This window comes from Nostoc sp. (assembly GCF_036917395.1).
GTDB lineage: Bacteria > Cyanobacteriota > Cyanobacteriia > Cyanobacteriales > Nostocaceae > Nostoc.
The window spans coordinates 1-57671 of the sequence record NZ_JBALDI010000074.1; the positions used below are offsets into that span (position 1 = coordinate 1).

A 57671-nucleotide genomic window follows, 5' to 3' on the forward strand; every position below is an offset into this window, starting at 1 on the left:
GAAACCTACTCAATGGTGACGGCAAACCGTTTCTGGTCACAGATTTTTGGTATTGCTTTCTCTAACAAGCGCTGGTTGCACTTCTTCATGTTGTTTGTGCCAGTCACAGGCTTATGGATGAGCGCCGTCGGCATCGTCGGTTTAGCCCTGAATTTACGGGCTTATGATTTCGTTTCCCAAGAATTACGGGCGGCGGAAGACCCGGAGTTTGAAACCTTCTATACCAAAAATATTTTGCTGAATGAGGGTATCCGCGCTTGGATGGCTCCTCAAGATCAACCCCACGAACAATTTGTATTCCCTGAGGAAGTTCTACCTCGCGGTAACGCTCTCTAAGTATTAAAAGCCGACCATGATCTGAATAAGGATTGTGGTTGCCAAGAATTGACACCACCCAGATTAAATAATCTCCTTGGCATAAGCTAAGAATGTGTCAATATTCCCCATTCTCCAGTCATCTCCCGCTTATTGGTGGGGGATTTTTTTATATGGTTAATATTTCTAAATTTATGTGTTATATTAGATGAAGGTTATAAACCCGGAGCAAATGCTCTGCCCTTTTGAGACTAAGACCGCTTAGGCAACAAGGAGGTGATGCCCATGATAGAAAGTAGTAAATGCATGGGTCATCAGGTTGCAGTTAGCCGGCTGTGTGCCGGGGCTGTTCTCTAAAAGTTAGCCTTAGTCATCCTGAGATACTAAGTTAGCTCAAGTAGCTAGGCAAGCTCGGAGTTCCTTCCGGCAGTCTGGTTGCAACCTGAAGACCCGCTAGACCGCTCTGACTTAGATCACCTGATCTAAATCAGAGCGGATAGTTTTTTATGGATGATTTTTGTTTTATCAAGGGTTGTTTTTGAAAACTTAGATGGCGATGCCTGCGGCGGGCAAAGCCAACGCGTTTAAGTTTTCTTAAAAAGAAAAATATTTTGGCTCAAACCTTGGCAGCTGACCAGATGTGAGTAATAGTGTCTATCTACTAAGTTTGATTTAAATATACATACACGCATTATGCCCTAGTTTATCCTCCCATACTTTCTGTGTGGAGAATAAAAAGGGTTTGTCTTCATAAAATGCAAGATGTAATAGATATATATAAGAATTTTTTGATATGCCACAACTACTCACTGAGGCGGAAATTCAAGAAAATGCAAAGGTTTTGTCAGGTTGGACTGTTGAAGACTCCAAATTGCAGACTACTCGCAGATTCAAGGATTTTATCCAAGCAATTGAGTTTGTCAATAAGCTGGTGGAGCCGGCTGAGTCAGCAGGACATCATCCAGATATAGAAATTTCCTACAACAAAGTGAAGATTACCCTGACAACACATGATGCAGGCGGACTGACGCAGACAGACTTTGATGTAGCGCGGACGATTTCCCAAATCAACTAAGTGATTTTTCTAATATCTTGCACTAGGAAACTGGAAGTCACGGCGACGCGAGATTCAGCGTTTAGCAAGCTTTAAAAGTATAACTATGGGTTTTGCTTTCGAGGGCGCGGGTTTCAAAACCCTTGATTCCTAAGCTGGTGTTTGTGATCATAGAATACTAGACAAGCAAACTTGGTTTGTATAGCCGAGCCAGTGTGTTTTAACTGGTGTTCTATTTCTACTAGGACTAAGTACAAGAAATGATTTTTGCTGACAAGCTGCTAAGTGTCTGAAGCTTTGAGCAATTTAGCCAAGTAGGGAGCAAATGCCCTAAACCCTACTCCCTGCCTAGATATTTAGATAAGTATGTGTGACAGTTATTAAGCCGATCACTCCAATCTTGCCATCTAGATCAGATGTTTTATAATGTTATGATATAAACATATGTTTTTGCATAAGTTAATCACATAAGTTTTTAACCCTAAGTTAATCGTTTATTAGCTTTGCAAAAACTAAAATTGTAGTAGTGGCAACTATGCCTCATGCACAGGTTTCAATGATATGTCACATTTTTGAGATTTTAAGTGCAACGAATACAATTATCTAAACAAGGTGTGAGGAGTAAAGAAAAGATGTCTAATCTCTTGTGGAAATCCTTAGTGGTTAGCCCAGCAGTTTTGGGAGCAACATTGTTAGTTTCGACAACAGCAATTGCGGCTCCAACCACAACCACTGAAGTATCACCAGCCAAACAACCGGGTGTAACGGAAGTTGCCCAACAGCCAGAAATATTGGCTCAAACAACCATAGATCAAGTTAATCGCTACAGCAATGAAGGCAACCAAAATAGCGCTCAGTCTCAAGTAACATCGGTTTCTCAATTTTCCGACGTACAACCCACTGATTGGGCATTCCAAGCATTGCAGTCCTTGGTTGAGCGCTATGGTTGTATTGCAGGTTACCCAAATTCTACTTATCGCGGTAACCGTGCTTTAACCCGTTATGAATTTGCCGCTGGTTTGAATGCCTGTTTGGATCGGGTTAACGAATTGATTGCCACAGCAACAGCTGACTTGGTGACCAAACAAGATTTAGCGACTTTGCAACGGTTGCAAGAAGAATTTTCTGCAGAATTGGCAACCCTACGCGGTCGTGTCGATTCCCTAGAAGCGCGAACTGCTGAATTAGAAGCTAATCAGTTCTCCACTACCACAAAATTAGTCGGTGAAGCCGTTTTTGCCGTTAGTGATGCGTTTGGAGGTAACACTGGTGACAACAACAATACTGTCTTCCAAGATCGGGTACGTTTAGACTTGCAAACCAGCTTCACAGGTAGAGACGTTTTACATACTCGTCTCGCTGCTGGTAATGCACAAGCTTTTTCACTAAGGGATAACGCTGGTAATCCGATCAACACTGCTGAAGGCACACAAACGTTTGAAGTCAGTAGCACTGGGAACAATAGTGTCAAAATAGACCGCTTAACCTATGAAGCTCCCATAGGTCCAGCCCAAGTTTACCTTGCAGCTAGTGGCGGACGGCATAGCCATTATGCCGCTGTCAATAACCCTTACTTTTTTGATACTACTGACGGCGGTAATGGTGCTTTGTCTACCTTTGCTTCTGAAAGTCCTATCTATCGTATTGGTGGTGGTGCAGGTATAGCGCTCAATCTACCCCTTGGGAAAGGTGGCGGTATCCTGGGAAATAGCTCAATCACTGCGGGTTACTTGGCATCAGAAGCTAATACTCCTGTTCTTGGTTCAGGTCTGGCCGAGGGTGACTATGCTGCTTTAGGACAGTTGAACTTTAGTGTTGGCGATCGCTTGGCTTTAGCTGCTACCTATGTTCACGGATATAATGCCGCAGGTGGTTTGTTGTTCAACTCAGGTTCCACATCAGATGGAACTTTTGGAGATGTTCAAGTAGGTACTGGACAAGCTAACCTTCTAAGTGCCACAAATGGATCTTCAAGTAATTCTTACGGTGTGGAGGCTGCCTTTAGGCCCAGCGACAAACTGTCAATTAGTGGCTTCGTCTCTTACCACGATATCACCGGCTTTGGTGCAAATGATGATTTTGACGCTTGGAGCTATGGTGTTGGGGTAGCCTTACCTGATTTCGGTAAAAAAGGTAACGTTTTAGGTCTTTTTGCTGGTGTCGAACCCTATTCCTTTAACCGACCAGGTTTTGTTGGTAATGACAAACCCTATCACTTTGAAGGCTTCTACAAGTATCGCGTGTCGGATAATGTCTCAGTTACCCCTGGTGTAATCTGGTTGACCTCTCCTGGTCAAAACAGCGATAACGATGATGCGTTTATCGGTACACTTAGAACAACTTTCACCTTCTAGAGTGCTGACTATCCACTAAGAATTTTGAACTTTATTGATCCCCGCCATCAGGCGGGGCTTTTTGTTGTCGGTAGCAGCAATAAACCCCAGTAGGTAACCGGAGTATACTAAAAAAGTTAAGAGCTGTGAATTAAGAATTGAATAGTTCTAACTTACGGCGTGAGTAACTTTTTTTGAGCGAACTTTTCTAATAAAGGTTGGCAGTTACATGTTGCCTAATATCCTAACTCTGCCAATTTTAGATTTTGAATTTTAGATTTTAGATTTTTCCTTCAATCTAAAATCCAAATTGAATGACTCCTAACCCTAACCTATTGCTGCTTGTGGAACTATCGTGTAAATCGGAATACGCAATTCTAGCCTTATTAGAGATGGCCGCTCATTACGAAAGCGGCGAACCGCTGCAAATTCGACACATTGCAGCACAACAAAACATACCCGATCGCTATCTGGAACAGCTACTAGCAACCTTGAGGCGTGGGGGTATAGTCAAGAGTCAGCGTGGATCAAAAGGTGGCTATCTGTTAACGCGAGAACCCCGGAAAATCATTCTTTTTGAGATTTTGGAATGTTTAGAAGGGTTAGAGGTGCGGACTTGTGAAGAAAACGTTAATCTCAAAACGCTAGATAGTTCGGTTATAGAAGAAATTTGGCAAGAAGCAAGTCGCGCGGCAAATTCAGTGTTGCAAAAATATACGCTCCAGGATCTTTGTGAAAAACGAGATTCCCGGCGGCAGTTGGATATCATGTACTACATTTAGTCAAGAGTCATTAGTCATCAGCAAATGACTCTTGACTCTTGACTAATAAGTAAGTAGGCAAGAATAAATCAACCTATGTTACGCAATGTAAATATAATTAAATTAGCTCACTGGAAGCGGCTCTCTCCCTAGAAAATAGGGCTGGAGCCGCTTACCCTTCTCCCAATGTGAGAAGACTCGCTCTAAGCGTTGGCGCAGCCTCTCTAAAAGTTGCCATGCCGTTGGCGTACCCCTACCGGGAAGCAAGCTACACGGAAACCTTTAATTATTCATACCCACTTAACTTAATAAGTAATAACTAATAACTAAGGACTAAATATATGCGAATAGCTCGTAACATTACAGAACTGGTTGGTCGTACACCCCTAGTGCAGTTGAACCGCATTCCCCAAACAGAAGGATGTGTTGCTGAAATTGTAGTGAAACTGGAAAGTATGAACCCATCGGCATCAGTCAAAGACCGGATTGGGGTGAGTATGATTAACGCCGCCGAGGAAGAGGGGCTGATTACTCCTGGGAAGACAATATTGGTAGAACCTACCTCTGGAAACACAGGAATTGCCCTAGCAATGGCAGCAGCAGCCAAGGGTTATCGATTAATTTTGACAATGCCAGAGACGATGAGTGGGGAGCGTCGGGCAATGTTGCGGGCCTATGGAGCAGAACTGGAACTAACGCCAGGAATGGAAGGCATGAGTGGGGCAATTGGGCGAGCGCAGCAAATGGTTAATACTACACCAAATACCTATATGTTGCAGCAATTCCGCAATCCAGCCAATACAAAAGTGCATCGGGAAACCACAGCGCTTGAAATCTGGGAAGATACCGATGGACAAGTAGATATGATCGTGGCAGGGGTCGGCACAGGTGGTACGATCAGTGGTGTAGCAGAAGTGATTAAAGCACGCAAGCCGAGTTCTAAGGCGATCGCAGTTGAACCAGCCAATAGCCCAGTTTTATCTGGGGGACGGCCAGGGCCACACAAAATCCAAGGAATTGGCGCTGGGTTTATTCCCCAAGTGCTAAAGATAAAATTGATTGATGAAGTGATTACAGTCACCGATGAAGAAGCGATCGCTTATAGTCGGCGTTTGGCAAAAGAAGAAGGGCTACTATCTGGTATTTCCAGTGGAGCAGCTTTATGTGCAGCAATTCGCGTTGCCCAACGTCAAGAAAATAAGGGACTTTTAATTGTGATGATTCAGCCCAGTTTTGGTGAGAGGTATTTGAGTACACCGTTGTTCCAAGACCTGGAGGCAAGATTAGCCGCTAGCGTCAGTTAACGATAAATTGAATTAATGGTCAATTCTAAGCACGTTTCTAACCATTACGAAACTCTCAAAGTTAGTCCAAGTGCAAGCCTTGCGGAGATTAAGCAAGCTTATCGCCGCTTGGTTAAGTTGTTTCATCCTGACAGTAATCAGGAAACAGCCGATCGCGAACAGATTATCCGCATCAATGCAGCTTATGAGGTCTTAGGCGACAACCAAAATCGCCGCAATTATGACCAAGAACTGCAAAATGAGTCCCAAAAATTAAATAGCGATCGCCTACAGCGTACAGCATCAGCCCAACAGCATTACCAGACAAGACGAAAAACAGGACGCGATGTTGACGAGCAAGTAGAAGAATGGCTGCGCCAAGTTTACCAACCAGTAAATCGCTTGCTTTGTAACATTCTTTATTCGTTAGAAGAACAAATGGATCAATTAGCCGCTGATCCCTTTGATGATGAGTTGTTAGATGAATTTCAGGAATATTTAAAAACCTGTCGAGATGACTTGAAGCAGGCACAAATTACTTTTCGCTCCCTGCCGAATCCGCCTAGTCTAGCAAGAACAGCGGCTCACCTCTACTACAGCCTCGATCAAGTAGCAGATGGACTCGATGAGTTGGGTTACTTTCCTTTGAACTATGATGAGCGTTATTTACACACAGGTCAAGAACTATTCCGCATAGCTACGGGATTACACTGTGAAGCGCAAGCGTCTGTAAGTTAATGAATATGGGGCATTCGGCATTGGGCATGGAGTATTAGTTATTTTGATTTTTGCGATCGCTCCTTGCAGAAATCCCAGCCTTACCCAAAATTCAGTATCCCAATGATAATTATTTAGACCGACCTACTTACTCTAATTGAATGTGCTTTTGATGTGATACTTTAAAAAATCATACCCCTAATCCCCTACCTGCGGAATTTAGATGGTTTCAAGGGATTTCTTCCTCTTTTGTGTGATGATAATTTTCGTACAAGTCTATTCGATAGTCCTCAAAGTAAATGTTTGTTTTATACACCACTCCGATTGCATTCAATACTAACACCTCCTTTCAAACCCAGTTCCAATCTCAATTGACAGGTGGAACTCTTGGAGGAGATGGATTTACCTTTGTGCTGCAAAATAGTCCGGCAAAGGTCAGTGCTAAGGGTAGTAGTAGTGGCAATTTAGGCTATGGCGGGACTGTCACTCCTATTACTAAGAGTCTGGCAATCAAGTTTGACACTTCTAAGAATGCAACAGATCCTAACAACAATAACATTGCTGTGCTGCGAGATGGTGATGTGACTGCTGGGCTTGCAACCACCAGTACTGTCACTGATTCCAACTTAGGTACACCAATTGATCTGAACTCCGGTAAGCCAATTAATGCTTGGATTGAGTACAATGGCAATACCGACAAACTGGATGTTTTCCTTTCCCAAAATTCGACTAAACTTCCAACTGCCACAATAGCACTTTCCAACCAGATTGATTTAACTTCTGTTCTTGGTTCCCAAGCCTTTGTTGGCTTTACTGCTGGGACAGGATCTCGAGTTAATGCTCAAAATATTTACAGTCAGAAATTCAACTCCAATAATGGTAGCTCAATTGGATTAATCGGCTATTGGAAATTTGATGAGGCAACAGGTAAAACTGTTTTAGACAGCTCTGGCAATAATAATAAGGGATCGTTGATTAATTCTAGCAGAACGGTTGGGCTATATGACCAAGCTCTTCAAGTGAGTGGAAAGAATAGTTCCCATGCCAGTATACCTGCTTCAGCTAGTCTTAACTCTATGAGTAATCAAATCACTGTCTCAGCCTGGGCACGTCCAAATGGTAAACCAGTGGGTTTTCAGGCTGTTGTAAATAGACAGATTGGCACCCTTGTCCATCCCGATCAATTCTTTTTGGGGTTTGGTACGCGAAATCGAGTAACTACCTATAAATGGGAATTAGGCACCACTAATGGTGAAGGTGATGTTTACAAAGGTTTACCAACTGCTGATCGTTGGGTACATCTGGTAGGGACATACGATGGCAGTATGCTCCGTCTTTATGTTGATGGTGTTCAAATTGGTGCCAACCCAGTTACTGGCAATCTATTAGTAGATAACAATCCAGTAACTATTGGTGCAGCGGAGAACTATGCTGAAGGGACACCATTGGGTGACTGTTTCAATGGACTAGTTGATGAAGTCCGCATCTATAATCGTGCTTTGAGTGCAACTGAAATTATAAACTTGCGGTGAAATAGTTTTATCTCATGATAATCATTATCAAAAATGGGGTGAGGAATAGGCAGCCGTCGGCTGCCTATTCCTCACCCCATCCGTATGAGAAAATAATCATTATTAGAGGGAGTTTACTCTATGTTTTATTTTTTTGAAGTCCTGTTGGTTCCGCAACTCAGATCATCTGACTTTTCACGGGATCTGAAAAACCTCACTTCTATTTCTCTCTCCTATAAGGCTACGGTGTACACACATCTCGAAAATTCCCTATCCAAATTGACTTTACAACCCATAAATCAAACTGACTTTTCACGGTAAGTCCTCAAGCTCTGAAAAAGCGTGGCTTTTTCCACAGTCTAATTCTCAATAGCTCTGAGTTAATGAAAATAGTTAACGCAAAAATCAAGGCTTGGGAAACCCTCAAAATGACCTTTTCCACATCCCGTGAAAAGTCAGATTATAAGTATTATTACTTATCGCAGAAGTGGAAAAACTGCAAAAGTATAGTTATTTAGAAATGGTAAATGACAAAGAAATTAGTTTATGCTGGAAGTGGTAAAAAATTAAGAATTTTGAAGTTTTATTTCCAAATATACTCATGCAATGTATTGTTAATCGCCGCGCTCAGTTTTCGGCAAGTCATCGTTATTGGTTGCCAGAACTGAGTGAAGCCGAGAATATTGAGAAATTTGGTGCTTGCTCTAGATTTCCGGGACACGGACATAACTATGTTTTATTCATTTCCCTAGCCGGGGAATTGAATGAATATGGCATGGTGCTGAACTTGTCCGATGTGAAACACGTAATCACAGGGGAAGTTACCAGTCAATTGGACTTCTCTTATCTCAACGATGTGTGGGCAGAATTTCAACAAACTCTGCCCACCACTGAGAATATTGCACGGATTATTTGGCAGCGACTAGCACCCCACTTACCTTTAGTTCGTGTGCAGTTGTTTGAACATCCTGAACTTTGGGCAGATTATATGGGAAACGCAATGGAAGCCTACCTCACCATCAGTACTCACTTTAGCGCCGCCCATCGGCTAGCTCACCCTAACCTCAGTAACGAAGAAAACACTGAGATTTATGGTAAGTGCGCCCGTCCCCACGGTCACGGACACAACTATCATCTAGAAGTTACTGTCAAAGGGAAAATTGACCCACGCACCGGTATGATTGTCGATTTAGGGGCATTGAACCAAGTAATAGAAGATTATGTGGTCGAGCCATTCGATCACACATTTTTAAACAAAGACATTCCTTACTTTGCCGAAGTTGTGCCCACTGCTGAAAATATCGCTTTTTACATTAGTAATTTACTGCGATCGCCTATTCAGGAATTGGGAGCTAAACTTTACAAAGTGAAACTGATTGAAAGTTCCAATAACTCCTGCGAAATCTACTGTACTGAGTCAGAATCAGATTCAGTCAGCGCAGCCGTGAATCAGCCAGTATTAGCACGGGTTTAGCTAATTGAAAATCCAGGCATAGGACATAAGGATAGCGATTTCTGCGTTCACGAAGTGTCTCGGAACGAGAATCGCTAGCGAATAGCTCTAGGTCAGCAGTCGTCCAACGCACTGGAGTTGTTTGCATAAAAACCCCCTAGCATTTTTCTAAATCATATTTTAAAAATACCGCCGCCGGGCGGAATGTCGCAAATAGCGATAAATGCCCCAGGCTAAAACTCCAAAAAAGAGATTTAGTAAAAAGCGACTAAATATAAACCACAAAATATCGGCATCAAAAAGCTTTGACGGACTTAAGGGACTTAAAATCCTGGCTAAGAGAAACAGCCCAAAAATAGCATTTCCACCTAGCATGAGGGCAAACAGCACTAAACTCCTCTGCCAGTAACGGCGCTGGGGTGTACGGTCCCAAATCAGGATAATTACAGGTTTACCTTGCACTTTTCGCAGCAATTGTTCCAGTCGCCAAAACATCCACAATAGAAATGGAAATAAACCATAGCTAAGAAAACGCAGGGGTAGTGAGTAACGCCAAGCACTAGATAGGATATTAACTAGGGCATGACAGATTACAGAATTTAGCCAAGCCCTAAAAATGAACTTCTTGTCTCGATTTAACCGAGTATGGGAGGAAATATAGATTCCTAAGGCATATCCCCAAGGCGCAGAGAACATGGCGTGGACTGGTGTACCTATAGTCCGGTCAAGAATTGATGCGGTATCGTGGAAAAGGTAAATCCAATTCTCTTCGGCAGTGAATCCAAGGGCAACCGCTACAGTGAAGAGGAAAACGGTAGAGTGAAGTAATCGATACCTGCGTTGCAGATAGCAGGTTGGGACAACAACCGCTACCAACTTACAGCCTTCTTCAATTGGGCCTACTTCCACGAGCTGCCGCAAGGCTATACCAAAAAGCGTAGACGCGCAGCGGCTTGTCAAGAGACATCGCTTAATCTGATGCCAGTCCCCAACCTTGTTGGCTACAATTTCAAAAATCCATTCGAGGCTAAGGGCTAAGATACCAGATATTGCCCCGATGATAAAGAACATCAGCAACCTTGACAGAGGTGGGGCAAATGGCACCCGACAATAGTAGTAGCCTAGCAGCAGCAACGGTGGTATCGCTGCCCACAGCAGTAGAGAAAAATCAACCACTCACCTGAGCGATCGCTGTACGGTGACGGTGGGTATTGTTGGTGATAGTAGGAGTTTGGAAACCCGCCTCAACAATAGTTTGCTCAATGTCCAAAGCAAAATATTCATCTAAATACGGTTCAGTACTTTTGAGCAACGTCAAAATGTAGGGTGGCATTTTCTTGTAAACTTCAGATTTGGGATTTATGTCCATGATTGCCAAGTAGCCACCTGGACGCAGCACACGCCGCATTTCAGCAAAAATTTGTCGGGTTACTGACTGGGGTAATTCGTGGCACATCAAGAAAATTGAGACTAAATCAAATGAGGCATCTGGTAGCCCAGTAGATTCAGCTTGGGCATGAAGCCAATTAATTTTAGCTTGACGTTGCCCAGCGCGGTAATTGGCAACAGCTAAGAAGTAGGGAGATAAGTCCAAGCCTGTGATTTTGGCATGAGGATAAATTTCTTGGATGGCAAAGGTACTCAAACCTACAGCACACGCCAAGTCTAGGATGTCTTGAGGTTGATTGGGGATTTGAGCTTTGAGGATATCGTGGTAACTTCGGCGCAGTTTAGCATCTCCTTCGGCTCCAGCATCCTGCCAAATTCCAGCATGGACAGTACGAGCAGCAACTTCTAGCTCCCAAGCGGCTTTCCAACTGAGGTCTCCACCTTCGTAGGCATGGAATGGCCGCAAGTAGTATTCTGGGTAAGAAAGCTGAAGATTTTCTACTTGAGCTAGATCAGCCTTCCAATCACGCGCCTGTAGTGTCTCGACTTCTTGCGTCCAAGGCACGCCAATTCTTTCGGCACGTTTAATCATCATTTGTCTAGCTTGATGCTTGGCTAAGTTAGCTAAAGGCTTGATTGCCAGTACCCCATTTACCAAACGGGAAGCGAAGCCAGGAGTAGTATTTACAGCAGCGGTCATAAATTAATTTGCGTTCAACAGCTTTTTTACTTATGACATACTTGCTGAACGGCAGTTTAGAAATGAATTGAATTGTATAACAGCAGTCTGCCTCCTTTGGCTTGCCCCAAGCAACAAATATTATAGAAGGTTGACATTTGGAGAGCAGCAAAGTTCTGAGAAAATGAGAATTATGCCGATTTACATTTTGGAATTTTATTCAAGACTGGTAAAATTTTGATACTTAGCAACATTTGTCTCAACAGGGATAGCAAAAAGCTGAGTGCCATTTATAACAGTAAGTTAAGCTTATTGGAGTCAAATATGGCCAGAGCAAGAAGAACAAGTGGCTTTTTAAAAGATTTTCAAAATTTTGCCCTTAAAGGCAATGTAGTTGACTTGGCGATCGCCGTCATCATTGGTGGTGCTTTTGGTAAGATTGTCACTTCCTTTGTTGAAGATGTGATCATGCCATTGATTAATCCCTTGGTTAGTTTTGCTGGCAAAGACTGGAGAACTATCGCCATTGGCCCGGGAATCAAGATTGGTCACTTTCTTGGCGCAATAGTTGACTTTGTAATTATTGCCTTAGTTTTATTTGTAGCAATTCGAGCCTTACGAAAATTCAAGAGAAAAGAAGAAGTCGCCGATGAACCCTTGCCAGATCCTAACCTTGTAGCCCAAGAAAGATTGACTGGCGCGTTGGATAGACTCAACCAAACCTTGGAAACTCGGAATAATCAAGTTTTGTAAGTGGGGATTGGAGGGATGAGGGAGAAATCAATTCAAAATTCAAAATTCAAAATTCAAAATTGTTCGCGTAGCGTCTCGTAGAGAAGAAAAAGACTGGGGGAGATGTAGCTTTAACTTCCCGTAAGGTGGGAAATGAGGAAGTGAGGGAGAAATATTCAATCCCCATACCCCATGCCCCATGCCCAATGCCCTACTTTGCAGTAGGCTTGAGAGCTAACAACATTTCTAATTCACTAGTAGATTTATCAGGACTAATAGCGGTAAAACCAACACCACGAATCGAATTCAGGATGGTGATGGTATCGGCGTTAGACGATACAAAACTATTGATCAGGGGCACAGTTTTAGTTTTATCCATATCCAAGTATAAATAACCACCGTTGGGTTTTTGCAAAGAACCAGTAACGGCTTTGAAGACATCGCCATTGTCGAGAGATAGATTTTTGCGATCGGCAACTGCGTCAGCAATTGGGCCACCAAGAGCTACAAATACAGTATCTTGATCCAGCCAACCATGCGCCAATAAAGCTCCCTGTCGGGGAATTTGCCATTCAGTTACGTCTTTACCACCGATATTTCTGTTGGCGACGTTGATTTGTTGGGTTTTGGCGAGAGTATCCAATTTTGTCAAGGTGGCTTCGGCAGTTTTGCGATCGCTAGTGTCAAATACTAAAGCACCTCCAAAACCAACAGTTGCTAACACCCCTTGATTAGATGGAATCGCACCAAAGGCGAATTCCCCATTCATCCAGCCAAAAATATCCTTATCCAGGTCTATATTGACAAATTTCAGTTGTCCTCGCACTTGTTCCAAAGCTTGCTTCATTTCTGGATAATCTTTTGACTGTTCTACTAGCGCTTCCCAGCCACGACTGATGCCGTTTCCGCTAACCAGAGCAAAGGTATCAGTGGGAAATTGCCCCACTATATTTCCCGGACTTGATTGATACTGAAATTTATTTAGTTGCGGATCTAAATTGGCGATCGCTTTTACCCGCACTCCCGCATCATCAACACCAACACCCGCCACCACAGATTTTATCTGCTTCAATTGCGCCAAGGCTTGTGGAGGTAACTGCTTTGCCTGCGGACTTGCGGCTGCTAATTGCTGTACCATCCCTGCATAGTCTGGTACATAAATTTGGGCGAGGCTGTTTTTGACATCCACTCCTTTGTTGAGAATGGTGCTGGCACCTTCTTTACTGGCAAAAGAAGACTGTCCCTTAAAGGTGTCAATTGCTTTTTCTACAGCTTGCTTTTGGGGGGCTAATACCAAGTGACTATTATTTAAAACTACGCTATATATTGGCTTGCCATTTTCTCTAGTTTCGATAATTTTTTGACCTTGGTAGTCAGATTCCTGGAATTTTACCCCTTTTTCTGACTTCAATTTATTAGCAAAATTCAAGGCACTGAGTTTATCCTTGATTCCCACCACCATCAGGATATTTGGTTCCTGCTGTAAATTTGTTGGTACATTAGGTGCCCCAGAGGGCACGTTTAACTGTGCCGATTTCACAGGATTTGGTGGCAGTACAGCAATCATTACACTACCAGCCCAAGGCTTTATGTCTTTTTCATAAGAAACGTTACTGCCACTGAATATTTGCTTATTGAAATCTTGCAGACTTTTTGCCACTAACTTTTGTGCTTCTGGAGTGCCAAACTGCTGTAACTTTGCCCAACCTTGAGAGTCAGTAGTAATATAAGTTGCCATCAACGCTGTTGAAGGTACTACTTTAGCACTGCCTAGAGCGTCTGAGCTACCTCCTGATGAACCTTTAAAATACGTATAAGCCGCTATACTTCCTGCTACAACTACAGCAGCGCCAATAGCAGGAATTAAAAGCTTTGATTTACTTTCGGGCATTTTGTTATCCTCTTTTGCTCAGATTGTCACCGAGATTTATACAAGTGTCATTGTAGAGTTTTCGGATTTATTAATAATTTCCGCTCATTGATCGGTATTTACTGATAAAATTAGTAGTCCTATAAGTTAGCGGTCTAAAATTACTCTCAAAAATATTTCAATGGAATGAGGAGCGAATCCGCAAATGATATGCTGTTCATTTCAAACAAAATAGCCTGTTCAACAGAGGCAAGCTATCCTAAGTTATAAGAATAATTAGGAGTATTTGTACTTAATGAGAATTTATCGAGGTGTAAGAGACTCTTGACTCGATGACAAAAAAGTGCAAAACATCAGGAAAAGTAGATGCGGGAGAGATATGGAAAAAAGTCCAAGGATCGGCAGCCGACGTTCGGAAATTCGGGTGAGATTAATTTCAATTCCCCAATCGCAAAGGGGAGTCCTCAATTGATTTGGGAAATACAGACACCGCTTTTTGCTTAACTACATCCAGCCAAGCCAGACTTTTCAGGATTACAAGGTCAGTAAGGATCAATGTCGAAGTCTTATTTTGATACAGATAATAACGCACACAAACCTTTTGAGTTACCGGGAGCAAGACCACACTACAACCCCGATCGCCCCGGACAAGTAGAGCATATTTTTCTTGATCTCAGCTTAGATATCCCCAAGCAAAGCTATCAGGGCAATTGTAGCATTCACCTCTTACCAATCCGTAATGGCATTGAGCGTTTGACTTTGGATGCTGTCAACCTGAATATCGAGTCTGTGCAGGTGGACGAGGTGGCACAAAATTTTGACTACGATGGGGTACAGCTTTCCATCCAACTTTCTGAGGCGACCCAGATTGGTAAACGCTTGCTGATTGCGATCGCCTACTCGGTGGTAAAACCGCAACGCGGTATTTATTTTATTCAACCAGACAAGCACTACCCAAACAAGCCTACTCAAGTTTGGACTCAGGGAGAAGACGAAGACTCTCGCTTTTGGTTCCCCTGCTTTGACTATCCAGGACAATTGTCTACTTCAGAAATTCGCGTCCGTGTTCCCAACCCTCTGGTTGCGATTTCCAACGGCGAACTGATTGACACTACAGAAGATGGTGATTACAAAATCTACCATTGGTCACAGCAACAAGTTCATCCTACTTACTTGATGACTTTGGCAGTAGGTGATTTTGCGGAAATTCGGGATGAGTGGAAGGGTAAACCAGTCACCTACTACGTAGAAAAGGGACGGGAGGAAGATGCTAAACGCAGTATGGGCAAAACTCCCCGTATGATCGAATTTTTGAGCCAAAAGTATGGCTATCCCTATGCTTTCCCGAAATATGCCCAGGTTTGCGTCGATGACTTCATCTTTGGCGGAATGGAAAACACCTCCACAACCCTGTTAACAGATAGATGCTTGCTGGATGAACGCGCCGCCTTAGATAACCGTAATACCGAAAGTTTAGTCGTCCACGAACTCGCGCACCAGTGGTTTGGTGATTTGGTAGTGATTAAACATTGGTCTCATGCTTGGATTAAGGAAGGAATGGCTTCCTACTCTGAGGTGATATGGACAGAACAGGAATATAGTCTAGAAGAAGCAGCTTACTATCGTTTATTGGAAGCTCGTCGTTACATTAGTGAAGATAGCAGCCGCTACCGCCGGCCAATGGTAACACATGTTTACCGGGAAGCTATTGAACTTTATGATCGCCACATCTACGAAAAAGGGTCTTGTGTTTATCACATGATTCGGTTTCAATTGGGAGATGAATTGTTTTGGCAGGCTATCCAAACATTTGTCGAAGATAATGCCCATAAAACTGTAGAAACAGTAGACTTACTCAGGGCGATTGAAAAAGCTACTGGACGAAATCTTTTGTTCCTCTTTGACCAATACGTTTATCGTGGTGGTCATCCCGATTTTAAAGTAGCTTACTCTTGGGATGGAGATGCTAGTTTAGCAAAAATTACAGTAACTCAAACCCAAGCTGCTGAAGGTAAAAATGGCAGTAAGGATTTGTTTGATTTAAAAATCCCTATTGGTTTTGGCTATCCGCTACAAGAAGTGAGGAGTGAAGAGTTAGGAGTACAGACGCGATTAATCGCGTCTGTACAGGAGTTAGGAGTTAAAAATAATTCCCAACTCAAAACTTTTGTAGTACGAGTAAATGAACGTGAACAAAGCTTCTACTTTCCCCTGGAAAATAAGCCCCAATTTATCAGCTTTGATGTTGGGAATAATTACCTGAAAACAGTAGCTTTGGAGTATCCAATACCAGAGTTAAAAGCCCAGTTAGAATCTGACCCCAACCCGATTTCGCGCATCTATGCAGCAGAAGCTTTGGCGAAAAAAGGCGGGTTAGAAGCGACAAAAGCACTATCTGCGGCGCTAAAAAATGACCCCTTGTGGGGTGTGCGTGTGGAAGTGGCTAAACAACTAGCCCAAATTAATTTAGACCAAGCCTTTGATGGCTTAGTTCTTGGATTAAAAGATAAAAATGCTTACGTGCGACGATCTGTAGTGGAAGCACTTGCTCAAATCAAAACTGCTGAAAGCTATAAAGTTGTGAGAAGCTTGTTGCAAAAAGGCGATCCCAGCTACTACGTGGAAGCAACAGCCTCTCGTGTGATCGGGGCGATCGCATCTGCAAATTTGGAAGAAAAACCCAAGGAAGACAAGGTATTAAAGCTGCTGAAAGGCGTTTTAGAAGAGAAAGCAGGTTGGAATGAAGTCGTGCGGAGTGGTGCAGTTGCTGGTTTAGCTGAATTCAAAACTTCGGAAACAGCCTTAAATGTGCTAATTGAATACACCAAACTTGGTGTACCACAACCTCTACGTTTAGCCACAATTCGCGCTTTAGGAAAGATTTCTGTAGGTCAGAATCCGGTTAATTTGGAACGAATTTTAGAAAAATTAACAGAACTAGCCAAAGAAACCTTCTTTTTAACGCAAGTGGCGGTAGCAGCAGCATTAGGACAAATGGAAACACCCAAAGCAGTCAGGATTTTGCGATCGCTAGCTGAACAAGCAGTCGATGGGCGTGTACTTCGTTATGCTGAAGAAGAAATTTCTAAGGTGCAAAAGAATATTGGTTCAGAAAAAACCCTGCGTCAATTGCGTGAAGATTTCGACCAACTCAAACAACAAAACCAGGAATTAAGAAGCCGTTTAGAAAACTTGGAGGCTAAATCTAAATAGCACTACATGATAATTAAAAGTAGCTTATTGATAATTGGTAATTGTGGCAAAACCACTACCAATTATCAAATTTATAGCAGTCCTAAATGATAATTATGTTATGAGTCGCTGGTTGATTCATCCACCTAATTATACATTTTGTCCTGCAAAAAACCGAACAGATATAGGACTTACGCAAAAAACCTCTCAAACTCTTATTACTCCGTGTCGCGCCAGTTGCTACAACGGGGGTAACCTCGCAACGCACTGGCTTCTCTGCGTCCTCTGTGGTTCGATTTTCCGTTACCTGTGCGTAAGTCCTGATACCATTTATTTGTGAGGCTACGCAAAATTTTGTTGGCTTCTTATTTGTTTATTTGTTTATTTATTTCTTTGTGTCCTTGTCTACGAGACGCTATGCGAATGCGTTCTTCTCTACGAGACGCTGCGCGAATGCGGTTCGTTCGTCATATAGTTTGGCACATATTCATACAAAATTGGTATGAAATAGATCACCTGACTTAACGTAAGTTCTATGCGCCTTTGGCTTCGTTGAAACTAATATACGCAGAGGATATAACATGTCAAATTGCAGTAGTATACTGCTTGGGCTTGTCCTGGTTAGTCAAGAAAAGTCTGTTTCTGTTAGGAATAACTTCTGAATGGGCTGTAATTACAGTTACAGCAGTCACCTGTGGTGCTATTTTATCAACTTCATTATGGACGAATGTTTTAGAAGACCATGAATGCAGGAGTATTCAAGCAAAGCTAAATGGGTGGCTAAGACAATCTGAATTTTAAAATGATGAAATCCAAGACAGTAATAGTACTACTGCTCCATATAACTGTTAGTAAATAAAGTTACTTAACTGTCATAGTTTATTTAAATTTGTATACATTCAACATAGGTAAATATTTATGTTTTTATAAATAATGGTTAAGAAAAGATAAAATCATCTGAAACTTGGATAAGTAGTTGTAGTTTTATAAAGTATAATTAAGAAAAAGATAAACAAATATAGGCAGTAATATAGGCTAAAATCGCCTCGAACAATATCCCCAAAGGATAAAGTTCTAGTTGTTTTAGATAATAAGACTACCGCAACCCTGAACTTGCAGCTAACTTGTGGGTCAGCATGAAAACCATCATTGTAAATTTTTCAGTGGAAGAGGCAAAAAAGTGGGTCAGTATCAACCTACTCAGCTAAAACTCTATAATCCAGATGCGATCGTTCGCTACTATAGTTACCGTCCGTGGCTTGCCTGGGGGCGACTGCTGAGAATTATCTCCTCTTTTGCAGGATTTATACTCAATCTCAAGTGGGACGAATGGCAAGATAAAGTTGAGCAGAATAAAGGTAAACGAGCTATCCAGTTGCGAGAACTGCTGACCAGGCTCGGCCCGACTTTTATTAAAGTTGGTCAAGCCCTCTCTACCAGGCCTGACCTGATACGCAAAGATTTCTTAGAAGAACTGATCAAGTTACAAGATCAGTTACCACCTTTCGATAATGCGATCGCTTATCAGATTATCGAAACTGAGCTAGACCGTCCAATCCATGAAAGTTTCAGCGAACTGTCACCTAACCCAGTAGCAGCAGCTAGCTTGGGTCAAGTATACCGTGGTCGTCTGATCAGCGGCGAAGAAGTCGCAGTGAAGGTGCAACGCCCCAACTTACACCCGGTGATCACACGCGACCTATATCTGATGCGTTGGGCAGCAGGTTGGCTAGCTCCTTGGTTGCCTTTAAATCTTGGTCACGACCTAACTTTAATTGTGGACGAGTTTGGTACGAAGTTATTTGAAGAAATTGACTATATTAATGAAGGCCGTAATGCCGAACACTTTGCTAGCAACTTCCGCAACGACCCGCAAGTTAAAGTTCCAGGAATTTACTGGCGTTATAGCAATACCCACGTTTTAACCCTGGAATGGATTGATGGCTTCAAGCTGACAGATACTAAACGCATCCGCGAAGCAGGTTTAGACCCAGAGGCGATCATCCAAATTGGTGTTACTTCAGGATTGCAACAGCTTTTAGAACATGGTTTCTTCCACGCTGACCCTCATCCCGGCAATTTGTTTGCCATACCCGATGGACGTATGGCTTACATTGACTTCGGCATGATGGATCAGTTGGAGGAAAGCTCCAAAGAAGCACTGGTAGATGCACTAGTGCATTTGGTGAATAAAGACTATACCGACTTAGCCGAAGATTTTGTAAAATTAGGATTTCTGACTCCAGACACGAATATTTGCCCAATTGTGCCAGCATTAGAAGCGGTGCTAGGAAACGCTATTGGCAAAAATGTCAAGGATTTTAACTTCAAAACTATTACCGATGAATTCTCGGAACTGATGTACGAATATCCTTTCCGAGTGCCGGCGAAGTTTGCTTTGATTATTCGTTCCTTGGTGACTCAGGAAGGTATTGCCCTGAGCCTCAACCCAGATTTCAAAATTGTTGAAGTAGGTTATCCCTATATAGCACGGCGGTTGCTGACGGGGGAATCGCCCCAATTACGGCGGCGATTATTGAATGTGTTATTCAAAGATGGTAAATTCCAGTGGCAGCGGTTAGAAAATTTGATTGCGATCGCTCGTAGTGATAACAACTTTGATGTATTGCCCACAGCCCAGATGGGGTTCCAATATTTAATGTCCGAAGAAGGCAAGTTTCTGCGGCGACAACTGGTACTTGCTCTTACCGAAGATGACCGCCTCCACACTGAAGATGTCCAACGCCTGTGGAACCTGGTTAAAGATGACTTAAAACCGGATCGTTTACTAAATGTAGCGATCGGTATTTTAACAGACTTATCCAGGCAAGGCGCAGCTGCTATCCTCCCAAAAGCTACATTCCTTGGGTCTTTTGCTGGAAACCAGTCAGCAAACAAAAAATAAAAATTATTTAATATAAATTAGGAGTTTTCATGTACTATTTTCCTGTGCAACCGCCTTATTTTCTGTTACTTGTTGGCTTTCTAACAGCATTAACATCTGGTTTGGCATTATCTGGCACTTTGAAAGTAATTGTGCAGAAATGGCCAAGTGAACGCACGGAAAATACTAAACCTCGTTCTTCACTGAAACAATTATTTGTGCCATTTCTCGGCATAACTGCCGGTACTTGTCTATTTCTATCTTCAGGCTTAGAAATATTTGGCTTTCCCTCCTCTTTGGCTTTAGGAGTCGGTCTACCAATTAGTCTGTTTACTTGTTTATTAGTTTGGTTGCAGTTGGGAAGTATGATGACCTTTATAGAACGCGAAGGTATGCAATCTTTAGATTTAGATTCTATGTCATAGATTTAGGACAATATGGTTAAGTTCTTATTAACTGAACTGTATTGATATTTAAGATACTTCACTAATATAAAAATCAACCTAAATGCTCATCAGCGACGGTGAGCATTCATACTTTTATTGTCAGGATTTGTCAAAGCTTTGTAGGTAACCGTTCACGGGGGTAACGAGAGAATAATGGTTACAGGCAAATTGTCAGATGATTTAGCCTTATTTCCTCCAATTCAAGGACTTAATAGTAGCTCAAAGCCTATTAACTTGGTATCCCCCCTGAACGGTTACCTTTGTAAAGATGCAATTAATCACGTCTTAATATCTTTTAGGGATTGCATAAGATTTAGTAATCGGATAAAAATAAGTACTATTACAGTAGTCAGTACTCACATTATATATGTGAATATAGTATTTGCTTGAAATCGAAACAAGCTATATAATTATGCCGTCTCGAAACGTATTTTTGGTGTTAGTTTCAGCCAAATTCTATTTCAAAAATGAAATCTTATGAACCAAGAAAAACCAGACGTTTGTTTTTGTAGTTTAGCTTTGGGTAAAAGATATCGCTCTCATGCTTTCCTATTAGCTCAAGATATTGAAAAACATTCGCCGGGAACATGCTTAATTGTCCTAACAGATCAGCCACAAGAATTTAAAAAATATCCTAATGTTTTAGCATTTAAACATGAACAACAGAGCATTGGTTGTTACCACGATAAAAGATTTGTAATTGGCAAAGCAATATCACTGTTTAATACTTGTATATTTGTCGATGCAGATATTAGAATATTAGATAAGTTACAACCAGACATGAAATGGCTTCCTGGCATAACAGCAAGAAGTTGTGCCAGTATTGTCAAACACAATCAAGCATATATTAATTCTGTAAATGATGCCTACAAGCCAAATAGAACTAAAGACTTGGCCATTCTGAGCAAGCTAGCACAAAAGCTAGACCTGGATTTAAAAGATACTAATATCCAGTTTGTGATGGAAATGTTATTTGTAGTTACAAGGCAAGATGGGCGTGAAATCGAATTTATCAAGCACTGGGAAACTATTGCACTTTACTGTGAGTTAAATGGTTTTTATGGTGCTGAGGGTTATGCAATAGGATTAGCTGCTGCTAAGGCTGGATTACCAGTTCGATGGGATGCTATGGACAATATTGTTTATTTCAAGGATTGGGTAGAACGCCAGAAAATCAAAAAGGGACAAGCAAATCCCGATAAAACGCTGATATATTTTCAACAGCACGAAGCGATTGAATACCGCCAAAATTCAATTTTCCAAAAGCTGGTACGTAAACTAGATAAATTTATCGGCTATTACTATCGTTCATTGTGCTTAAGACTTGCGACATTGAGTAATTTTGATTTTTATTACCGATAACATATTGCAAAAACAAAGAGACGATGTAGAAATTCATTTTTTTCATGAAGCGAGTGAGGCGCAAGCACAAGAAAAATGGAATAGACGGGCAAAAAGAATAAATTGGGATAATCTTTTTATTAAATTTGCAGGTGATAAAGATTTGTGCAATGAGTAACTTATAGAAGAATTCGACGAATTAGACTTTCCTCATAAAATCTGTCTCACTGCCAAAGAATATTCTCAACTCAAATCTACCGTATTTGTTAAAAATTATGTGATAAATGGAGCAACTATGCATGACATTTCCAGAAAGGATTTTGATGTTGCTGGTTGGCTCAACAAAGAAGGTGGACAATTCTCAACTGTGCAAAGGTTAATAAATAAGCTGATTTAACTGGCACAGCTTTGCTATATTATTAGTACCCATTAATTCTATCCTTGAAGTTACGATACTTTAACTTAACGTTATTGACTCTTTGCTGAATAAAACTACTAGTGGACTTTTGCAGAAGCACTAGTTGGCTTGGACGCGTAAAAGTTTGAGGACGTTGTTCAGGCGATTTTAAATAGCGATAATATAAGAAAACATCGCGGTAAGGAATATCAACATCTTCACCCCCACAAAGCCGCACAAAAGCTGAAGAAGATATACTCATATAGTGTAAGTAGGTCAACTTTCGCCCTTCGTCGTAAAGGACGTTATTTACCACATCAAATTGAGAACTCCAATGGTTACCCGTTGCTTGTTCGCAGTCATGAAAAGCAAAGTTATAATACGAAATTCCACTTTTCAACACCATGTAGTTAAATAAAGATTGGTCAGGCGCTAAAAAAGCCATAACATCTGCCTCACCTGATGTTAATTTGTTGAGTAAGTCGGCTCTTATAGCTGTAGAAAAAATATTTTTCTTACTGGCAAACCAACCAGCACAAAATACTTTAGATTGCAAGTACTCTGAGTTAAAAACTTCCTGCATCTGCTCTGGCGAACCATCAAAAATAAATTTTAAATCAGACTTATACTGAAAATCATTGACTACCCAATCATAGGTATCTAATTTTTCATATACATTATCTACGGGTCCCATTAATAAAGTATCTGCATCAAAATAAATAAATTTATCAAAGGGACCATCCACCGCACAAAATTTGCGGTGCATTGGTAACTCATAGAGTTCCGGGAAGCCCCATTCTCGCCAAGTTTTTTGTGCTCTAGGATAATTTTTCCATATCTGGATAGCAAAGTTATCCCAATAAGCTATGGAATCATAATTTTCAAATAAGGTGACATTATCTCTAGATGCAATCTCTACCTTTACTTTGTCCAATCGCTGATTATATGGAAGTATACAAATAGGAATTTTCCTGCCAGCATTAGCTTCTATACTGTTGAGCAACGCAACTAATTGGTCATAGACAACATCATTTGCTAGGATATAAATGCCATCAATCATTGGGATACTCCTAATATTAAGTGCGGGCAGCAACAAAGGGAAATAAACGGCGAGTCAGTTTGGGGATGAAGGCGAATTTGCCCTCATGGAGATAGCGATAGTGTTCCCACAATTGCCAATAGGGACTACCAGTTTTAATCCGCGTACCAGCCCAATGAAGATATTTTAGTCGTTGTCCTCGGTCATAGAGGGCGTATTCTTGCTGCTGGAAATTTTGCGAACCAGCCCAACTACCAGGTCCTCCCCCAGGAATTTTAACGAGATTACCACGCCTGGCAATCAGCTTGAGCACAAGATAATTCAGAATAGGTTGGTCTGTAACTCCTTCAGAAAAATCAAAATATTCGCGATGCACTGCACACTCGCGCAAAGCTTCATCCATCTGTTGTTCGGTAATAATTCCTTTTCTCGAAGCCCAAAAGCCACTGTTAAAAACATCTTGAAGTTGGGCATCGGAAAAAATTTGCTGCTCTTTCACAAATGGGTCAAAGATATTTCGCAGCTTGTCATTGGCATGATGGTAATCACAACAGAAGAAATCGATTTCTGAAAGTTTGTCTAAATTGTCGGCGATTTTTTCAAAAACGACAATATCCGTATCTATATAAATAAATTCATCTAAAGGACCAAACCACACTACCAGTTTACGCATTTTGTTTGGTAAGGCGAGAAAATCTCGATCAAAAATTTCTCCAATGCGTTTTGTAAATTTGTCAATAAGTTCTAAATCTGGGAAAATTTGGACATTGTGTAAGGTAGCAAGCTGTTCTGCTACCTTCTGATAATTTTCATTAAAAGGTATGAGATAAATGGTTACTTCTGGGTCATAGTAACGAATGCTATTGAGTAAGGCAATAGCATTATCGATAACACGATCATTGGCAACAATATAAATTCCCCTACTCATAAATTATCCTTGATTAATTAACTTAAATTTTCGCAAAGCTCTTGTAAGTAAATTTGGTATTGGAGCGTCATTATAACTCTTAGGAGGGTTTTGAAAGACTGGACGCTTTTCTGGTTCGTGTAGGTAACGATAGTAGAGAAATAAATCTCGATAGGGAAACTCAATATTTTCTCCAGCACAGACTGCTTGATTGATATTAGGAGGAACACCAATGTAATGCAGGTAAGTTAGTCGATTACCTTTGTCATAGAGAATATGTTCTCGTTCCTCGAAGTGCTTAGATGTGGCAGAACATCCTGTTTTTTCATTATCTGGCAGTTGGCGAGCAAAGTTATAAATAGAAAGATTAGACCTCATTACCATGTAGTTTACCAATGGTTGTTCACCAGCACCTTCATATAAAATTTCTGCCTCACCATTTTGTAAATGGGATATCAGCCAATCTCTTTGTTCAGAGTTAAATATTCCCTGTTTCGCACCATAGAAGCCTGAGCAAAATATTTCGGAATCAATGCGCTTTTGGTCGAAAACTTCTAGTAATTTGGGAGAATTAACATTATATATTTTACTAACGTCTTTAAATTGGAAATCGTAGACAACAAAATCATAACTATCTAGCTTTTCAAATACTGTCGCTAGTGAGTTCATCACCAAGGTATCTGCATCTAAATAAATAAACTTATCGAATGGCCCATCAAAAGCGCAAAAACGACGGTGAGCGCCATAAAGACGGGATTTCCTACGATTCAATCGTTCTGGTGCTGCTGTCAGCATAAATTGATCCCAGCGGTTGATTGATTTTTGATTATCGTAAATAAACACATTAGGACGTTTAGCTATTTCATCAGCAATTCGCTGTGTCTTTTCATCGAAAGGATAAATGCAAACAGGAGTTTCTGAACCTAAAATAACATCAATACTGTTGAGCAAAGCCACCAGTTGATCGAAAACATAGTCATTGCCAAGGGTACAAATACCATTCATAATTTATGAGTGTTTAGCAACAAAGTTTGACAACCAGTTAAGTAAGTTTAATTTGTGTAAAATGATTTGACGTGCTTCTGCGATCGCATCTTTGGCAGCATACCAAGCATCAGGTGTAGCTGTCACTTCTTGGATGTAGGCAATGCCTTTTTCATCTAAACTGGGCAATCTTAAAAAACTACCTGGTGGCAATAATTTATCAGCAGCCGGGCCACCATAGTAGATTGGGAGACACCAAGCAAGCAAACTATCCCAGAGTTTTTCACTCACATACCAATTATTATCAGCATAATTTTCAATTGCCAGATTGTAATAGTATGGTGCCATGCCATACCATTTATTACCCAATTCTCCCGATTTTTTAGCCGATTCTGGTAAGTTACGCCCATATAAATCAAATTTAATGCCACTAGATTGCAGAGACTGCAAAAAGTCTAAACGCTGGCGATGATTAACTGTGCGGCTAATTCCTGAAGTAATCCAACTACATGGAGCAACCTTTTTGGGAAGTGGCATTTCATTTAAATCTTGAAATGAATTTGAGTGATACCAAATAGCAGGCATATAGTCTGGAGTAGGAGCAAAATTATCAGGCCCAGAAACGTAGCCGGAATACTTTTGGGCTTGTTGATAATTATGATTAGTTATTTCAACAATTTCATCTAAAGGTGGTTCTCTTAGTAAATAAATAATCCCCTCTTTGTTCACACCACGCAGTAGAGAATCAACATTTACTACTGATTTTTGCTGCTGTTTGCGAAAACTATCTAACCAAGATTTTTGTGGCGATGCTTGGGGAAAATCAAATTGATACATCAGCAGAAAATCTGGTTTTGTTGCCAGTGCCTGCATTTGTATATTTCCCCAAACTCCAAATTGATTCGGGGTTTGTTGCCACAGCCAATCGGCTCTGGTTTCTAAACCTCGATAGCTGCTAATCATACCTACAGTTTTAATAGTCATTTTAGTTATTATTTGTCATCAGTTATTTTCCCTAATTTCACCTATTTTCCCTTACACAATAAGTGAGGGAAGCAGAGATTCATCAACATAACTAAGGATTTTTGCCGCTCTATTTTCCCAAGAAAACTGCTTGACAAACTCGATACTATCTGCATAACCTTCTACTTTTCTGGGATGAGTTTCTAAAACCTGTTTCAGACATTCGGCAAATTTGCTGGGGTTATCAGGCTCACACCAAGCAGCAATGGACTGAGTATCTTTAAATTCAACTAATGAAGGAATTTCTGTCGCTACAATGGGAGTTCCAGAGGCGAAGTAGTCAAATAGCTTTAAGGGAGATGTGAAAGTTGCCGCTTTTCCCGAACAATGAGGGTGAGCTAAAACATCGGCTGCTTGTAGCAAAGATGCTAACTCATTATGCAAAACATATCCCAAAAATTTAATATTATGAATCTGTTTTTCTGTTACAAATTGCTGATAATATTCGACTTCTGTTGGCTTACCACCTGCACAGGCAAATTGCACATTCGGTATTTCTTTAGCCACATCAATTAGTACATAAATACCTTTAAATTGCTGTAATCCTCCCGCATAAACTACCAATTTTTGGCTTTCATCTTGCAATAGTTTTTGACGCCATTCTGCCGCTTTTTCTGGTTGTCTCTGCATAAACAATCGATTGAAACCATTGTGCAGCTTAATTACTTTTTCTGATGGCATCCCATTTTTAATCATGCTTTCGCGGATGGTGTCTACAACTGTGACAGCAATTTGCAATAGCGGATTTGTGACAATTTCTGGCTCAAATGGCTTGTCTTCGTGGTGGTGGTGTTCATAAATTGCAGGAACACCATTTTTGATGGCAGCTTTTACAAAATTCCAGTTGCGACTGTGGACAAGTTTGGTAGTCGGAAGTATGTGAAATGGTAAATAATATTTGCTGGCAATGGTGTTAGAGTCAGTAAATTTGCTCCGAAAATGGTCAATTGGCCAAGGCATCGGTAAGGGAGCAACTTTTAATTTGTCATGGAGGTTGTAATATTTAACAAGTTCCGTTGGTGTTTTTCTCGGTTGAAAAGGACGAGCTAGATTAACTGGGTTAATCGCTTTTGCTCCTTTGTCAGGGTATACCAAAACTGTTGAGTATCCCAAGTTTGCAGCGGCATTAGCTGCATTTGTAGACTGCACTAGGTGAGCCTCTGGTTGGGGTAACTCTTCACCAATGAAAAAAATATAGTGTTTTTTTAAAGCCGGATTTTTCATAATTTTAGATACTAATACTATCCTCAAATTTTTCTAAATTATCGAGCAGATATATAGCAGATTCATAAGTTTCAGTAATTAATCCATTTTGTTCTTCTGTAGTGAATATCAAATTATCAGCTAGAGAGCGGAGAGAGCTAAGGATGAGATTAAGAGAAGTGCGAAACTCAACGGAGATATGATTAAAGCTTTGAGAATAGGTACTTATAACATCTTGATTTTGCTCAGAAATTGAGATGTATCGCCCCTTCATTTGCAAGTTGATAACATCCTCAAAAACATCTATGGTGTTGAGAATTCTCCAAGCTGATTTGTAAGAGTCTTCAATTAATTCCTGCCGTTCTTGGGAATTGTCTACCAGGTCATCAAGTAATAAGCGTAGGAACCCAATCATCGAGTTCAGTTGCGTCCGAATTTCGTGAGAGATGCGGAGCCAGCTTTGATTGTGTTTAGTAGCTTCAGGATATTCAGCAAATCTTTTGGAGTTTAGGCGCATTGCCTTAAGAATTTTTGTCTGAATCAAGTTTTTATTAGGGCGATCGCTAAATTGCATTGAGTACAAACGTGAGTAGTAACCACCCTTTTGTAAAAGTTTTTCATGGGTTCCTATCTCTACTACTTGTCCTTGATCTAATACGGCTATTTGATCGGCTTTCTGGACTGTGGAAAGGCGGTGAGCAATTACTAAGGTGGTGCGATCGCGACTAAGATCATCGAGTGCAGCTTGTACTAAGCGTTCGGAAACGGTATCTAAAGCGCTGGTGGCTTCATCTAAAATCAGAATTTCGGGGTTTTGGAGTAGGGCGCGGGCGATCGCTAATCTTTGCCTTTGTCCACCAGACAACATCACGCCGCGATCGCCAATCAAGGTGTCAAATTCCTGAGGCAATTTGCTAATAAACTCATAGGCATTTGCCCGCTTGGCCGCTGTAAGAATTTCATCTCCAGTAGCTTCTGGTCGCCCATAGGCGATGTTATTTCGCACCGAGTCATTAAAAAGAAAGGTATCTTGACTGACAATTCCCATTCGCTTTCGCAGGGATATCACATCGAACTCCCGCAAATCGATGCCGTCAATGGTAATACTGCCAGCGATCGGGTCATAAAATCTGGGTAAAAGGTCTGCCATAGTGGATTTCCCAGCACCAGAACTGCCTACTAATGCTAAGGTTGTGCCACGCGGTAAATATAAATTCACATCTTTGAGTACCAACTTCTCATGACCAGGGTAGGCAAAGCAAAGAGAATTAAAAGACACGCCCTCTTTTAATTTTGTATAGGGAAGCTTACCTTTGCCCATGAACGGCTTATCGTGCAGGCTTAAAAACTCATTGGTAACATCCACACTGGCGGCGGTACTGGCAAAGTTGCTGCGAATAGTATTTAACTGAGAAATCAATGGCAGCACTCGCAGTAGTACTAATAAATATGTCAGAAGTACGGTAGAAAGGGAAGAAACTTGGTTAGCAAAGAAGGTTTTACTCAAAAGTACAATCAGCAGTAAAGCTGTAATACCCATCACCTCACCCATAGGTGTAATCGCTTCCGAATTAACCTGAGATTCAAAATCTGCTGTTTCGCGATCGCGAATTAATTTTTTAATTCGTTGATATTCTTTTTCTTCATTTCCCGTTGCCTTTACCAATCGAATTCCGTTCAAAGTCTCCAGCACAGAGATTGAATATGCTCTAGACATCTGACTGAGTTGCTTACCAAAATTTTTAGACCGGGAAATTGCATACTGATTTACTAACGTCACCAACGACAGCAAAAACGTAGCAGCAATTGTCAACTGCCAAGAAATTGACAGTAATAAACCGACAAAAACTAAAATTGTAATTACCAGAATAACTATCTTGACTATACTACCTATAGCACTTGCAGCCCGGCCAATTTCTCCACCAAGACAGTTGATTAAATCACCAACCTTTGTCTTGGCATAATAATCTATATCAATTTCTAGTAATAGCTTTAACCCGGTTTCGCGCATATCCGATGTCAGCTTTCGGGTTAAAGAACTCGATGCTAAGGAACTGGCATAAGTAGCTAAGTTCTTTAAAATAATTGTAAATATAATTGCCCCAGCCATTACTGCTATCCGGTAAGGTTCTGGAGTATGATCAAATGGAGATATCAACCTTTTTAGGATGGGAGGAGCGCTACTTAAATCTACTTCTTGCCCCACAATTTTTAAAACCACTGGCACAATTAAAGCTGTGCTGATCCCATTAAATAAAGCTCCAGAAAATCCTAACAATATTGTCAGCAGAATTAAACCTGGATAGGGTTTAGCGAATCTTCGTACTAGTTTTCTGGTAGACATTGGGTATTTTTATGCAACTTTCACTTCTTAATATTATTCACAAATTACTTGCCAAATTTGCTAAAATTCAAATAAATCAAACTAAATAATCATTATGTCTCAACTCCGTTAAAACACAGTTCCATCTACAACACCAGCTTCTAAAGATTTTGCCAGATAGAATACCAGAACTGCTGTGGCACAATGAAAGAATGAAAATCTCTTTTTCAATGCCCCACGCCCAATCAAGATTCATAACTGAGCAATTACTGACTTGAGCACAGAAGCCATAGCCTCTATGCTATAGTGTTCCACACATCTTTGTCTTGCCTTGATACCTTGCTGGTTTGCTGACTCTAAATTTTTAAATATCAATTGAATTTGTTCAGCAAGTTGTTCAGGACAAGCAGGGTCAACCAAATAACCAGTATTACCTAAAATTTGGGGAATATCTCCAACGCGCGTTGATAATACAGGTTTAGCCATTGCCATGCCATCTGTCAACTTCAGGGGAAACTGAGCGCGAGCAGTCAAAGTATCTCGCTGGGGAACAACTACAATGTGAGCAGCTGCTACAATTTTAGGCATTAATTCTACAGGGCACTTTGGTAACTTAATAATCCAACGCCCCCACTTTTGAATCAATTTCTCGTCATAATCATCGTAAGGACTACCACCCACAATCACTAATCTTAAATCTGGCTCATGCAACAAATTGAGCGCCATTAGGATGTCTTCAACCCCCTTGTGAGGTCGTGGTGCCCCAGGAAACATGAGAATTCGATACTCAGAAAGACCATAATCCGTTCTGCTAGACTCAGAATCATACTTCTGGGGGTCAAACATTGCGGTATCTTTACCATTAGGTATGTAAACACCACCGAAGCGTTTTTGGAGAAAGTGAGTATCTATCGTGACTGCATCTGCTTTTGAGACTAAGTTTTCCATCCATTTGAGATACAGTGGATGATCTGGAAATTTCAATGCCCCATTTTTCTTGAAAATGTCGCGATAAAATTGCTTAAGACTAGGACGATATTTCCACTCATCACCTCCGTGCCAACTGAGTTCCCAGTCATCCATATCTAAAATTAAAGGACGACCACCACTAAATTTTTTCAGTAGCGATAGACCAAAACTTGTAAACTTTGGTTTTACTGCATAAATAATATCTCCATCTATTTTTTGCAGGAGTTGAGGAGCTGATCTCAGAAATTCCGGATAATTTGTACCTGCAAGAGAAACAACTGAAATGCAAGCTGGAGGAATCGCATACAGTTCTTTCCCATAAATAAAACCAACAATCTCTACTTGATAATTGAGGCTTTGCAGTACTTGAGCTAGTAAATATGCTCGAATACTACCGCCTCCAGATAGATCACCAACAACTAATGAAACTTTCAATTTTGAAATTTTCTCCTGTCAATTCGCAATTTGAATATTAATAAATATTTAAATTCTGCCAGAGTGTCATACAGGAAAAAGGCTCGTGCATATCTTCATAATGAAGATGTCATTTCTTGCGCCAGGGATTTGTAACTTGATTCGGTAAAAATACTTTAGCGAATCTGTCAAAAACTCTTGTATATAATGAACGACTAATATTTTTAGCATATTGAGGTCGATAAGGATAGGTACAGTGAAGAACTTTAATTTGTTCCTGAATATTATAAGCATCCTCCCACTTACTGAGATAATTATAGGTGGGTGGTAGGATTTTCATGTGAGGGCGTACAGATGCGATCGCAGAAGCAAAAGCCCCTTGGTCTTTTAAAAGTAATTTATCTTGGTTGTTTTTGACAATCTCAAAATAACGTTTAAATTCCTCAAAAAACACCTTAGTTACTTCTGTTTTACAAAAAGCTATCAAACCGCTATTATATTGCACACTATCTGCTTGCAAAGGTAACCCGATAGATTGCAGAATTGGCAAAACATTTTGTAAAAGGTCTTCTTGCTTTCCACGCAATAAATTTGTGGCTTTAACAATAGAAGGTTGCACATCTTCAGTTAATAGTAAATCATATTCATCTAAATATTCAAATACGTCGTTGATATCGGAAAGTAAGCAAATATCTGAATCTAAGTAAATCGTTTTATCAAATTCAGAGGCTTCATAGAGAGCCAGTTTTGCTTCACGTGATGCTAAAACAGTATTTTCATTTGCAGGTGCTGGCTTTAAAATTACATTTTTAAAAGCCTTCAGAAAAGGATAAAGTGCTATTGGAACTTGGTCAATTAAAATAATGATTGGCTCTTGATGAAACTTTCTAATTGCCGCCAAAAAATGAATACAATCTTGAAAAGGGTAAAGTCCAGTTAAAATTGTAATAAATCCTCTACTTTCTGTTTTCATAAATAAGTTAAATAATTATTACTTTTAATCCTCGTCTGTCAATCTGATTTAATGATTTATGTAGCAATTTGTTTCCTGAAATTTAAAATGGTGGAGAAGGGTAGCAACATAAAAAGTCTTCATCTGTTAAGCTAAAAAAATCAGCATTCTCTTCAAATGCTGGGTTTAGAACTGTGAAATTATTTTCACTGGCAAATGCAATAAAATTAGCAGATAACAATAACCTGTTACCTATTTATCCAGATTTTGCAGAGATTACTAACACGTATAAAACCTCTAAAAATGAACAGTGATAATATTTCCTAAACCTTTAATATCCAAAGGAATATATATAGAACTTAAATTCTATTAAACCTAACAGATGAAAGGAAATATCCCCAATGATTGAATCGATTTGTTGGTATCCTAAGAACAGGAAATAACAAAATAAATCTAACTTTGTATTTGCGGTTATTTCCAGAGAAAATTCACTGATAAATCCAGAGAAATTTTGCTTTTTTCTGGTATAGTTACCGTATAGCTACGGTTGTATATTATCATATATTAATCAGGCATTACATTTGTACTAACTTAAGTATTTATACTTAAAATAATTTATGCAGGTAGCCTGGTTACTTGCTGAGACTTAGGATTGATAAACAATACCAAAAATTTATGTTGTAAGGGAGGCAGAGGTAATGCAGGTAATCCGTCTGGAAGCACTCTCAGACAACTACATATTCTTGTTACATGATCGCAAAGAAAATATCGCCGCTGTTGTCGATCCAGCAGAGTCTCAACCAGTATTAAAGAAACTGGCAGAATTAAAAGCTGAGTTGATAGCAATTTTCAACACACACCACCATAACGATCATGTGGGTGGTAATAAGCAATTAATGGAACAATTCCCCCAACTGATAGTTTATGGAGGAGCCGAGGATCGTGGTAGAATTCCGGGACAGCAGGTGTTTTTGCAACAAGGCGATCGCGTCCAGTTTGCAGACCGCATAGCTGAAGTTGTCTTCGTTCCCGGACATACCCGCGCTCACATCGTTTACTACTTTCCCCCCGAAAAAGCTGGTGAGACAGGCGATTTATTTTGCGGCGATACCTTATTTTCTGGCGGTTGCGGTCGCTTGTTTGAAGGAACAGCAACCCAAATGGTGGACTCTTTAAGCAAACTGCGCTCTCTACCCGATGATACACGCGTCTGGTGTGCCCACGAATACACCTTAAAAAATCTGCAATTTGCCCTAACTCTAGATGGCGACAATGCCGACTTACAAAGACGCTTCAATGAAGTAGAAGCTTCCCGTAGTCGAGGAGAAGCTACCATACCCTCGCTACTGGCAGTAGAGAAGCGAACCAATCCCTTTTTACGTTGGGATCAGCCATCATTACAATTAACTGTTAAGAGTAGTGATGCAGTCCAAACCTTTGCGCGTATACGGGAAATGAGAAATAACTTTTAAGCATTGGACCCCTGCTCCCCCACTGCCCATTCCCCACTCCTTCAATTTTCTAGCGTTAATAGTTGCGATCGCACCCTTCCTTTCGCTACGATCTGTAAGCTTTAGGGTATAGGCAAAGAAGCTTGGAATACAGCATTGACATTGTGAGCTATCCTACCCAAACCCAAATTAATCAGATTTTACAGGAAAAACGAAAAACGATGGCGAAACGTGTGCAGTTAGTTTTAAATCAAGATATCAGCAAGCTGGGAAAATCTGGTGACTTAGTGGAAGTAGCTCCTGGCTACGCTCGTAATTATCTGATTCCCCAGAAATTGGCAACTAATGCCACTCCTGGTATTCTCAAGCAAGTAGAACGCCGTCGTGAGCAAGAGCGTCAACGGCAATTAGAACTTAGACAACAAGCCCTTGAGCAAAAAGAATCTTTAGAAAAAGTTGGCAGCTTGACAATTGCCAAGCAAGTTGGTGAAAACGAAGCAATTTTCGGTACTATCACCACCCAAGATGTTGCAGATGCCATTAAGGCAGCCACTGGTCAAGAAGTTGATCGGCGTGGAATTACCATCCCTGATATTAACCACCTTGGTACTTATCAAGCCGAAATCAAGCTGCATTCGGAAGTAGCGGCACAACTCGATATTCAAGTCGTCGCTAGCTAAAAGACAGCAAAAGGAGCAGAGCAAGCAGGGGTAGCAGGGGTAAATAACAACTCCTAACTCTTATACAGACGCGATTAATCGCGTCTCTACTCCTAACTAGCTTTCATCTCAAAACTAAAATCGTTTATGGCTGAAGAACTGAGTTTTCAAGGTGATGGTAGTGATGCCTACGGCGGTAAACTACGCCTACCACCCCAAAATATCGAGGCAGAAGAAGCGATTTTGGGGGGTATTTTACTAGATCCAGAAGCGATTAGTCGAGTTAGCGATCGCCTCCTTCCCGAAGCTTTTTATATTAGCGCTCACAAAGATATTTATCAAGCAGCTGTGAGGCTCCACGCCCAAGGTAAACCCACAGACTTGCTCTCTGTCACCAGTTGGCTGACTGACCATGAGATCCTTGCCCGTATTGGTGGCAGAAATAAGTTAGCAACTCTGGTAGACCGCACAGTGTCAGCTGTGAACATCGACGCCTTAGCAGGGTTAGTGATGGAAAAATACCTGCGGCGACAGTTAATTAAAGCTGGCAATGAAATTGTACATCTTGGTTATGAGACAGAAACAGAGTTACCTATTGTTTTAGATCAGGCAGAACAGAAAGTTTTTGGTGTTACTCAAGAGCGTCCCCAATCGGGTTTATCTCACATTTCTGATACTCTAATTAATAATTTCCAAGATATTGAGGATCGAAATCAAGGCATTGCCTTACCTGGTATTCCCTGCGGATTTTACGATTTAGATGCTATGACTAGCGGCTTTCAACGTTCTGATTTGATTATTGTCGCGGGCCGCCCATCAATGGGAAAAACAGCATTTTGCTTAAACCTTGCTCATAACATTGCTGCTTCTTATAAATTACCAGTTGCTGTCTTCAGCTTGGAAATGTCTAAAGAGCAACTTACGCAACGGCTATTAGCTAGCGAGGCGCAAATTGAAAGTAGTTATCTGCGGACTGGACGCCTCAGCCAAACCCAGTGGGAACCTTTAAGCCGTGCTATTGGTATCCTCTCGGAGATGCCAATTTATATTGACGACACGCCGAATATTACAGTTACACAAATGCGTAGTCAGGCAAGAAGACTGCAAGCGGAAGTTGGAACTGAATTAGGATTAATTGTAATAGATTACTTACAATTAATGGAAGGAGCCGGTGATAATCGCGTACAAGAATTGTCAAAAATTACGCGTCAACTCAAAGGTTTAGCGCGGGAATTATCTGTACCAGTTATTGCCCTATCTCAGTTGAGTCGAGGGGTAGAAGCACGCACTAACAAGCGTCCGATGTTATCTGATTTGAGAGAAAGTGGAAGTATTGAACAAGATGCGGATTTAGTAATAATGTTATACCGTGATGAATATTACTCTCCAGATACTCCCGATCGCGGCATTGCAGAAGTCATTATAGCTAAACACCGCAACGGGCCTACAGGGACTGCGAAACTTTTGTTCAATCCACAGTTTACAAAGTTTCAAAATTTAAAAATTTAGCCAGATAAAATAATTATTTAAATCAATACGTTCGCTAAAAATAGAGGTAGTCTATCTTTTGCAGAAATAGCCAAACACAAGAGCGTGCAATCCTCTTAGGCAAATATCCTAGTGTGGATTATTCAGAATATAGCAATCCTAAATGAGTCGTGAAAATCTCTGATTCCTCTCTCTGCGCTACGGGCAGTTTGCTCAAGTCTGGAAACCCGCCCATGCAACTGCCCTCCTCTGCGCCTCTGCGGTTAATTTATTTTTACAAATGATTTAGGACTGCTATATTTAATCGAGAGCTTGTTGATTAAACCCTCAGGCTGGATAGAATGGAAAATAACTGCGGCAGAATTTTACATTGATGATTTAAAAGATTAAGCCGTAAGAAAATTTTTATTTGAGCAATGAACGAGCCTGATTTACTCATTAATGATGAATTTTTGCCGAATAGTCATTCTCTATTTGATAGTCTTATATCCATAATTAACTGGGATGAGCGTATATGGGCGCGAAAAACAGCCAGCTTTGGTTCACCATATAACTACTCAAACATTTCTTACGAATCATGCCCAATGCTGGATGAGTTACTTCCTATTATTGATAAGCTTGAAAAACACTTTGGGTTTCGACCGAACAACTGTTTAGTCAATTATTACAGAAATGGTAACTCAACAATGGGATTTCACTCCGACTCAATTGATGAACTCATGGAGAATACTGGTATCTCTATTATTTCGTTAGGGGCTGAAAGAATAATTACATTTCAGAATAAACAAGACAAAAGCATTAAATATAGTTACTTACTCAAAAGTGGTTCTCTACTTTTTATGCCTCAGAAGACGCAGCAACATTGGAAGCATGGAATTCTCAAGCAACCAGAAACATTCGGGCGGATCAGTCTGACGTTTAGGTTGTTGGTATAATCACGGCAGTCTGATCAAAGTTACAGATACTTTATCTCACGTTTTCTAGCTGTACTTCTGGCCCATCTGTACTCTGAAATACCTAATTTATTTGATAGGGCATTGAGAACAGAGAAAATAGAAACTTCTTTTAATAATTCCCTCTTGTCCCCATTCTCCATGCCCCATGCCCCAGTCCCTATTTAACTCCCAGCAATTCCACATCAAAATGTAGGGTGGCGTTAGGTGGAATCACACCACCAGCACCACGAGAGCCATAACCTAACTCTGGGGGGATGATTAACTGACGACGACCGCCTACTTTCATAGTGCTAAGTCCTTCATCCCAACCTTTGATTACCTGTCCAACGCCAATTTTAAAGCTGAAGGGTTGGCCGCGATCGCGTGAACTATCAAACTTAGTACCATCTTCTAGAGTGCCGACATAGTGAACTTCAACCGTTTGTCCAGGTTGAGGAGTCGCCCCAGTCCCCTCTTTTAACTCAACATACTTTAATCCAGAGGGAGTAGTTACGGCATTAGCATCAGACATAGTATTGTTCGCAATTAAGATATTGTTTTCAGTTACAGTTGTGGGCGCTGGCGGCGTTTGGGTTAACTGGGCAGCGATTGCAGTATTCTGTTTACTGCCTACTTGCCCCACAATCAACAGCACAACACATACCAGCATGAACGCCACGCTGAGGAAAATTGGTTTCAAAATCAGTTCTCCTTACTTAGGTATCCTGGCAAAAACATTACCAACAGGACACAATTAGTTTAAATCAGAAAGGACATCTTAACGCCAAAGCTTATTTTCCAAATCGCGCAGTTGACGCTCTAAACGGTCAATTCTACCGCGCAGTTCGTCCACTTCTGACTGACGAGCCACCCCCAAATCCTGCATCATATTTCGCATTTGCCGTTGCATTTGGACATCGAAGTTTCCCTGCTCCGACTTTAACTGCTGGGCAATATCATCTATTACCGCCTTTGCTTGCTCAGGATTGAGCTTACCGTCTTTAACTAAATCATCGCTGACTTGGCGCAGTTTTTCTCCTACTAAAGACGTTGTGCCAAGGCCCACCATCATTAACTGTTGCAACCAGTTGTTGCTGTCCATACTTCCTTCCTCTTACTTATTTCAAACCAGCCGACCCTTGCTCCTGAGTGTAGGCAATCAAGCTATGCTAAAAGCGTAGTTATTCTAGCCTACAGCTCTATTTTGGCAAATTAGCAAACACAGGGTTCAAAGGGCGTGGTTATAGAACTCCTCAAGTTTAAGGTTGTCCCGGATTTACGGGAAGATTTTATCCAGAAGGACGCACAAATTTGGACAACAGGGCTGGCTGAATATGCTAGATTTCTCGGTAAACAGGTTTGGATCAGCCCCAATCACCACACAGAAGTTATCCTGATCATTCGTTGGGCAACGTTGTAACAGTGGAAAGCCTTACCCCAAGCCGATTTGCAGACTATTGAAGACAAATTCATCCAAGCACTGGCAGAATCCTATCCAATAGTGGAGTCAGCAGAGTATCAAGTACGGAAATTTCCCCATTTGTAGGTGAAAGATTACTCCCAACTCGTAGAGGCGTATAGCTGTGCGTTGATGTCTCCATTTTTCAAAGTAGGGAGAAGTTAAATTTATGCACGCCATTTCTGAAAGGCTATCTCGTAATCCTCTGTTTTAGTCTGATAAACACTCCACCAATGAAAAAATAGTCCTAACCCCCAGCCTATAACTGGGAAGATAGCCCAAAAATAACTAGGACTAGTTATTAAATTCAAGAGAATGAGAAATAAATTAACTGCTAGGAAGGAAACAAAATGTGTCCAAAAGTCTCTGCGTCGGAAAGTATTAAATGTGCGTCGTGACCGTTCCTCTTCTTGTTGAGCTAACCACTTTTGTTCTGTTGTTTCTAAAATATTAGAAGAAATACCTAACTCAGATGCCATTTCTACAAGCTGTTCTCGTGAAAATTCACTTTCCTGTTTACGAGTGAGTGCTATTTGAAGGATTTGTTGCACATCTTCGGAATCGTAAGTCATTTTAATTGCCTTATAAGTTTGTGTGTAAATGTACTTTTGATTTCACGAAGTTTTTGATAGGCTTCGTTCAATTGAGTTAGCGAATGCCTCCAGATTTTGCACCCAATATTTAGTTAAATTCACAACCTTATTATTTTCTCACAACCGATTTAGGACTACTGTATTTGTCAATACCTCTGTATTGCTTTTATGACATTAAGCCAAACATTATCTGAAACTTGAATGCTAATAGTGTCAGAAAATATTGACAATTTTAGAGGTAAAATTCTCGCTTTTGAAGGACTTTTTGATGTTAATTCAAAACCCCGGTATTTGCATCGGATTTGGATGCAATAGACACATCAATATTAGATAAAGAGTTTCAAAACCTTGTCTGGTCTAGATTTTAGTTTGTGTAATCTGACGATCGCCACTCTCTCGATTTACAGAATTGGACACTCAAGTGCAATTCCCACTTATTCATGTGTGTATGTGGTTTTTTGAGCTAATTCATCCGCCTAACAGCTTGCGACAAGCGGAAATTTCAGTTTATCGGCCGTAAATTAATCAGTAGAAAGCAGCAAGTGCAACTCACACGTCCTATGAACAACAGCATTTTTAACCTAACCGTCTCTCCAGTTGCGATCGCTATCATTGGTGGTGGCTTTAGCGGTTCTCTGGTTGCAGCCAATCTTTTACGCGACGCAACCATGCCACTGTCCATCAAGTTGATTGAACGTAATTCTGAAATAGGTAGAGGAGTTGCTTACGGGACACCAGTAGATTGTCACTTGCTGAATGTGCCAGCGGATAAGATGAGCGCATTTGATGATCAACCAAATCACTTCCTGAACTGGCTGCACAAAAATGGGCATGAACAGGTAACTCCATCTACCTTCGTTTCGCGTCGGATTTATGGGGACTATGTGCAGGCGACTTTAAAAGCAGCACAGGTAAATGCAGCAGCTAATGTGCAGCTAGAGAAGATTGTGGATGAAGCGATCGCCATCGAAACTAAACCTGACAACACAATAGTGTACCTGAGCAGTGGTCAGTGTTTGCATGTGCAAAAGGCGGTGTTAGCGTTGGGCAATTTCCCGGCAATTCTGCCTAGACCACTCGCCGTTTTAGACAACCGCTACGTCAAAGATGCTTGGTCTGCTGATGCGATCGCTGACCTAAATCCAGAGGATGCTATTCTGCTGGTAGGCACTGGGTTAACAATGGTAGATGCGGTTGTCGCCTTGCACCATCAAGGATTCCAGGGACAAATTCATACTCTCTCGCGCCACGGATTGATGCCCTGTAGCCACAAATCAACAACTCCTTATCCAGCATTTCTTGATGTAGAAACTGCACCAAAAACAGCGCGAGGACTGCTGCATGTGGTACGTCAAGAACTGCGCCAGGCTCGCACTCAAGGAGACGCCAGTTCCTATAACCAGGGGAACCCCGGCAACGAACTGGCTCAAGATTGGCGGGCAGTAATCGATGCCATCCGCCCAATTATTCCCCAACTTTGGCAAGCAATGCCATTGGCGGAACAGAAGCGATTTCTGCGCCATATCAAAGCTTACTGGGAAGTTCACCGTCATCGGATTGCTGAAGAAATTGCCGAAGTACTAGATGCTGCAATGGAGTCTGGTCAACTGATCCATTACGCAGGTCGGATTCAAAGTTGTCAGGAGTTTGAGAATGGAGTGAATGTGAAAATCTGCGAACGGGGGACGCACAAGGATATCGTTTTGCAAGTCAAGCGGATTGTCAACTGCACCGGCGCAAATTGTGATTACCTCAGATTGCAGCACCCATTGGTCGCTAGCCTCCAAGAACAACGGCTGATCCGTCCCAACAGATTGTCAATGGGAATCGATACTGCCCCAAATGGTGCGCTGATTGATGCAGATGGAAATGTATCTCAAATGCTGTACACCTTGGGGACACCGCGCAAGGGCAATCTTTGGGAAACCACCGCTGTTCCTGAAATTCGGGTTCAAGCGGCAAATTTGGCACAGGAGTTACTGAAATCTCTCAATCCAAAACCCGATGCTCCTACTTTCGTGTTAAAGAAACCTGCTATGTTATTTCGTCAACTATTCGATAAAGAATCTTGTACTTATACTTACCTAATTGCTGACCCAGAAACCAAAACAGCTATCCTAGTTGATCCTGTATTAGAGCAGGTCGAACGTGATCTTCAGATATTGCGACAATTGGGGCTGACCTTGAGCTACTGTCTGGAAACCCACATCCATGCTGACCACATCACTGGGACAGACAGATTAAGGTCACTGACGGGTTGTTTAGGGATTGTGCCTGAGAATGCTGCGGCTACTTGTGCAGACCAGTACATTGCCGACGGAAATATGTTGGAATTAGGGAACGTGCAGATTCGGGCGATCGCTACCCCTGGTCACACTGACAGCCACATGACATACTTAGTCAACGACACTCATCTATTAACTGGAGATGCCCTGTTCATCCGGGGTTGCGGTCGTACCGACTTCCAAAGCGGCGACGCTGGATCACTGTATGATGTCGTTACTCAGAAGCTATTCACATTACCGGATGACACCTTGGTATATCCTGGTCACGACTACCAGGGACAGACAGTATCCACCATTGGCGAGGAAAAGTGCTGGAATCCTCGGTTTGCAGGACGCAGCCGCAACCAGTTCATCGAATTAATGAAAAACCTCAACTTACCCAAACCTAAAAAGATGCTGGAAGCTGTACCTGCAAATCAGCATTGTGGCAAAGTTCTAGTTGCATTGGACTATCAAATTTGAAAATTTAGCTATGGAAAGGGTAAGCCGATGTCTACAACAAGCTATTCGGTGACGCACTTTTTCTATTGAGATTGTATGGCGATGTCTAACGACAACTGCGCGTCTACGCTCTGTTATTTTCCGAGAGAGTTATTCTTTCTAACTCAGGACTTACGCAAGAACTCTCTGAAACTCTTATTCCTTTGTGTCCTTCTCTACGAGACGCTGCACGAATGCGCCCTTTGCGGTTCGTTTTATCATGATTTTGCGTAAGTCCTGTAACTAGTTGCCTCTAATTGCCTTCTTTTTCTTCAGCCATATTCCCAACAATCCAGCAATTGCTATTCCTCCAATAGTCGATGGCTCAGGCACAGGCTCAGAGACAGGTTTTACACTCACATTATCCAAGTATAAAAATCCATATTTATCCCAATTCCCAAATTTTAACTCTGTGGATGATGCGTCTGCCGTGAAATCGAACTTGTATGGCGTGTATGGTTGAAAAGAAATGTCTTTTTGATCAAAAATCTTATTTTCACCTACAAATGTCTGAAATTGATTATCAAGGTCAGGGGCCTCATCTATAGATGCTAAATAGTAACTAAGTTCGTATTGCTGACCAGGTTGTGTAGAAAGCGTCTGTGATATGTAGCTGAGGTCTATAAATCCACTAAGTGATAACCCCTGATTACCACTATCATGCTGAGGAAAATTGCTTATTCTTATCCCTGATATATCCATCGGATCACCAGACTTAGTCCAGTCTGTAATATTAGGATTTGTAACATTGGGATTATTAGGATCTACGAGCGGATCGAGTTCAAAGCTTCCATTTTTAACAAGTTCTGCCGCTTGTGCGGCTGCATTATAAGTATTGGTAATTACAGCAGTGCTAATTAAGGTAGTAGTAACACTAAAAGCAATAATTGAGAGTTTTTTAGTTAACTTCATAAAACTTGACTCCAAATAATTCCAAATTCCGACAATTAAAACAAGTTGATAGTTAGATCCATGCTGGCTCTAAGTAGTGTCAATCAAACTGAGCATTTTATTCTGGTTTCTGAGAGTTAGCTATTGATATGGATAATGATTCATCCACTTAAGGCAATCTCTCTATAAACCCATAATGGAGTTTTTTAATCAGATAAATTTCAGTGGCATTTTCGACACTATAAAGCCAGCCATTGCTTGGGCTTCTAAGACAATAAGGTTAGCTTGTCATCTGTGGTTTATTTATCCCCATTGTTTTCTCCTTGATTGTTAAGGTGTAGATTTGACACTCACATCATCCAAATATAAAAACGCATACTTTGCTAGGGAACCAAACTTTATCTCTGTGGATCTTCTTTTTGCTTTAAAATCTAAGGTGTATCGCGTATAAGGTTGAAAAGCAGTATCCTTTTTAACAGAAACCTTCTTTCCACCTATAAAAACCTGAAATTTATTCTCAAGGTCAGGTGGCTCCTCTATGGATGCAAAATAGTAAGTAAGTTGGTAGTGTCGACCAACAACTGTAGGGATAGTCTGTGATATGTAGCTAATGCCTGAAAATGCACCAAGCGATAAACCTTGCTTACCACTGTGAGGAAAGTTGCTAATTGTAGTACCTATAGCGCCAGATTTAAGCCATCCAGTAACATTAGGATTTACACCGTTAGGATTATTAGGATCTGCCAGAGGGTCGATTTCAAATCCCCCGTTCTTAATTAACTCTTGTCCTTCTGCTTGTGCTGCTGACTTATAAGTATTGGTAATCACAGCAGTATGAAGGAAGGCAGTGGTCAAACTACAAACAATAATTGAGAGTTTTTTAGTGAACTTCACAAGACATTACTCCAAATAGTTCAAAATTAACGACAACGACTACTTAATTGATTTACTTTGTGGTGATTAAGGCGCAAGAAACCCATAATTATTTTTGAAGATATTCTGGGCAGTAGAACCAGTTAAGTAAGTAGAAAAACTTTGTGCTGTCGTTAAAACTTTAGTTCTGGTGAGTATACCCAGTGGATAGACAATCAGATCACTCTCTGTTGTTAGGGCAGTTTGTACGACTTTTACCTTGTTAGAAATGGCAGCATCAGTTTTGTAAACGATACCTGCGTTGATAGTTTTATTTACACCTGCAACAGTTACAGAAGCTTTATTTTCAACAGCAGTTAAAACGTTACGCACATTGCTAGCAAGGTATAATTTAGGACTTAGAGTAGTGAAAATACCTCGCTTAGTCAGAACTTGTTTGGCATAATTTCCTGCTGGTACAACTGGAGGAGTGCCTGTGTAGTCACCTATAGCAACACCACTAATATTGGCATTGGTTAAACCATTGAAGCTAGTGAGAGCCGCACTACCAGCACTAACAGGGGGCGTCGTCGGAGTAATCAAAACTAGACGGTTTCTGACAATGTTTTTACGGCTACCTGCTACCAATTTACTTGGGCTTGAATTTTGCAAAACATTTATTTGGTCGTTGGCAGCAGAAATGAAAATATCTGCTGCTGCTCCTGCTTGTATTTGCTTGAGCAAGGTACCAGAAGCACCAAATGTATAAACAACGTTGACACCTGGGTTAGCATTTTGGTACTGAGTCTTAATAGCATTCAGCGCGTTTGTTAAGCTGACAGCCGCATACACGTTAAGTGTGGTTGCGGAACTTGCTGGTGAAAAATTGACAAACTGTAAGCCAATTACCAGCATCATGCTGGTAACTGCCGTAGCAATCCAAGCAATAAGTCTTCTTCTGTTCATGAAAGTCATAGTTTGGGGAAAATATTACCTAAGGATCTTATTGCTCACATACATAATTTACGTACAGGCAACGAAAAAACCAACCATACACAAGGAAGGCAGAGGATACGGATAAATGAGAGTTAGAGAGGGTTTTTGCGTAAGTCCTACGTATAATCACTTCTGGAAATAAACGACCAATCACAATTGCTAAAAGCATTAGTGTGATGGAAATTTATTATTGTCCAGGTAGGATTACAGAAACGGTGAGTGAAATGTATTTAGTGATGAAATATTATCAGTTAAATACGCTCATTACCAATATTTTTGGTTAGCAAACCCTGACAACAGGGCAAACGCATCTATCTAGATATTATAAAAAAAAAGCTACTTTCCTTGTATACCAAGGGATTTATCATCAAGTTATTAGCTAAATTATAAATAATTAAAGTTTTGTAATACCAATATTTAAAAAAAAAGGCGCGTTTACCAATATATATACTAATTTCTTTGGTAATTAAATTGCTGCATTGACACTACTCGACAGGCATCGCCCCTACATTTGTGTAGAAAAAGGAGCGATGCCTGCGGCAGTAAACTACGCATCCAAAAGTGCTTAGAACTCATCCACCTGGATCTACATATAATTCTCTGTTTGAATAAAAATATTTACAATCCTTAATCATATCAATAAAAAATTTTATTCGACATGCATCTAACGATAGATAGATTTTATGAAATAAATAGTCTAAATTTGTAACAGATTACACAGAACTAGGTAAAGCACATGGCCAACATAATTGACACTGCCAGTAATAATGGTTCTTTCACGACACTAGTTGCAGCAATCCAAGCTGCTGGTCTGGTAGATACACTAAAAGGCCCTGGTCCATTCACCGTCTTCGCACCCACTGATGAAGCGTTTAATAAACTTCCAGCAGGTACAGTAGACGCATTACTTCAAGACATTCCAAAGCTCAAGAAAATCTTGACCTATCATGTTGTCTCAGGTAAAGTACTAGCTGCTGATGTAGTTAAACTGAAGACAGCTACAACAGTTGAAGGTTCAGATGTAAAAATTGACGCTTCTAATGGCGTTAAGATCAATGATGCAAAAGTTGCAACACCAGATGTTGCTGCTGATAACGGTGTCATCCACGTCATTGATACAGTTTTGATTCCTGCATAAGTAAACCTCAGAATAGCGAATGCTATTTGTGGGGCGGCGACTACCTATAGTCGTTTGTTGATTACAGTCTGGTTGAATGTTTTTTAATAAACACCAACTACCAATAAATCCATCTAGATATTGTCTAGATGGATTTATTGTTTCATGCGTTTAGAGACGTTGCATTGCAACGTCTCTAGTGTTTGATTAGATGTAATCAAATTTTTAGTTTTGCCAAACCCAAATAACGGATACCTTCGGGGGAAATCTCAAAACGGCAAGGTAAGACTTCTAAACCAAGTGCGATCGCATCCCGTAATAATTTACCATATACAGGATCTGTGCGATCGCCTGGGGAAAACTCAGTACAATCACTACGATTGATAAAGTAAAGCATCACCGCACGAGTTAGAGGTAGCAGCGCCATTAGTTCTCGCAAGTGCTTTTGTCCTCTTGTAGTCTCCGTGTCAGGAAATAGGGCTAATCTCCCCTCAGACAAAGTTGTATTTTTCACTTCTAAATAAATCGGGCGTTCCTCATCACTCCCCGTCAAGAAAAAATCTACTCGACTTTTTTTATCTAGTCCATAAACCACCTCGCCCTTGATTTGACTATAGTCGCCCAATTCAGGAAAAAGGTGTTTCGTCAAAGCTAGCTTTACCACCCGATTGGGCAAAAAAGTATTTATACCTACCCAAGTCGGCTCGTTGTCATATACCTGAATTAGTTCTAAAGTGTAAGCCAATTTGCGGTTAAGATTATCGCTTTTGGAAAGCTGTACCGCACTTTGGGGAGTCGATACTCCAGTCATTGGCCCTGTATTTGGACAGTGTGCTGTCACTATTTCGCCAGAAGTAAGTTGAACGTCAGCAAAAAACCGCTTGTAGCGTTTTAGCAGAATACCCGGATACAAAGGCGGGTAACGGTAAAGCCAATCAATCATTATGGAACCTTGTTGCTGCTAGTAAATATACGTCGATTTCTTCCCCACCAAACCCCCATCAGCAAATCTTTTCAGCAGCTACTTATACACCCATGAGTATTACTCCACCCTGTGACAGAATTTGAGTAACTTCATATATCACAAAAAGTCAAAATTTGTAGTTAAATTGACAAAATCTTAATAAAAAGTAGCATATGCTAAGTGTTATAAGCCTCCCATAAAGAAAAATCTGGGAGAATTTCAATGTGCAAGGAGGTAAATCCTATGCAAAAAGTGTGGACAGCAACGGAATTAGAATATGCTTTTCTGTTTACTCTCAGAAAGGTAAATTCGGTAAATCTAGAAGGTTTCAAGCCATTTTTTAGTAATATGCCTATTGACCCTTATATCAAAGGCAATTATCGTTCCAGAAGATTATCTCGGTTCACAGTCTCTGGAAATGAGTTAATCAAATTATCTCATGGCTACTTCTTTCAAAGTAAAGAGCATAATCGATTAGTAGGTGATGTAAAAAGAGAGTTTGCAGAATTAGATGATGAACTCATAGAACTTGATATTTTCAGAAATCTTGTCTTAGCATTTAGCGATTCTTGTAAACTTCATCCGGAAGCTGAAATCGGAGTTCATCAAATTAGAATTATTTGTTCACCAGATAATTCGGGTAATCCAGCGCCTGAAGGTATCCATCAAGATGGTACTGATTTTATTGGCATCTTCTCAGTAGATAGAGATAATATTGAAGGTGGAGAAACACATTTGTATACTGTCAAAAAAGAAAAGCCTGTGTTTAGCAAAGTTCTAAATCCGGGGGAACTCTTATTGGTTAATGACCATGATTTTTTCCACTTCGCTAATCCCATAAAACCACAAACTAATGCTCAAGGAAGTTGGGATGTTTTTGTACTAACTTCTCCTAGCTTGCTTTCAGAATAATTCTAGTTAACTGTAAATATTTTACAATCTACGAGATATGGGGAATTGAATGTAGTCATTTCCCCAGCTTTTTTATTTAGAATTGGAAATGTATGGTGTCTGCCGAATTACCAGAAATTGGGGCAGGTTGTAAATAAATATTGCAGAGAATACCTTAAGGATTTACTAAATTGCCCAAAATGATCCTGGTTAAATCAAAATTCTGCACAATTACTACCACAACGCTTCTTTCGTCCATCCGATTCAGCGATTTGTTATACTGCCGTTTAATGCAACCGCCCTCCACCATCTACGTCCAAGATAGCTCCGGTCGTAAAGCCATTCTTAATCAAAAAAGTGATTGCTTGAGCAATCTCGTCAGGGCTTCCAACTCTTCCAACAGGTAATTCTCCTCCCATTTTTTTGAAGAAATCTGCCTTCTCTTCAGGTGTCATCCAGTCATAAACAGGAGTATCAACAAGTCCTGGTGAGAGAAGATTTACGCGCAAAGGTGCAAGCTCTTTCGCCATTGTGAACGCCATTGATTGAATTGCGCCGTTGACCGCAGCAACTCCCGTTGTACCCCCAATTGCAGAACGACTCGCACCACCAATCACAAACGTCATCGACCCGTTAGAACGAATTGTGCCAAGTGCAGCTTGAGCGCAAAGGAAGAACCCATAAAACTTTTGGTCGAATGCGGTTTTGAGGTCTTGTAACTTTAGGTCACGAAAATTGCCCCATGTTGCTTGTCCACTGCCTACTAAAGCTAAATGGTCATGTCTTCCTACTTGAATGAAGAAGTGATTCACTGAGGCACTATCTGTGAAATCGAGCAAAAACCCAGTGCAGTCTCCAGTTAGTTGGGAGAGTGCTTTGTCTATCGTGTCTTGAGAACGACCCGATATGATAATGCGATAACCTTCACTACTTAGCAACTGTGCAGTCGCCAGCCCCATTCCAGATGTTGCACCAATAATGACGACAGTTTCACTCACAGTGAAAACCTCCTAAAATCGAATTCAATCTCATCATAAACGACTCGTATCGTGTCGTCAAGATATAGTAAACGACTCGTGTCGTATATCCTGGTACTATCTATCTGCTTTACATCGCTGACTCATGACTCAAGCACCCAATCCCAAACGTCGAAATGAGCTATCTCACCAAGCAATCCTCAATGCAACCATCGCTTTGCTTGAAGAAGAAGGTTATGCCCATATGAGTATTGAAGCGATCGCACGTCGGGCTGGAGTAAGTAAAAAAACAATTTACCGTTGGTGGGCTTCTAAGGCAGAGGTTGTGATGGAGGCTTACGCCGCATATACCGCTAGAGAAATTTTAATACCAGATACAGGAGCAGTTCAGACAGACTTAGAAAGATTGTTCGCCCAACTTTTCACGGTATTAACTACTACACCTGCGGGAACCGCTATGGCAGGCATTATGTCTGAAGCTCAAAGCGATCGCCAACTTGCACAAAATTTTTTTAATAACTTTATTGCAAATCGTCAAGCGATAGTTCTGGAAATTTTAGAGCGGGGAGTAGAACGAGGAGAGCTACGGTCAGATTGCGATCTTCAATGTGTTATAGACATGTTATACGGTACAATGTGGTATCGCTTAATGCTCAAGCACAGACCTTTAACAGCAGCATTTGCAAAAACTTTGATTCAACAGGTGATCACTGGAATTGAGTAAGTTGGAAGACTTAAAATCCGTTGGAACAAAGGAGTATACAAACTTAGTCATTCGTGGAATGCAAGAGTCAAACCATTGCAAATACCTTGGCACAGCCAGTTGTAGCGAAGCTTCAAAAGTTTGTGGTTTACTGATTTATAACAACTTAGGGTGGAGTGTTCGTTTCAATTCACTGAAAATATGAAATGAAGCAAAGCCACGTTGAATACTTAGAATATTAAAGGTAAGTGGATAGGTTAGGCTACGAAACAAGCCTGCTGGAATTCAACTAACTGAATCAACTAAACAAATGCCATGAATGATGAATTCTACAATAGAGGATTGGAAAAGGCTAGGCGAAAAGACTACGCTGGAGCAATTGAAGAATTTAACCATGCTTTAGAACTAACAGCTTACTTTCCCGAAGCGTACTTGCAACGGGGTTTGGCACATTATGACTCAGGAGCAATCCTGAATGCTGTTTCAGATTATACCGAAGCCTTGAAGCTCAATCCTGAGAGTGTAGAGGCATATTATTGTCGTGGATTAGCAAGGGTAGCGCTGAAAAATCTGCCAGGGGCGCTGGAGGATGTTGAACGCGCTATTCGTCTCAATCTCAATTATGCTGCTGCTTATAATCTGCGGGGGATAGTGCGGCGCAAACAGGGTTATATTCAAGATGCGATCGCTAACTTTAAAAAAGCTGCACAATTATATTTAGAACAACAGGATAAAGAGAATTGTCGTCTGTGTCTGGAACAAATTAAACAGCTACAACCCAAAGAATTACCTGTTGTACAGCAATCGCGTTCTACCAATGCGCCAATTTTATCCACGAATGATTATTTTACGCAATTATTAGAAAAGGCTGAAAAGGGAGATACACAAGAGGCACTCGCCGATTTAAATTGGGTATTAAAAGCCGATCCGCAAGATGCCCAAGCTTACTGCTGTCGTGGGGTTGTGCGTTGTAAGATGGGGAATTATCGAGAAGCGATCGCAGATTTTAATCAAGCATTGCGACTAAATTTTAAAGATGCCATTGTCTATCGCAACCGAGGCAAAGCCCGTTCTGTATTGGGAGATCATCAAGGTGCGATCGCGGATCTTAACCAAGCACTCCAGATGCAACCCGAAGATCCCTTAGTCTATATTGCCAGAGGTAATGCCTATCGGACAACGGGCAATTATCTCGGTGCAATTCAAGATTACACCCAAGCGCTGCAAATAAATCCCGATGATGCTCAAGCTTACTACAATCGCGGCATTGCCTATACTTGCTTAGAAGAAATACAAAATGCTCTGGAAGATTATCAACGGGCGGCGAGTATCTTTTGTGAACAAGAAGACTGGGGAAATTATCAACAAGTTTTAAGTAGCCTAGAAAAAATCCAGAAATTTAGTCCAGAGTCAAAAAAGCAAAAATATAACTTGCTACGTCAGCGACTTTTGCGAATGGTTGGGGGATACTGGGAAATTGCCGAACGATTGATTCAGCAGAAGCAGGATTACCATCCTGGGATGTCAGACGAGTGGTATTTGCAGAAAGTAATTGATGATTTAGAACGCGATCGCGGTAGATAAAATATAAATGCCACTATATACGTAAATTTACCCGTACACTTGTCAAGTGCTGATGTCGGCGATGCCCATCTAGTGGATACGGAACCAAGTGAAACTTTAGAAGAGGCAATTTCAGCACTCAAGGCGAAAATAGTAGAACTGTTGGGAGCTTTTTCGGCAGTTTTAAGCCCCACCGCTCTAGGCAGCAAACCCAGTAGCGATTTCATCGGTCTTAGCTGCCATAATGAAATCATTGCGATGCAGTCCTTGAATCGCGTGTGTCCACCAAGTAACTGTTACCTTGCCCCATTCAGTAAGCAAAGCCGGGTGATGTCCTTGTTTGTCAGCCTCTTCACCCACTCGTTGAGTGAAGGCTAGTGCTGTTTGAAAATCGGGAAACTTGTAGACGCACTGTAAATGTGACTCACCATTCTCCTCAATTATCTTCCAATTGGGTATCTGAGGCTGAAGTTCAGCAATTTCCGTCTCAGTTACTGGCGGCGAATCACCACTACACGGAACGCAAGTTTTTTGTAGTAAAGCTTCCAAAGTCCAATACTCCTTCACGAGCAACAATTGAAATTTCGCGTGCTGAATCAGTGATGGTTAGAGATAATCCCTAATTTAGTAGTCTGACTCTAATTTCAGCTTACTACTGCTAACTTGAATTGACTAACATTCTACGTTAAATCTAAATTAAAACCTAAAAAGCTTTATAAGCAATCTAAGGGTTGAGTGGCAGGGATAGCCCGTTGGTTAATTTACAAATGCAAATTGACACCTGTCAGTGAATGGTTGTAAAGTAATTTAAACTCATATATTGTATTCATATACTTTTAATTAAAAACAGGTAATAAGTAATTTATTTACTATTACCTATTACCCATTACCACCCTTAACTGACTACCGCTTCAGCTTTTTGTTCTACTTTTTCCTTAACTAGTACATATGGCTTTTCTGCACCTTGTGCTAGATATTCTGCTAGCTGGCTTTCAATTTGATCGCGCACAATTTGGCGATACTCAAGAAAATGTTCGTTGTGGGCACAAGCAGCAATGTAATGTTCAACAACTCCAGGGTTACGCTTGATGATGCTGAACAAATGATGCCAGAACTTCCAGCGAGTTTCCCGTTTGATTCCTTGTCGCCAAATTACAGTCAGCAGCGCTCTAATAACTATCCACTCAGGCATTTTGGCTGGTGCTTTCCAACTTGGCAAACCCATCATCAAGAAACAGCGGTAGGTGCGATCCAAGTACTGTACTGGGTCGTATAAAGTACAAAATGCTTCAATATATTCTCGTGCAAGTTCTTCCAGGGGACGGGTGGGAAGGAAGTTCATCAATGTTGTTTGGTTGATGTTGCCATCTTGGTTTTCGCGCAGTCGTCCTTCCTTTTTCAGGCGATGCCAAAGCGCGGTGTTAGGTAACGCTTGTAACATGGCAAAGGTTGTAGAGGGAATAGCTGCTTGTTCAGCAAAGCGGACAATGCGATCGCCTGCGCCTGCTTTTTCGCCATCAAACCCGATAATAAACCCAGCCATTGGGCGCAATCCGGCTTTGGTGATGGTTTGCACTGCCTCAGTTAGGGAACTGCGAGTATTTTGAAACTTCTTGGTCATTTGCAAACTATCCTCATCCGGCGTTTCGATTCCCAAAAACACCGCCGAGAAACCACACTCAACCATCAACTCCAACATTTCTGAGTCTTGTGCTAAGTCAACTGAAGCTTCAGTGTCAAATCGGAAGGGATACTTGTGTTCTGCCATCCAGACTTTTAACTCTTTGAGCAACAATTTCACATTTCGTTTGTTACCAATAAAGTTATCATCCACCATGAACACACCCCGCCGCCAACCCAATTTGTAGAGGTAATCTAACTCTGCTAACAGTTGTGCTGGGGCTTTGGTGCGCGGTTTGCGCCCGTAAAGAACAATAATGTCGCAAAATTCGCACTGGAAGGGACACCCACGCGAAAATTGCACCGACATCATGTCATAGGCATCAAATTCTAATAAATCAAAGCGGGGTATTGGTGTGCTTGTCACATCAGGTTTTTCTGTGGCGCGGAAAGTGCCAGATGTGTCTCCCCGTTGAATTGCCTCAATAAACATGGGGAGAGTGATTTCTCCTTCATCCAGAATTAGAAAATCTGCGCCAACATTTTCAACTTCGTGAGGTACAGAGGTTGGGTAGGGGCCGCCAACTGCAACTAGCTTGCCACGTTTTTTTGCTTCTTGAATTTGCTCAAGTAAATCTTGTTTCTGGACAATCATCGCAGAGAGAATTACCATATCTGCCCATGCCCATTCTGCTTCTGTTGCTGGGCGGATGTTGCGATCAACCAGCTTGAATTCCCATTCTTGGGGCAGAATCGCGGCTACTGTTACTAAACCCAGAGGTGGTAATAAAACTTTGCGATCGACTAACTCTAAGATTTTTTCATATGACCAAAAGGTTTTGGGAAATATCGGATACACTAACAAGATTCGCATGTAGTATCAATCCTCACACTTTGATTGTTATTCCACTTTAACGAAAATTAAGAGTTATTGACTTTTTATTAAAGTTGTTCTAGTTTAGCATTAATATTTTTCTCTGAAATTGGAACAAATTAAGAGAATACAGCCGTCAAAAGTAAGTGTTTCGCTATGAGAACTACACTCAGTAATTACAAGGCTTATCTCAATAATTAGTGTAATTTATTGTATAAACTACTTAGCAGCTTCAACACCGCTAATTTTTAAAACATCACTCATGGTTGCACAATAATTTGGCAAGCCAAAACTATGGGGATTAATTGCTTTTTCATAAGTGAAGTGCCGATAGTTCATGCAAAACCGATCCCAAGCGGCCATCTGAATGCGGAACAGAACAATAATCAAATTAGCCAATGCTAAAGATACGGGAATGCGAAAGTAAATCTTTTTGCCCAGATAAGCACAAACTTCTTCCACTGCTTGAGTAGCAGTTAACTGTGCCTGACCTAAAACCAACAGACGTGGTTGATCATTTTCGACAGGATGATCAATTAAATATCGCACGACAGTGGCAATGTCTCGTCCGTGGATAAAGTGAAAACTGCCATCTGCTTCCAAAAAGCGAATCAAATTAATATATTTCGTAACTTCTGGAATGCCAGATGTGAGGTGAGAATAGGGTTTATTGGGATCACCGCCTAATACTAAAGTGGGAAATACTGTGGTAATTTTGGGTGCGATCGCTAATTTCGATATCTTATGTAAGCAGTCATATTTGGAACGAATGTAATCTGTTCCAATTTCCCCGGCTTCTTTTAATGGTTGATTGTAGCGATCCAAAACGCTAGCTGTCGAAAAATAAATCACCTGTTGGCAACGTTCTGGATCTAGCAGTTCGAGCAACTCTATAGTTTTGACGACATTAATATCAAATGTCTGATCACCACCCCAAGCTGTGGCTGTGAGTACCGCCGTATCAATTGTTGATAGTAAATCAGCAAACTGGCGAATATTTTGCATATCACCTTGCAAAACGTTGATGCCTGAACGTGCCTTGGTATCAACTTGCAGTTTACTTGGGTTCCTAACTAGCAGATATAGTTCGTGATCTGTTTCCTTAATTAAGGCTTCTGTTAAATAATGACCTATACAACCACTTGCACCAGTCACTAAAATCCGTTTCTGGCTCATACTAAGATTTTAATAAGTTAGGAGTTAGGAGTTAGGAGTTAAGAATTAAGTTAAAAGTTCCCAATCAGGAGTTAAAAATTAAGTTAGGAGTTAAGAATCAAGTTAGGAGTTAGAAGTGAGGAGTTAAGAATAAAAAAATAACTTTGCACCTCGCAACTGATAACTTTATAGTTTATAACTCCTAACTCATAACTCATAACTCATAACTCCTTACTCTCAAGCCTTAACTCCTGCAAGATTCAGTTCCTTTGCGGTTTCAAAGAAGAAAGCGACATTTTCTTCTGGAGTTTCTGGTAAAACACCATGACCGAGATTGAGAATGTGACCCCAATTGCCAGCTTTGCGAACGGTATCAAGAATGCGATCACGGATAAACTGTTTAGAGCCAAATAGCACGCCTGGATCAAGATTTCCTTGAACTTTGACTTGCTTGCCCAATCTTGCCCGTGCATCTGCCATATCCACTGCCCAGTCTACACTGACAATATCAGCGCCAGATTGTCCCATTCTTTCCAACACACCCGCACTACCGCTAACTAGCAGAATCAAAGGTGTATCGGGATGGGTTTGCTTGACTTGCTGGAAAACTCTCTGTTGATAGGGCAGAGCAAAGGTGTCATAATCTTGAGGACTCAATTGACCCGCCCAAGAATCGAACATTTGCACAACTTGAGCACCAGAGTCAATTTGGTAGCGGGCATAGATGGCGATCGCATCTGCTAATTTAGCTAACAATTGATGCAGTATCATCGGCTCGGAAAATGCCATGTTTTTGATGATGGAGTAGGTTTTAGAACCTTTTCCTTCTACTGCATAAGCTGCTAACGTCCACGGCGCACCCACAAAGCCCAACACCGTTGATTTATCGCCTACTTCAGAGCGCAGCGTCTGCAAAATTGTTTTGATAAATGGTAGAGCTGCTTCTGGTTCTAAGGGACGCAGACGATCAATTTGTTCTTGAGTCCGCAGGGGCGAGTGAATGATTGGCCCTTTACCTTCGGCAATGTCCATGTCAATACCCAAACCAGGTAATGGGGTGACAATATCAGAAAATAAAATTACTCCATCTGGTTGGAAGGCTCTCCACGGTTGCAAGGAAACCTCAATTGCTACATCTGGAATTTCCGAGCGATCGCGAAACGAAGGATACTTCTCTCTTAAGTCTCGATATGCTTTCATATATCGTCCCGCTTGTCGCATCATCCATACAGGGGGACGATCTACTACTTCACCACGAGCAGCCCGTAAGAGATGAGGAGTCGTTGAAGAAACACCCATTTATTACTTCATCCTAAAGAGTCACTTTTTTCTGCCACTGTTTAGCTTATCATTATGAATTACACTTTATTAGCTTATTAGCAACTTGTCAGGAAAAGGTGAGTAGCAGGGCAAACGCATCTAAAATTACTCTTGAGCGCAACCAAGGTTAAGAACCAAGGAAAAAATTAGCATTTTTCCTTTGGTTTAGTTTCCAAGACTCAAAGCGATGTCTACAACAAGCTACGCCTACGCCTAAAAAGGCCATTTATGGGCAAATCTAAGGGGCTATTGAGATGAAAGCTTGATTTTACCAGACAAAATTTTGATTCGCCCCCGATCAATTTTGAGTAAGTTAGTAAATTAATAAGGCATAATTTGTAATCTTTCTTTACAACGTATCCCAAATTGCAAGTATCTCAGCAGACACCCATAAACAGTAATCACCGCCAGAATTAAAGCGGAAATATTAAAAAGTTTGCAAAAAAGCTGTGGTCAACCAAATTTTTTGGTGCGAAACATTAGATAACTAGTACAAGAAGGCAAAAGTCAAAATAAAAAATACTTATACCGTAAGCTTTTTACTTATTCCAGATGGTAGGTTAATTTCTGCCATGACGTATTAGTAGTATTTTAAATATTTTGGATATGAGCGCTCGGTTGACTTGACTACAGCATTAATGCCAGCAAGCGCTACAAATTATTGTTTTTTTGACTTATCCCATGAAATCATCGTTTTAAGTACCACGAAGAAATGCACCTCTCACTTATGCCTGAAGGGAACGCATGAGGAAAAGTACATGACAAGTAACAGATGTGTCTCTACATCTGGCGTAGAGACACATCCTTAAGGATTTTCAACGGGTATCCTGATAAATTTATGCTTTTACTGTCACTTTATGTTGTGAGCGTTTGAAGAGTGAAGTCATACCACAAGCACCTATTGCTAACACACCTAACATCGCATTAGGTTCGGGAACGCTCTGGCTGGCTAGTCTATAGGCGTGGTTATCTGTTTCAAAGGCAATACCATTTGAACGCATTACAACTCGGTCAAATGTTTCTCCTGTTCCAGCTACAAGATTGATAAACATATTAGCTTGAGTGCTAGTCCAACTACCATCAGCTATAGCAGTTGGCACATCTGCACCACTAAAGGTCTTTAACAACTGATTACCTTTATAAATGTCAACATAGTTGTAATCATCCAATGAACCTGCATAAAAACCGAAGTAATTAACAGCTTCTTTGAATTTAATATTGACAAAACCACTGTCGCCTGCAACATTACTACCTGATGGAGCAATTGTTAAAAATTTGGTATTATCCCCATAAGGTGAGGCATATTGACCAGATACACTACCTTGAACAATGTTAGTAGTAATATTAGAGTAGGTAACAAATCCATTGGGATCATTTGCTGTGCCATCGTCAAAAGTGATAGTTTTGGTATTAGAGTAGCTAGAAAATGGGCCAGTGTTGACTTGCAGAGTTACGGCACTGGCAGGATTTGCACTGATGACCACAACAGTTGTTCCCAGTAAAGCCAAAGATAATTTTTGCAGCATTCGAGTAATAAACCTTGAGAAACACAAAGATAATTAAGACTGAACCTTTCTTAAAACCTAGCTATGAAAAACTGGTTTTATTACTCCAACAACATAGAATAAAATCACAAAGATTATTATGTCCTTATAGATGACTGTTGTTGGGTACAACAAGCTCAAAGATGTAAGTTCATCTTGATGCTTTGTAATCCTATTTTGATTTTTTTAACTCGCAAAAGATACGGTATATATACTAAAATATCTTTAAAGATTAAGTGAAGATTTTTGTGCAATTCTAGTGGGCAGGACAAACCCATCTAAATTACTCTTGATCACAACCAAGGTCAAGAACGAACAAAAAATCACCATTTCTCATTTGGTTTAGTTTCCAAGACTCAAAGCGATGTCTACGATGGTGACTCACTTGCACTGAGCGCAGCCGAAGTAGTCGAAGTGCGGGCTACTCCTAAACCTTAAGCAATAAACATAGGTTAATGAGATTAATTCAGAATCTATTGAGAATACACTGCTATTATTGACATAACATACCTGCCTTGGGGGAGTGGCGAGTGGGGAATGGAAAATAGGGACTGGCGAGTGAGAAATAGGGTAAAACAAGAATCAATATTTAATTGAGGATTGGGCATTAGTTATTCTCCCCCTGCTCCTCTATCTCCGTAATCTCCCTATTCTCTCACTCCCCTAACTTCCTATGCAAACTG

Annotated in this window: 47 protein-coding genes and 3 pseudogenes (1 of these 50 running past the window's edge); 25 read left to right on the forward strand and 25 right to left on the reverse strand. The window is 40.9% G+C overall.

Features of this window, described 5'->3' with window-relative positions:
• The 8 genes and pseudogenes from V7K46_RS25020 to V7K46_RS25055 form a co-directional block, all read left to right on the forward strand.
• Positions 1 to 336, forward strand: a pseudogene (locus V7K46_RS25020) (photosystem II D2 protein (photosystem q(a) protein)); the annotation flags it as partial.
• A 772-nt stretch (positions 337 to 1108) separates the two neighbouring features.
• On the forward strand, positions 1109 to 1390 hold the full coding sequence (locus V7K46_RS25025; RefSeq protein WP_335117948.1) for a 4a-hydroxytetrahydrobiopterin dehydratase: 282 nt from the start codon (positions 1109 to 1111) through the stop codon (positions 1388 to 1390).
• A gap of 611 nt (positions 1391 to 2001) precedes the next feature.
• Complete coding sequence (locus V7K46_RS25030) at positions 2002 to 3723, forward strand: iron uptake porin (RefSeq protein ID WP_335117950.1); 1722 nt, start codon at positions 2002 to 2004, stop codon at positions 3721 to 3723.
• A 323-nt stretch (positions 3724 to 4046) separates the two neighbouring features.
• Complete coding sequence (locus tag V7K46_RS25035; RefSeq protein ID WP_273769373.1) at positions 4047 to 4484, forward strand: RrF2 family transcriptional regulator; 438 nt, start codon at positions 4047 to 4049, stop codon at positions 4482 to 4484.
• Between the two features lie 320 nt (positions 4485 to 4804).
• A complete protein-coding gene (gene cysK / locus V7K46_RS25040) occupies positions 4805 to 5767 on the forward strand; it encodes a cysteine synthase A (protein ID WP_335117952.1) in 963 nt (320 codons plus the stop codon).
• A 15-nt stretch (positions 5768 to 5782) separates the two neighbouring features.
• A complete protein-coding gene (locus V7K46_RS25045) occupies positions 5783 to 6484 on the forward strand; it encodes a J domain-containing protein (protein WP_335117954.1) in 702 nt (233 codons plus the stop codon).
• 278 nt (positions 6485 to 6762) lie between these two features.
• The gene (locus V7K46_RS25050) at positions 6763 to 7995 is read left to right on the forward strand and encodes a LamG-like jellyroll fold domain-containing protein (protein ID WP_335117956.1); all 1233 of its coding nucleotides are present in this window, start codon (positions 6763 to 6765) and stop codon (positions 7993 to 7995) included.
• Positions 7996 to 8575: 580 nt separating this feature from the next.
• Positions 8576 to 9448: a 6-carboxytetrahydropterin synthase gene (locus tag V7K46_RS25055; RefSeq protein ID WP_335117958.1), complete on the forward strand. Its 873-nt coding sequence runs from the start codon at positions 8576 to 8578 to the stop codon at positions 9446 to 9448.
• Here the strand turns inward: V7K46_RS25055 and V7K46_RS25060 are convergent.
• From V7K46_RS25060 to V7K46_RS25070, 3 genes are read right to left on the reverse strand one after another with little or no spacing between them, the layout of a single operon-like run.
• Positions 9408 to 9575: a hypothetical protein gene (locus V7K46_RS25060; protein WP_335117960.1), complete on the reverse strand. Its 168-nt coding sequence runs from the start codon at positions 9573 to 9575 to the stop codon at positions 9408 to 9410. The genes V7K46_RS25055 and V7K46_RS25060 overlap by 41 nt on opposite strands.
• A gap of 32 nt (positions 9576 to 9607) precedes the next feature.
• Positions 9608 to 10603 (reverse strand): PrsW family intramembrane metalloprotease, encoded by a 996-nt coding sequence (locus tag V7K46_RS25065; RefSeq protein ID WP_335117962.1) that lies wholly within the window; start codon positions 10601 to 10603, stop codon positions 9608 to 9610.
• Positions 10596 to 11516 (reverse strand): class I SAM-dependent methyltransferase, encoded by a 921-nt coding sequence (locus tag V7K46_RS25070; RefSeq protein ID WP_335117964.1) that lies wholly within the window; start codon positions 11514 to 11516, stop codon positions 10596 to 10598. The genes V7K46_RS25065 and V7K46_RS25070 overlap by 8 nt, the downstream gene beginning before the upstream one ends.
• Before the next feature lie 303 nt (positions 11517 to 11819).
• Between V7K46_RS25070 and mscL the strand changes: the two genes are divergently transcribed.
• A complete protein-coding gene (gene mscL, locus V7K46_RS25075; RefSeq protein WP_335117966.1) occupies positions 11820 to 12248 on the forward strand; it encodes a large conductance mechanosensitive channel protein MscL in 429 nt (142 codons plus the stop codon).
• 190 nt (positions 12249 to 12438) lie between these two features.
• Here mscL and V7K46_RS25080 read toward each other — a convergent pair whose 3' ends face one another.
• Positions 12439 to 14118, reverse strand: a complete 1680-nt coding sequence (locus tag V7K46_RS25080; protein WP_335117968.1) for a DUF3352 domain-containing protein — start codon at positions 14116 to 14118, stop codon at positions 12439 to 12441.
• Positions 14119 to 14652: 534 nt separating this feature from the next.
• Between V7K46_RS25080 and V7K46_RS25085 the strand changes: the two genes are divergently transcribed.
• The 5 genes and pseudogenes from V7K46_RS25085 to V7K46_RS25105 all read left to right on the forward strand — a co-directional run bounded on the left by V7K46_RS25085 (position 14653) and on the right by V7K46_RS25105 (position 22357).
• Positions 14653 to 17310, forward strand: coding sequence for a M1 family metallopeptidase (locus V7K46_RS25085; RefSeq protein ID WP_335117970.1), 2658 nt, complete (start codon positions 14653 to 14655; stop codon positions 17308 to 17310).
• 1159 nt (positions 17311 to 18469) lie between these two features.
• Complete coding sequence (locus V7K46_RS25090; protein ID WP_335117972.1) at positions 18470 to 20194, forward strand: ABC1 kinase family protein; 1725 nt, start codon at positions 18470 to 18472, stop codon at positions 20192 to 20194.
• Between the two features lie 29 nt (positions 20195 to 20223).
• Positions 20224 to 20598, forward strand: coding sequence for a hypothetical protein (locus tag V7K46_RS25095; RefSeq protein WP_335117974.1), 375 nt, complete (start codon positions 20224 to 20226; stop codon positions 20596 to 20598).
• A 498-nt stretch (positions 20599 to 21096) separates the two neighbouring features.
• The gene (locus V7K46_RS25100; protein WP_335117976.1) at positions 21097 to 21981 is read left to right on the forward strand and encodes a hypothetical protein; all 885 of its coding nucleotides are present in this window, start codon (positions 21097 to 21099) and stop codon (positions 21979 to 21981) included.
• Between the two features lie 4 nt (positions 21982 to 21985).
• Positions 21986 to 22357 (forward strand): annotated as a pseudogene (locus V7K46_RS25105) (DUF1919 domain-containing protein).
• Positions 22358 to 22379: 22 nt separating this feature from the next.
• On the opposite strand, the gene V7K46_RS25110 reads toward V7K46_RS25105, so the two are convergent.
• From V7K46_RS25110 to V7K46_RS25145, 8 genes are all read right to left on the reverse strand, one after another.
• A complete protein-coding gene (locus V7K46_RS25110) occupies positions 22380 to 23417 on the reverse strand; it encodes an Npun_R2821/Npun_R2822 family protein (RefSeq protein WP_335117978.1) in 1038 nt (345 codons plus the stop codon).
• Between the two features lie 16 nt (positions 23418 to 23433).
• Positions 23434 to 24324, reverse strand: a complete 891-nt coding sequence (locus tag V7K46_RS25115; RefSeq protein WP_335117980.1) for an Npun_R2821/Npun_R2822 family protein — start codon at positions 24322 to 24324, stop codon at positions 23434 to 23436.
• A gap of 3 nt (positions 24325 to 24327) precedes the next feature.
• Entirely contained in the window at positions 24328 to 25308 is a 981-nt protein-coding gene (locus V7K46_RS25120; protein WP_335117982.1) for an Npun_R2821/Npun_R2822 family protein, read from the reverse strand.
• A gap of 3 nt (positions 25309 to 25311) precedes the next feature.
• Complete coding sequence (locus V7K46_RS25125; protein ID WP_335117984.1) at positions 25312 to 26271, reverse strand: glycosyltransferase family 10 domain-containing protein; 960 nt, start codon at positions 26269 to 26271, stop codon at positions 25312 to 25314.
• A 51-nt stretch (positions 26272 to 26322) separates the two neighbouring features.
• A complete protein-coding gene (locus tag V7K46_RS25130) occupies positions 26323 to 27534 on the reverse strand; it encodes a glycosyltransferase (protein WP_335117986.1) in 1212 nt (403 codons plus the stop codon).
• A gap of 4 nt (positions 27535 to 27538) precedes the next feature.
• Positions 27539 to 29857 (reverse strand): ATP-binding cassette domain-containing protein, encoded by a 2319-nt coding sequence (locus V7K46_RS25135; RefSeq protein WP_335117988.1) that lies wholly within the window; start codon positions 29855 to 29857, stop codon positions 27539 to 27541.
• A 231-nt stretch (positions 29858 to 30088) separates the two neighbouring features.
• Positions 30089 to 31240 (reverse strand): glycosyltransferase family 4 protein, encoded by a 1152-nt coding sequence (locus V7K46_RS25140; protein ID WP_335117990.1) that lies wholly within the window; start codon positions 31238 to 31240, stop codon positions 30089 to 30091.
• A gap of 109 nt (positions 31241 to 31349) precedes the next feature.
• A complete protein-coding gene (locus V7K46_RS25145; RefSeq protein ID WP_335117992.1) occupies positions 31350 to 32192 on the reverse strand; it encodes a glycosyltransferase in 843 nt (280 codons plus the stop codon).
• 677 nt (positions 32193 to 32869) lie between these two features.
• On the opposite strand from V7K46_RS25145, the gene gloB reads away from it, so the two are divergent.
• From gloB to V7K46_RS25165, 4 genes are all read left to right on the forward strand, one after another.
• Positions 32870 to 33643, forward strand: a complete 774-nt coding sequence (gene gloB, locus V7K46_RS25150) for a hydroxyacylglutathione hydrolase (protein ID WP_335117994.1) — start codon at positions 32870 to 32872, stop codon at positions 33641 to 33643.
• Positions 33644 to 33843: 200 nt separating this feature from the next.
• Entirely contained in the window at positions 33844 to 34302 is a 459-nt protein-coding gene (gene rplI, locus V7K46_RS25155; RefSeq protein ID WP_335025343.1) for a 50S ribosomal protein L9, read from the forward strand.
• A 126-nt stretch (positions 34303 to 34428) separates the two neighbouring features.
• Entirely contained in the window at positions 34429 to 35790 is a 1362-nt protein-coding gene (dnaB, locus tag V7K46_RS25160) for a replicative DNA helicase (protein WP_335117996.1), read from the forward strand.
• Between the two features lie 395 nt (positions 35791 to 36185).
• The gene (locus V7K46_RS25165) at positions 36186 to 36704 is read left to right on the forward strand and encodes an alpha-ketoglutarate-dependent dioxygenase AlkB family protein (protein WP_335117999.1); all 519 of its coding nucleotides are present in this window, start codon (positions 36186 to 36188) and stop codon (positions 36702 to 36704) included.
• 178 nt (positions 36705 to 36882) lie between these two features.
• On the opposite strand, the gene V7K46_RS25170 is transcribed toward V7K46_RS25165, so the two are convergent.
• Together V7K46_RS25170 and V7K46_RS25175 are read right to left on the reverse strand one after the other, a co-directional pair.
• Positions 36883 to 37404 (reverse strand): FKBP-type peptidyl-prolyl cis-trans isomerase, encoded by a 522-nt coding sequence (locus tag V7K46_RS25170; RefSeq protein WP_335118001.1) that lies wholly within the window; start codon positions 37402 to 37404, stop codon positions 36883 to 36885.
• A 78-nt stretch (positions 37405 to 37482) separates the two neighbouring features.
• The gene (locus V7K46_RS25175) at positions 37483 to 37806 is read right to left on the reverse strand and encodes a phasin family protein (protein WP_100901084.1); all 324 of its coding nucleotides are present in this window, start codon (positions 37804 to 37806) and stop codon (positions 37483 to 37485) included.
• 135 nt (positions 37807 to 37941) lie between these two features.
• Between V7K46_RS25175 and V7K46_RS25180 the strand changes: the two are divergent.
• Positions 37942 to 38250, forward strand: a pseudogene (locus tag V7K46_RS25180) (TIGR03792 family protein).
• 80 nt (positions 38251 to 38330) lie between these two features.
• Here the strand turns inward: V7K46_RS25180 and V7K46_RS25185 are convergent.
• Positions 38331 to 38735 carry a 2TM domain-containing protein gene (locus V7K46_RS25185; RefSeq protein ID WP_335118003.1) on the reverse strand — a complete coding sequence of 135 codons (405 nt, stop codon included), beginning with the start codon at positions 38733 to 38735 and terminating at the stop codon, positions 38331 to 38333.
• A 581-nt stretch (positions 38736 to 39316) separates the two neighbouring features.
• Between V7K46_RS25185 and V7K46_RS25190 the strand changes: the two genes are divergently transcribed.
• Entirely contained in the window at positions 39317 to 41503 is a 2187-nt protein-coding gene (locus V7K46_RS25190) for an FAD/NAD(P)-binding protein (protein ID WP_335118006.1), read from the forward strand.
• Positions 41504 to 41764: 261 nt separating this feature from the next.
• On the opposite strand, the gene V7K46_RS25195 is transcribed toward V7K46_RS25190, so the two are convergent.
• The 3 genes from V7K46_RS25195 to modA all read right to left on the reverse strand — a co-directional run bounded on the left by V7K46_RS25195 (position 41765) and on the right by modA (position 44230).
• Positions 41765 to 42433 (reverse strand): PEP-CTERM sorting domain-containing protein, encoded by a 669-nt coding sequence (locus V7K46_RS25195; protein ID WP_335118008.1) that lies wholly within the window; start codon positions 42431 to 42433, stop codon positions 41765 to 41767.
• A 309-nt stretch (positions 42434 to 42742) separates the two neighbouring features.
• Entirely contained in the window at positions 42743 to 43306 is a 564-nt protein-coding gene (locus V7K46_RS25200; protein ID WP_335118010.1) for a DUF642 domain-containing protein, read from the reverse strand.
• A gap of 66 nt (positions 43307 to 43372) precedes the next feature.
• Positions 43373 to 44230 carry a molybdate ABC transporter substrate-binding protein gene (modA, locus tag V7K46_RS25205; RefSeq protein ID WP_335118012.1) on the reverse strand — a complete coding sequence of 286 codons (858 nt, stop codon included), beginning with the start codon at positions 44228 to 44230 and terminating at the stop codon, positions 43373 to 43375.
• A gap of 766 nt (positions 44231 to 44996) precedes the next feature.
• Here modA and V7K46_RS25210 point away from each other — a divergent pair.
• On the forward strand, positions 44997 to 45398 hold the full coding sequence (locus V7K46_RS25210) for a fasciclin domain-containing protein (protein WP_335118014.1): 402 nt from the start codon (positions 44997 to 44999) through the stop codon (positions 45396 to 45398).
• Between the two features lie 196 nt (positions 45399 to 45594).
• On the opposite strand, the gene sfsA is transcribed toward V7K46_RS25210, so the two are convergent.
• Positions 45595 to 46320 carry a DNA/RNA nuclease SfsA gene (sfsA, locus tag V7K46_RS25215; protein ID WP_335118016.1) on the reverse strand — a complete coding sequence of 242 codons (726 nt, stop codon included), beginning with the start codon at positions 46318 to 46320 and terminating at the stop codon, positions 45595 to 45597.
• Positions 46321 to 46584: 264 nt separating this feature from the next.
• On the opposite strand from sfsA, the gene V7K46_RS25220 reads away from it, so the two are divergent.
• Entirely contained in the window at positions 46585 to 47253 is a 669-nt protein-coding gene (locus tag V7K46_RS25220; RefSeq protein WP_335118019.1) for a 2OG-Fe dioxygenase family protein, read from the forward strand.
• Between the two features lie 266 nt (positions 47254 to 47519).
• Here V7K46_RS25220 and V7K46_RS25225 read toward each other — a convergent pair whose 3' ends face one another.
• Positions 47520 to 48230, reverse strand: a complete 711-nt coding sequence (locus V7K46_RS25225) for an SDR family oxidoreductase (protein ID WP_335118021.1) — start codon at positions 48228 to 48230, stop codon at positions 47520 to 47522.
• A gap of 124 nt (positions 48231 to 48354) precedes the next feature.
• On the opposite strand from V7K46_RS25225, the gene V7K46_RS25230 reads away from it, so the two are divergent.
• A complete protein-coding gene (locus V7K46_RS25230) occupies positions 48355 to 48933 on the forward strand; it encodes a TetR/AcrR family transcriptional regulator (RefSeq protein ID WP_335118024.1) in 579 nt (192 codons plus the stop codon).
• A gap of 294 nt (positions 48934 to 49227) precedes the next feature.
• Positions 49228 to 50496 (forward strand): tetratricopeptide repeat protein, encoded by a 1269-nt coding sequence (locus V7K46_RS25235; RefSeq protein ID WP_335118026.1) that lies wholly within the window; start codon positions 49228 to 49230, stop codon positions 50494 to 50496.
• A 177-nt stretch (positions 50497 to 50673) separates the two neighbouring features.
• On the opposite strand, the gene V7K46_RS25240 is transcribed toward V7K46_RS25235, so the two are convergent.
• The 5 genes from V7K46_RS25240 to V7K46_RS25260 form a co-directional block, all read right to left on the reverse strand.
• Positions 50674 to 51024: a 4a-hydroxytetrahydrobiopterin dehydratase gene (locus tag V7K46_RS25240; protein WP_334817363.1), complete on the reverse strand. Its 351-nt coding sequence runs from the start codon at positions 51022 to 51024 to the stop codon at positions 50674 to 50676.
• Positions 51025 to 51370: 346 nt separating this feature from the next.
• Entirely contained in the window at positions 51371 to 52969 is a 1599-nt protein-coding gene (locus V7K46_RS25245; protein WP_335118028.1) for a B12-binding domain-containing radical SAM protein, read from the reverse strand.
• A gap of 219 nt (positions 52970 to 53188) precedes the next feature.
• On the reverse strand, positions 53189 to 54145 hold the full coding sequence (locus tag V7K46_RS25250) for an NAD-dependent epimerase/dehydratase family protein (RefSeq protein WP_335118030.1): 957 nt from the start codon (positions 54143 to 54145) through the stop codon (positions 53189 to 53191).
• A gap of 216 nt (positions 54146 to 54361) precedes the next feature.
• Complete coding sequence (gene hemE / locus V7K46_RS25255; protein ID WP_335118032.1) at positions 54362 to 55423, reverse strand: uroporphyrinogen decarboxylase; 1062 nt, start codon at positions 55421 to 55423, stop codon at positions 54362 to 54364.
• An 857-nt stretch (positions 55424 to 56280) separates the two neighbouring features.
• The gene (locus V7K46_RS25260) at positions 56281 to 56970 is read right to left on the reverse strand and encodes an Npun_F0296 family exosortase-dependent surface protein (RefSeq protein ID WP_335118034.1); all 690 of its coding nucleotides are present in this window, start codon (positions 56968 to 56970) and stop codon (positions 56281 to 56283) included.
• A 691-nt stretch (positions 56971 to 57661) separates the two neighbouring features.
• Here V7K46_RS25260 and V7K46_RS25265 point away from each other — a divergent pair.
• On the forward strand, positions 57662 to 57671 hold the 5' end (the start) of the coding sequence (locus V7K46_RS25265; RefSeq protein WP_335118036.1) for a hypothetical protein. Its footprint extends 728 nt past the window's final position; 10 of the gene's 738 nt are visible here — the first part of the coding sequence; the start codon lies at positions 57662 to 57664; the stop codon falls past the right edge of the window.

Excerpts from the sequence above, each read along its gene's own strand:
- dnaB (WP_335117996.1), top strand. The coding sequence starts at position 34,429 with ATGGCTGAAGAACTGAGTTTTCAAGGTGATGGTAGTGATGCCTACGGC.
- V7K46_RS25045 (WP_335117954.1), top strand. The coding sequence starts at position 5,783 with ATGGTCAATTCTAAGCACGTTTCTAACCATTACGAAACTCTCAAAGTT.
- V7K46_RS25080 (WP_335117968.1), bottom strand. The coding sequence starts at position 14,118 with ATGCCCGAAAGTAAATCAAAGCTTTTAATTCCTGCTATTGGCGCTGCT.
- V7K46_RS25100 (WP_335117976.1), top strand. The coding sequence starts at position 21,097 with ATGAACCAAGAAAAACCAGACGTTTGTTTTTGTAGTTTAGCTTTGGGT.
- V7K46_RS25210 (WP_335118014.1), top strand. The coding sequence starts at position 44,997 with ATGGCCAACATAATTGACACTGCCAGTAATAATGGTTCTTTCACGACA.
- V7K46_RS25230 (WP_335118024.1), top strand. The coding sequence starts at position 48,355 with ATGACTCAAGCACCCAATCCCAAACGTCGAAATGAGCTATCTCACCAA.
- V7K46_RS25250 (WP_335118030.1), bottom strand. The coding sequence starts at position 54,145 with ATGAGCCAGAAACGGATTTTAGTGACTGGTGCAAGTGGTTGTATAGGT.
- V7K46_RS25145 (WP_335117992.1), bottom strand. The coding sequence starts at position 32,192 with ATGAAAACAGAAAGTAGAGGATTTATTACAATTTTAACTGGACTTTAC.
- V7K46_RS25085 (WP_335117970.1), top strand. The coding sequence starts at position 14,653 with ATGTCGAAGTCTTATTTTGATACAGATAATAACGCACACAAACCTTTT.
- V7K46_RS25185 (WP_335118003.1), bottom strand. The coding sequence starts at position 38,735 with ATGACTTACGATTCCGAAGATGTGCAACAAATCCTTCAAATAGCACTC.
- modA (WP_335118012.1), bottom strand. The coding sequence starts at position 44,230 with ATGAACAGAAGAAGACTTATTGCTTGGATTGCTACGGCAGTTACCAGC.
- V7K46_RS25030 (WP_335117950.1), top strand. The coding sequence starts at position 2,002 with ATGTCTAATCTCTTGTGGAAATCCTTAGTGGTTAGCCCAGCAGTTTTG.
- sfsA (WP_335118016.1), bottom strand. The coding sequence starts at position 46,320 with ATGATTGATTGGCTTTACCGTTACCCGCCTTTGTATCCGGGTATTCTG.
- V7K46_RS25070 (WP_335117964.1), bottom strand. The coding sequence starts at position 11,516 with ATGACCGCTGCTGTAAATACTACTCCTGGCTTCGCTTCCCGTTTGGTA.
- V7K46_RS25095 (WP_335117974.1), top strand. The coding sequence starts at position 20,224 with ATGTACTATTTTCCTGTGCAACCGCCTTATTTTCTGTTACTTGTTGGC.
- V7K46_RS25060 (WP_335117960.1), bottom strand. The coding sequence starts at position 9,575 with ATGCAAACAACTCCAGTGCGTTGGACGACTGCTGACCTAGAGCTATTC.
- V7K46_RS25235 (WP_335118026.1), top strand. The coding sequence starts at position 49,228 with ATGAATGATGAATTCTACAATAGAGGATTGGAAAAGGCTAGGCGAAAA.
- V7K46_RS25125 (WP_335117984.1), bottom strand. The coding sequence starts at position 26,271 with ATGACTATTAAAACTGTAGGTATGATTAGCAGCTATCGAGGTTTAGAA.
- V7K46_RS25175 (WP_100901084.1), bottom strand. The coding sequence starts at position 37,806 with ATGGACAGCAACAACTGGTTGCAACAGTTAATGATGGTGGGCCTTGGC.
- V7K46_RS25260 (WP_335118034.1), bottom strand. The coding sequence starts at position 56,970 with ATGCTGCAAAAATTATCTTTGGCTTTACTGGGAACAACTGTTGTGGTC.
- gloB (WP_335117994.1), top strand. The coding sequence starts at position 32,870 with ATGCAGGTAATCCGTCTGGAAGCACTCTCAGACAACTACATATTCTTG.
- hemE (WP_335118032.1), bottom strand. The coding sequence starts at position 55,423 with ATGGGTGTTTCTTCAACGACTCCTCATCTCTTACGGGCTGCTCGTGGT.
- V7K46_RS25220 (WP_335118019.1), top strand. The coding sequence starts at position 46,585 with ATGCAAAAAGTGTGGACAGCAACGGAATTAGAATATGCTTTTCTGTTT.
- V7K46_RS25190 (WP_335118006.1), top strand. The coding sequence starts at position 39,317 with ATGAACAACAGCATTTTTAACCTAACCGTCTCTCCAGTTGCGATCGCT.
- cysK (WP_335117952.1), top strand. The coding sequence starts at position 4,805 with ATGCGAATAGCTCGTAACATTACAGAACTGGTTGGTCGTACACCCCTA.
- rplI (WP_335025343.1), top strand. The coding sequence starts at position 33,844 with ATGGCGAAACGTGTGCAGTTAGTTTTAAATCAAGATATCAGCAAGCTG.
- V7K46_RS25195 (WP_335118008.1), bottom strand. The coding sequence starts at position 42,433 with ATGAAGTTAACTAAAAAACTCTCAATTATTGCTTTTAGTGTTACTACT.
- V7K46_RS25130 (WP_335117986.1), bottom strand. The coding sequence starts at position 27,534 with ATGAAAAATCCGGCTTTAAAAAAACACTATATTTTTTTCATTGGTGAA.
- V7K46_RS25245 (WP_335118028.1), bottom strand. The coding sequence starts at position 52,969 with ATGCGAATCTTGTTAGTGTATCCGATATTTCCCAAAACCTTTTGGTCA.
- V7K46_RS25055 (WP_335117958.1), top strand. The coding sequence starts at position 8,576 with ATGCAATGTATTGTTAATCGCCGCGCTCAGTTTTCGGCAAGTCATCGT.
- V7K46_RS25110 (WP_335117978.1), bottom strand. The coding sequence starts at position 23,417 with ATGATTGATGGCATTTATATCCTAGCAAATGATGTTGTCTATGACCAA.
- V7K46_RS25135 (WP_335117988.1), bottom strand. The coding sequence starts at position 29,857 with ATGTCTACCAGAAAACTAGTACGAAGATTCGCTAAACCCTATCCAGGT.
- V7K46_RS25025 (WP_335117948.1), top strand. The coding sequence starts at position 1,109 with ATGCCACAACTACTCACTGAGGCGGAAATTCAAGAAAATGCAAAGGTT.
- V7K46_RS25050 (WP_335117956.1), top strand. The coding sequence starts at position 6,763 with ATGTTTGTTTTATACACCACTCCGATTGCATTCAATACTAACACCTCC.
- mscL (WP_335117966.1), top strand. The coding sequence starts at position 11,820 with ATGGCCAGAGCAAGAAGAACAAGTGGCTTTTTAAAAGATTTTCAAAAT.
- V7K46_RS25120 (WP_335117982.1), bottom strand. The coding sequence starts at position 25,308 with ATGAATGGTATTTGTACCCTTGGCAATGACTATGTTTTCGATCAACTG.
- V7K46_RS25165 (WP_335117999.1), top strand. The coding sequence starts at position 36,186 with ATGAACGAGCCTGATTTACTCATTAATGATGAATTTTTGCCGAATAGT.
- V7K46_RS25115 (WP_335117980.1), bottom strand. The coding sequence starts at position 24,324 with ATGAGTAGGGGAATTTATATTGTTGCCAATGATCGTGTTATCGATAAT.